The following is a 57,671-nucleotide window of genomic DNA, read 5'->3' on the forward strand; positions in this document are numbered from 1 at the left end:
GGCATCCCGTTCGGTGAAGAGGCGTTTACCGGGCTGTGCGGGGGGCGTCAACACCCCCTTTGAAAAAAAGAGGAAATTTTTCATGCAAGGCTCTGTCGTCACCGTATTTGGCGGGAATGGCTTCATCGGAAGGTCCCTGGTGCGCCAGCTTGCGGCGAGGGGACATCTCGTGCGCGTAGCGTCCCGTGCGCCGCATAAGGCGGCTCGATTGGTGGCCGAGGGCCCCGCGGGGGCCATCCTGCCGGTCTATGCCAGCGTCACCGATTCTGCTTCGGTGGCTGCTGCGCTGAATGGCGCCGGGGCGGCGATCAATCTGGTGTCGATTCTGACAGAAAACGGCAAGGCCAGCTTCAGGGCGATCAATGCCGAGGCTCCCGGCAGGGTGGCGCAACGCGCTCGAGAAGCAGGGGTGGACCGCTTCGTTCAGGTTTCGGCCATCGGCGCGGCACCGGATGCGCCTTCACAATACGGAAGAAGCAAGGCCGAGGGCGAGAGACGCGTGCGTGAGGCGTTTCCCGAGGCTACGATCCTGCGTCCGAGTGTTGTCTTCGGCCAACAGGACAGTTTCCTGAACATGTTCGGCCTTATGGCGAAGCTGCTGCCAATCCTGCCTGTCTATTATCCGCAAACCCGCCTGCAGCCGGTGTTTGTGGAAGATGTGGCGGAGGCAGCGCGTCTCTGCCTGACCGGTGGGGCAAAGACATCTGAAACGAGCGGCGGCATTTTCGAGCTGGGGGGTCCCGATCAGCTGAGCATGGAGGAGATCATGGCGTTCGTCGCGCAGGCGGTTGGTCGCAAACCGCGTCTGCTTCCCGTGCCAAATGCTCTTGCGATGGCGCAGGCGCGCGTTCTCGAAAATCTGCCAGGCAAGCTGCTGACGCGCGATCAGCTCGCCATGCTTGGACAAGACAATATCGTGACAAGCGGCGCGTTGACGCTTCAAACGCTGGGAGTCGTGCCTCAGAGTGTCTATGATCGGGCGCTGGAATATCTGAGCCAAATCAGCGTGTTGAGAACGCTTCTCAACTAAATGGTCCGTTTCGGACCTATTTTTGGGGCTTGGGTAAAATATAATCGAAAAAAAGCTCCGTTTGCTGGGTGATGGGTCAGCATTAATGACTTATCGCCCAATTGGCCTTGTCTTACCTCTGCGTCATGTTTTCGAGGGGCGCTTGTCGCGCCTGCTCGCTCATGGGGAGAACGTTACGTGGCCGAACGGATGCTGCAGTTTGTCTCATTGCCGCAGGAGATGCCTGAGAAGCGCGCGGCCGCCGAACGACGTCAGGATTTCGGCGAAATTTACCGAGCCTTTGCGGTTGATCGCGCCGAGCAGCAGGCGAGCCGCTGCTCGCAATGCGGCGTGCCGTTCTGCTCGGTTCATTGCCCGCTCGGCAATAACATCCCCGACTGGCTGAAGCTCACCGCCGAGAACCGTCTGGAAGAGGCGTATCGCCTGTCATCGGCGACCAACACCTTTCCGGAAATCTGTGGTCGTATCTGCCCGCAGGATCGTCTGTGTGAAGGAAACTGCGTCATCCAGAAGGATTTCGAGAGCGTCACGATCGGCGCAGTCGAGAAATTCGTCACCGAAACCGCGTTCGAAGAGGGGTGGGTCAAACCGCGTCTCCCGTCCCGTGAGCGCGCTCAGAGCGTGGGTATCGTTGGTGCCGGTCCGGCCGGTCTGGCCGCTGCGGAATGGCTGCGAGCTCTGGGCTACCAGGTTCACGTCTATGATCGTCACGACCGCATCGGCGGCCTGATGGTCTATGGTATTCCCAGCTTCAAGCTCGAAAAGCACGTGATCGCCCGCCGCCACGAACTGCTCGAGGCGCAGGGGATCGTGTTCCACCTCTCCACACCCATCGGCAGCGCTGCGGGCGAGACCTCGTTCGAAAGTCTGCGCGAGAAACACGACGCGGTCTTTCTGGGTACTGGCGTTTACCGTTCACGCGAGGTCTCGGTGCCGGGCAGTGGTCTGGGGGGCGTTGTTCAGGCGCTCGATTTCCTCACGGCTTCCAATCGTCGCGGCTATGACGAGACACCGGGCGACGATGCCGTTCTTCATGCCAGAGGCAAGCATGTGGTCGTGATCGGTGGTGGTGATACCGCCATGGATTGCGTGCGCACTTCCATCCGGCAGGGGGCCGAAAAGGTGACCTGCCTCTATCGCCGTGACCGCGCCAATATGCCGGGCTCGGTGCAGGAAGTGAAAAACGCCGAGGAAGAAGGCGTGAATTTCGCCTGGCTGGCTGCGCCGGAAGCCTTTCTCGGTGACGACACTGTCACTGCGGTGCGCGCTCATAAAATGCGCCTGAGCCTGCCTGATGCCTCTGGCCGTCAATCGGTCGAGGCAATGCCCGATAGCAGCTTTGCCATTCAGGCCGATCTCGTCATCAAGGCGCTTGGCTTCGATCCTGAAGACTTGCCCGGCGAGTGGAAGGCCCCCGAACTGGCCGTCACCAAATGGGGCACGCTCAAGGTCACGCCGGGTCGCTTCGAGACCAGTGTGCCGGGCGTATTTGCAGGCGGCGATATCGTGCGCGGCGCGTCGCTTGTTGTCTGGGCCATCCGGGACGGGCGTGAAGCCGCAGCAGAAATGCACCAATTCCTCTCTGCAAAAGAGAACGCGACAGCAGATCAGGCCGCACGACTGGTGGCGGCGGAGTAAGGGCCATGACCGAGAAGAGCTATATCGAGTCCTATCAGGACAATGTTCGCGCCCTCGAAGGCCTTTACGATCCGACCATGGAGCGTGATGCCTGCGGTGTGGGTCTTGTGGCTGCTCTTGATGGCAAGCGCCGTCGCGACGTGGTGCTGGCCGGTATCGCCGCATTGAAGGCACTGTGGCATCGCGGTGCGGTCGATGCCGATGGCAAGACCGGTGACGGTGCCGGCATTCATGTCGAGATCCCGCAGGATTTTTTCGCCGAGGCCATCCATAGCGCGGGTGACGATCATATCGAAGGGCGCATTGCCGTTGGCATGATCTTCCTGCCCAAGACCGATCTGGCATCGCAGGAAGAAGGTCGTGCCATCATCGAGAGCGAAATTCTCGATTTCGGTTACGGCATCTATGGCTGGCGCCAAGTGCCGATCGATACGGCCTGCATCGGCGAGAAGGCCAATGCGACGCGTCCCGAGATCGAGCAGATCATGGTGCGCAACCGCCTCAACCGCTCCGAAGCCGAGTTCGAGCGCGATCTCTACGTCATTCGCCGTCGCATCGAGAAGGCAGCCGCCAAGGCGCATGTCGATCTCTATGTGTGCTCGCTCTCCTGCCGCTCGCTCATCTACAAGGGCATGTTCCTTGCCGAGAACCTGACGGATTTCTACCCCGATCTTCTCGACGAGCGTTTTGTGTCGCGCTTTGCGATCTATCATCAGCGCTATTCGACCAATACCTTCCCGACCTGGAAGCTGGCCCAGCCTTTCCGCCGTCTGGCGCATAACGGCGAGATCAACACGCTTTCCGGCAACGTGAACTGGATGCGCAGCCACGAGACCCGTCTCGCGAATGCCGAACTCGACCCGTACATGAACGACCTCAAGCCTGTGGTGCAGGCTGCGGGGTCGGATACGGCGATGTTCGACAACGTGTTCGAGCTGCTCACCCATGCCGGTCGTGACGCCCCCATGGCCAAGACGCTCATGGTGCCGGCCAGCGCCGGTGGCAGCGCGTCCATGACGGACAAGCATCGTGCGTTGTTCTCCTATTGCAATGCCGTGATGGAGCCTTGGGACGGTCCGGCAGCCATTTGTGCGACAGATGGTCGCTGGGTTGTCGCCGGTCTGGACCGCGCCGGTCTGCGCCCGCTGCGCTACACCATCACGCAGGATGATCTCCTGATTGTGGGTTCTGAAGCCGGTATGGTGCGCGTGCAGGACGCTAATACCCGCATGAAGGGGCGCCTCGGGCCGGGGGAGACGCTCGGTCTGGATCTGCAGGAAGCCAAGCTCTACGCGCCGCAGGAACTGCTCGACCTTCTGGCTGAGCGTCAGGATTTCACGGCCTGGACGAAGCATATCCGCAATATCAGCTCGGTTGTGCGTGGCGATGTGGCTGAGCCTGTTCTGTTCACCGCCGACCAGCTGCGTCGTCGCCAGCTGGCCATGAGCCTGACCCATGAGGAGATGGAGACCATTCTCCACCCCATGGTCGAGACTTCGGCAGAGGCCATTGGTTCGATGGGTGACGACACCCCGCTTCAGGTGCTGTCGAGCACCTATCGCGGGCTGGCGCATTATTTCCGCCAGGGCTTCAGCCAGGTTACCAATCCACCTATCGATTCCCTGCGCGAAATGAACGTGATGAGTCTCGTCACGCGTCTGGGTAATCTGGGCAATATTCTCGACCAGTCGCCAGAGCAGTGTGACCTGCTTCAGCTTCCGAGCCCGGTTCTGACCACGGGTGAATTCGAGGCGCTGCGCAATTTCTGCGGCAAGGATGGTGCGACGGTCGACTGTACCTTCCGTGCAGCCGATGGTGAGGCCGGGCTGCGCGATGCCATCGCCCGTATCCGCCATGAGGCGGAAGATTATGTGCGTGGCGGTTGCACCCATCTCTTCCTCTCTGATGAGGGACAGAATGAAGAGCGCGTTGCGATCCCGATGATCCTCGCAACCGCAGCCGTGCATATCCATCTCGTGCGTCAGTCGCTGCGTACTTTCACCTCGCTCAATGTCCGTTCCTCCGATGTGATGGACGTACATGGCATGGCAGTGACGGTGGGCGTGGGCGCCACGACCGTGAACCCCTATCTGGCGCAGGAATGCATTGCCGATCGTCTGCAGCGCGGACTATTCGGCGATCTCTCGCTGCGTGAGGCGGTTGAGCGTTACCGCAAGGCGCTCGACAAGGGCCTGCTCAAGATCATGTCGAAATCCGGCATCTCGATCGTTTCGGCCTATCGTGGCGGCTATAATTTTGAAGCCATCGGTCTGTCGCGCGCGCTCGTCGCCGAGTTCTTCCCCGGCATGCCGTCGCGCATCTCGGGCATCGGCCTTCCGGGTCTGGCGCGCAATGCGCTCAAGGCTCACGAAACCGCCTACGCCGGTGGCGTCGATGCGCTGCCCATCGGTGGCCTCTACAAGCTGCGTCGCAAGGGCGAGGTGCATGCATTCAGCGGGCAGCTCATCCATATGCTGCAGACCGCGGTCTCGACAGACAGCTTCTCGCTCTTCAAGCGCTATGCTGATGCCGTGCGTCGCCAGCCTCCGACCGCCCTGCGCGACCTGCTCGATTTCCGCCGTGTGCGGGAGCCGATCCCGGTTGAGGACGTCGAGAGCATTACGGCGATCCGTCGTCGTCTCGTGGCCCCTGGTATCTCGCTGGGCGCACTGAGCCCGGAAGCGCATGAGACGCTGGCCATTGCCATGAACCGCATCGGTGCCAAGTCGGATTCGGGTGAGGGTGGCGAAGATGCGTCGCGCTTCACGCCGCGTGCGAATGGCGACAATGCCAGCTCCAAGATCAAGCAGGTGGCGTCTGGCCGTTTCGGCGTCACGGCGGAATATCTGAATAATTGCAGCGAGATCGAGATCAAGGTCGCCCAGGGCGCCAAGCCGGGTGAGGGCGGGCAGCTGCCCGGCTTCAAGGTGACGGAACTTATCGGCAAGCTGCGCCACGCTACACCCGGCGTGACGCTGATTTCGCCGCCGCCGCATCATGACATCTACTCGATCGAGGATCTGGCTCAGCTCATCTACGATCTGAAGCAGATCAACCCGGAAGCGACTGTGACGGTCAAGCTGGTCGCCCGTACCGGCATCGGCACCATCGCCGCCGGTGTGGCCAAGGCCAAGGCGGACGCGATCATGATCTCGGGTCATTGCGGCGGCACGGGTGCCAGCCCGCAATCCTCGATCAAATATGCGGGTTTGCCCTGGGAGATGGGGCTGACCGAGGCCAATCAGGTGCTGACCCTCAACCGTCTGCGCCATCGCGTGACGCTGCGTACCGATGGCGGTCTTAAGACCGGTCGTGACGTGGTGATGGCAGCCATGCTGGGCGCTGAGGAATTCGGCATCGGCACGGCAGCACTCGTTGCCATGGGCTGCATCATGGTGCGCCAGTGCCACTCCAATACCTGCCCGGTGGGTGTGTGCGTTCAGGACGAAGCGCTGCGCGCCAAGTTCGAAGGCACACCCGAGAAGGTTATCAATCTCTTCTCCTTCATCGCCGAAGACGTGCGTAACATCCTGGCAGAACTCGGCTTCAAGAGCATGGAAGAGATCATCGGGCGCACAGATCTGCTGCGTCAGGTCTCCCGCGGCGCCGATTATCTCGACGATCTGGATCTGAACTCCCTTCTGGTTCAGGCCGACCCGGGACCGGATGCGCGTTATTGCACCCGTGAGGGACGCAATGAGGTGCCGGAAACGCTCGATGCGCAGGTGATTGCCGATGCAACGCCGCTTTTCGATCATCGCGAGAAGCTGCATTTGCACTACACGGTGCAGAACACGCATCGTGCCATCGGCACTCGTGTATCGTCGCTGATCACGCGCAAATTCGGCATGAAGACCCTGCCCGAGGGGCATCTGACCCTGCGTCTGCGTGGGTCAGCCGGTCAGTCGCTCGGCGCCTTTGCCGTGCAGGGGCTCAAGCTCGATGTCGTTGGCGATGCCAATGACTATGTCGGCAAGGGGCTTTCAGGCGGTACGATCGTTGTCAGGCCGTCTCCGACAGCGCCGTGGCGCTCGGAAGAGAATGCCATCATCGGCAACACCGTGCTTTACGGGGCGACCGCAGGCACGTTGTTCGCGGCAGGTCAGGCGGGTGAGCGTTTCGCGGTACGTAACTCGGGCGCAACGGCTGTCGTCGAAGGCTGCGGTTCGAATGGCTGCGAGTACATGACCGGCGGCACGATCGTGATCCTGGGGCAGATCGGCGATAATTTCGGCGCAGGCTTTACCGGTGGCATGGCGTTCGTGCTCGACAAGAACGAGGCGTTCGAGGCGCGGGTAAATCCGGAAACCCTGCTCTGGGGCCGCGTCGAGGCAGGCAGTGAATGGGAAGAGACGCTGCGCTCGCTCGTGCAGCGCCATGCCGATGAGACCGGCAGCGCCTATGCGGCCGAGTTGCTGCACCGATGGGATCGTGTTCTGCCGCATTTCTGGCAGGTTGTGCCGCGTGATTACGCGCGCATCATCGGTTACGAAGTCCCGCAGGAGCCGCAGGCGCTCTCGGCCTGACGGGTTTATCTCACGACACAAAAAGGGCCGGTATCGAAGGATACCGGCCCTTTTTTAATGCGGTTCGCCCCCCTGTCATATCGAGCCTCTGCTACGGATCGATAATCATTTGCCCATGAATTGGCTTTGTTTCCTTATTATTCACCCCCCGGCCTTCTGGGTTACGTTCCCCCTACGCTCCGGTGATGGTCATCGCGGAGACGATCGGGAATGAAGCGCGGATGATCCGTATAGCCGTTATCGGGGTAGGGCAGATTGCCCGGCAGCAGCATCTTCCCGCACTGGAAAACGATCCGGATTTTACGATCGTAGCTGCCGTCTCACCTGTGCCGGTGGCGCTCGATGTGCCGGTCTTCGCGACACTTGCAGAGCTCAGGCAATGCGATCTGATGATTGATGCTGTGGCGCTTTGTACGCCTCCGGCTCTGCGCTACGGACTTGCCCATGAGGCCCTTGCTTCGGGGTGGCATGTGCTGCTTGAAAAGCCACCGACCGTTACCCGATCTCAGGCAGGATCATTGTCCCGTCTGGCTGATGATCGTGGACTGACGCTTTTTGCAGCCTGGCACTCTGTCTATGCGGCCTCCATCCCGGTACTCAGGGAAATACTGCCCGCACTATCAATCGAGCGCGTGACAATCGCCTGGAAGGAAAATGCCGAGAAATGGCATCCTGGTGCCGACTGGCTGTGGCGGGATGGAGCGCTGGGTGTTTTCGATGCCGGGATCAACGCTCTTTCGATACTCTGCTCCTTGTCGCCCGAAGTCATTCTCTACGATACGGCTCTCCTGTCTTTTCATGGTGATCAGCGTGCGCCCTCTCAGGTCAGGCTTGCGATGCGTGGCAGCGAGACCGGTCTGCCGATCTCGGCAGAATTCGACTGGCGGCATGAGGCGGCAAGCGAGATATGGGAAATCGTCTGGTATGCCGGAAATGGGGAGACAGTGATCCTGTCAGAAGGGGGCGCGCGGCTTCATCGCGGCTCCCGCGAGATCGTTCTGGCAGAGGCGCGCGAATATGCAGGGGTCTATCGACATTTTGCGGCGCTGATCCGGGAGGGGCGATCTTCTCTCGACCTGCGTGCGCTCGATCTGGTGACCGATGCCTTGGCGTTCGGGACGAGGCAGAATCCACAGAGATATTTACGAACAAATTGAAACTATTGTAGTCTTCATCTGTCATTATTATTTCAAATTATCAAATAACGATCACATCCACGGGTATAGTGGTCGAAACCGGGTATGGGGAGACTTGCCGATCTTTCGAATGATTGTCATCAAGAAGTAACGGTAATTCGTGGTTCTGGATGAAATTGATGAAAAAATCGGCGCAGAAACGATCGCTCGGCATGATCACCATCGGCCTGCCTCTTGCAGTCATGCTGCTTTGCAGCACTGCTGTTCTGGCAGAGCCCATGCAGTTTCGACGCACGCTGCTCAATACAGGTGGCAAGAGTCCTGAATTGTGCCTGCGTTTCGCCAAGTCGCTGGATAGCAAGGCCGGGCCTCACTACGCCGATCATGTCAAGATAACGCCCAGCCTGCGCCCGGATATCAGGGTCAGCGATCACGATCTCTGCCTGGGCGGCCTGGCCTGGAGCACACGCTACAAGGTCAGCCTCAGCAGCGGCATTCACGACGCCCAGGGGCGTATTCTCGCCGATCCGATCTCGGTGAGCATAGCCACGGGAGATCGTACGCCCAGTCTCAGCCTTGCCGGAGAGGGTTTCATCCTGCCGCGTCGCAGCGCTGCGGGTCTTGATGTGCAGACGGTAAATATGGAGCGGGTGAGGCTCAGCGTCTGGCGTCTGTCTCCCATCGCGGCCCAGAGCATGACGAGCATGGATACCTATCCAAGGGTCGACACAACCCAGACGTCGCTCGAGACCTATGAGTTTGAAAGATTGCGCAGCACGCGTCTGAGCCAGGTCTGGTCAGGTACGATGGAGACGCGGGGAGCCCGCAATGCAGGCGTCGTCACCGCTTTTCCGATCGCCAAGCTGATCGAGGGGCAGAAGCCGGGCCTGTATCTTGTGACCGCCGAGAATGCCCTTACGCCCAAAGGCGACAGCCGCATTGCAGCGCCATTGCCGAAAGCGTCGAATGGATCAGACGATAGCGACGATTATGGTCTGCCTATCGCTGCTCACTGGGTAAATGTAAGCGACACTGCCCTGACCACGATGCGCGGCACAGATGGTCTGCATGTCTATGCGCGTGCCCTGTCGACCGCGCTTCCGCTCAAGAATGTCACTGTGCGCCTTGTGTCTCAGGGCGGAGACGATCTGGGCAAGGCGGTCAGCGACAGCGAAGGGCAGGTTGTTTTCCCTGCCGGTCTGATCAAGGGCAAGGGGGCGGATCAGCCCGTCACGCTTCTGGCAACCAGCCCAAATGGAGACTTCACGAGCGTTTCACTGACACAGGCCTGGTTCGATTTCTCCGACCGGGGGGCAGAGGGCCATGTGGCTCCGGGGCCGCAGCAGGCTGTGATCGTCACGGATCGCGGTATCTATCGCCCCGGCGAGAGCGTGAACACGACCGTCCTGCTGCGTGACGCCCAGGGCAAGTCGCTCGACACCCTGCCATTGACCGTCATTCTGCGTCGTCCCGATGGCGTGAAGGCACAGACACTTGTGCTCAAGCCGCAGGAAGGCGGCGGTTTTCTCAACAGCTTCGCTCTCTCTCCCAGCGCTGCTGCAGGAAGCTGGTCGCTTGAGGCCTATGTCGATCCGACCTCGCCGCCGATTGGCCGTGCTTCTGTCCTTGTGCAGGATTTCGTACCGCAGACCATTGCTGTCGAGGTAAAGCCCGGAAAGAACGAGCTGACCGAAGGTCAGGGGCTGCCGATCACGATTGAGGGGCGCTATCTTTATGGCGCGCCTGCTGCACATCTTCACGGCGAAGGGCTGGTGCGCATCCTGCGCGATGAAGAGCCTGTGCCGGGTCTGAAAGGCTTTGTGTTCGGTCTGGCAACCCAGAATTTCAGCCCCGACCAGCAATCCGTTACGGTGCCGGACACCGATGATGCCGGGCAGTCAAAGGTTTTGGTGTCACCCGATCTTCCTGGCGGTCTTACTCTGCCGATCAAGGCGGAAATCAGGGTGAGCCTGTTCGATCCCTCGGGACGTAGCGTTACCAAGACCCTTTCGGTGCCAGTCCAGCGGGATCGGCTGCTTATTGGGATGCGGGTCACAACGCCGCCGATGGGAAGCGAAAACGCGACCCAGCCCGTGCCGGTCGAAGCGATTGCCCTGACCCCTGACAACAAGCCCATCGCGTCGCGCGCCCTGACCTGGACGCTGGTGCGCGAGAATGAGACTTATGACTGGATTTCGGAATCGCGCGGCTGGCATTTCGTCCGCCATGTGATCGACGAGCCGCTCCAGCACGGCACAGTTACGACCGATGCGCAGGGCCGCGTGCATTTTGCGCCTGAGCTCGATGGCGGCCGTTATCGGATGATCCTGACGGACCCGACGACAAATGCGGCAACGTCTCAGCGTTTCACCACGGGATGGTGGTCTGACAGCAGGGAACGGCCCAACGCTCCCGACCGCCTGAGCGTTTCCGTGCGTGACAAGGTGCTGCCTGTCGGTGGTCAGACAATCGTGCATGTTCAGGCGCCCTTCGCCGGTGAGGCGCAGATCGTGATTGCGACCGATCGCGTGCAGAGCGCCAAGACGGTCATCCTGCCCAAGGGTGGGCTTGATATTCCGGTCACGGCGCAGGCTGACTGGCCCGGTGGGGCTTATGTGCTGATCACGGCATTCCGTCCGCTCGACACACCCGCTCGCGCCCACGAACCCTCGCGGGCCGTGGGGCTGGCCTATATCGGGCTCGATCAGGCGGCGCACCGGCTGAAGATTGCCGTCGAGACGCCACAGGTCATCCGGCCCCAGACGAAGGCCACGCTGCCCGTGACCATTCAGGGTGGCAAGCGTGTGCATTTTGTGGTGTCGGCTGTCGATCAGGGTATTCTCGCCCTTACGCAGTGGAAGCTTCCCGATGTGTTCGACCTGGTCTACGGGCGCAGGGCTTTCGGTCTGGATGTGAAGGACAGCTACGCTCATCTCATGACGCCGGTCGGGCAGGCAGGATTGCTGCGTGAAGGCGGAGATGAAGGCGGCGAGGGGGGAGGGCTCTCCGTCACCTCGACCCGCATCGTCTCGCTTTTCACAGGCGTCATCACGCCTGATGAAAGCGGTCATGCAAGCATACCGCTCGATGTGCCCGATTTTGAAGGCACGTTGCATCTGATGGTAACCGCCTGGTCCGATGACGCGCTCGGTTCGGCAGAATCTGATCTTCTGGTCAGGGACCCCGTCTTTGCGGATCTGACCCTGCCGCGCTTTCTGGCGCCGGGCGATGTGGCGACCAATCTGGTCTCGCTGGTCAATACCGAAGGGGCGGCTGGCCGTTATGCGGTTACGCTCAGCAGCACTGGCCCCGTTCACCTGACCGGTGCAGCCAAATTCGATGCCGATCTGCAAAAGGGGGGGCGTCAGTCGTTTTCGACATCCATGCAGGCCGATCAATCCGGAATCGCCCATCTGACGGCGAAGCTGGCTGACAGGCAGGGCCGGACCATTCTCACCCGCAACTGGGATCTCGAGGTTCGTCCGGGCCATCTGCCGATTACGCAATCGACCGAGCAGAAACAGGATCCAGGCCAGAGCTATCAGGCCTCTGCCTCTCTACTCTCCCAGTTCGAACCGGGCAGTTCGGCCGTGACACTCGGCTATTCGGGTGTGCATGGGCTCAATACGATTGCCCTGCTCCAGAATCTCGAGGCCGGCTATGGCAATGATACGACCAGCCTAGCAGCCTCCGCACGCGGTCTTCTGGCTTTCAAGGGGCATGAGGCTCTGGCGCGCCTGACTGTGCCTGAAGGGGCAAAGAAACGGATCGACACCGCTATTTCCATGCTGGTCGATCGTGAAGATGCCGGGGGGCGTTTTGGTTCCTGGCGTCTGAACGATGGCAGGCTTCTCCCATGGGAGCAGATCTATGCCGTCGATTTCCTGGTCCACGCGAAAGAGGCAGGATATGCGGTGCCTCAGGACTCCCTGGATCATGCGCTTGACTGGCTCGTGACATCGCAGGCGCAGAGCCCCGGTATTGACGATCGTCATGCAGATAATTCCGAAAACGCTGTCACGCCGGAGACAAGGGCCTATGCGCTTTATGTTCTGGCGCGTGCTGGCCGTCTTGATGCGCCGGCCCTGCGTGCTCTGGGCGATAGCGCCTCGGCGCGTGGCATGGGCGGATCGAGCCGCGTTTTCTGGGGAGACACCGTGGCAAATGCGACCTTTGCCGATGCGCTGGCCCTTGGTCATATTGCGGGCGGTCTGGCGCTTGCCAATGAGCGTCCCTCAAGCAACGCGCTTTTCGCTATGGCTGTCGATGCTCTTGGCCCGACCCTGTCCGGGCGTCCGTCGATGCTCGACCCCTATTACTGGGTCTATCTGCGTGATCTCGGCGGATTGGTGTCGCTGGCTGCAGAGAGCGGCAATAACGGTCTTGCTCAGAAACTGACGGATCGCTTCGGTCTGCTCGATGTGCCGGTGCCCTGGATCAGCAACGCGACCACCACCGCCCTGCTTGAAGCGGCTTCGGCCATGAACAAGCCCGATCCGGCGCGCGGTATTGCCATCAACGGTGTCGAACAACCCCGCCCGATTGCTCTGCCGCTGGCCGTTTCTCCCGATGCTGACAAGCTTGATGGCACAAAACTGAGCAATACCGGCACCGTACCGCTCTGGATGACAGTCACGGTTACCGGAACACCCAAGGAGGCGCCCGAGGCGATCAGCAACGGCTTTACGGTGAAGGTCTCGACCGTCACGATGGATGGCGCGCCTTATGACCCCGCCAAGGGCAGTCAGAATGACCGTTTCCTGGTGGTGATCGAGGGCAAGTCGCAGGATCGCAACGCGCATCACTGTGTCCTGACCCAGCTCCTGCCCGCAGGATGGGAGATCGAGAGCGTCCTGCGCGGCCGGGAAGCAGAGGCTGTTCGCGACGGGGAAGAAGGGAGTGATTCAGACGCGCCCGATCCCAAGGCTGGTCCGTCTTTCCTTGGCGAGACGACGCAGACAAGTGCTGTGGCGCTCAAGGATGACCGTTTCTTTGCCGCTTTCGATTTGCGAGGGGGCACCTACAGCCCGTCTTCGAGCCGTCTTCTCGGGAGTAATGACTTCAGGCTTGCCTATATCGTGCGCGCCGTCACGCCGGGTCAGTTCCTGCTGCCTGAAACAGTCGTACGTGATCGCTTCAGCCCGGCCCTGATGGGGCGGAATGCGGCTGGCCGGATCGTCATCGCACCGCGATGACGGGTCTTGACCAGCGAGCCGGTTCGAGGCGCAGAAGATTTCTGCGACGCGGACTGGCAGGCGCCTCTCTGGCAGTGCTGTGTCTTGCTGGCGGTCTTCTGGCCGCTGACCGGCTTCTGCCGCCGGATATGAGCCGGGCCGAAAAACAGGCCCTGTTGATGCAGGACATGCGCGGCGAGGTGCTCGACGGGCGTGTCAGCCCGGATGGCGCCTGGCGCTTCGCCACAAAGCGGGAGGCGGTCGACCCGCGCTATCTGGCGCTTCTGCTTCAGGTTGAGGATCGTCGGTTCTGGGTTCATCCGGGGGTCGATCCGCTGTCGCTTCTGCGGGCGAGCTTCCAGCTGGTCACACGTGGCCATATCGTTTCCGGCGGGTCGACACTGGCCATGCAGACGGCGCGTCTGCTTACCCCGCACAGGCACAGCCTGCGCGGCAAGATCTTCGACATGCTCCGTGGTGTGCAGCTTGAGTGGCGCTATGGCCGGCGCGGTGTGCTCGATCTCTATCTCACCCTTGCGCCCGAAAGCCGTAACATCGAGGGAATCCGGGCGGCCTCCTTGCTTTGGTTCGGGCACGAACCGCTGCATCTGGGCTCGGAGGAATCGGCCCTTCTGATCGTGATGGCGCGTCATCCCGAAAGCCTGCGCCCCGACAGGCATCCGCAGGCTGCGCGGGCAGCGGTGGCGCGGCTTCTCGCAACACAACCCGCCGAAGGCTGGGTGCGTCGTGGGGCAATGCCCTATACGCTGCATATCGGTCATGCCGTTCATGAAGCGCCCGGACCGCTCCTCTGGCAGTGGCGCAAGGGCGTGCGCGGCGTGTTTCAGACGTCTATCGACCGTCGGCTCCAGGCCAGTATCGCGGGTATTCTGCGTGACACGCCCCCACCATCTGGCGGAACCTGGGCAGTGCTGGTCGCGCGCCGCGATGGCAGCATCGCTGCCTGGCAGGGCAATGCGGGCAATGACTGCTCGGGCTGTGCTGCCGACATGATCACCGCTTGGCGCTCGCCCGGTTCGGCGCTCAAACCCGCCATCTACGGCATGGCCTTCCAGCTCGGTCTGCTGGCGCCCGATACGATCATTCAGGACCGTGCCAGCCATTTCGGTGGCTACGCGCCACGTAATTACGACCGTATTTTCCACGGTACCACGACCGTGCGTACGGCTCTGCAGCGCTCCTATAACCTGCCAGCCGTACGGGCACTGGATATGATCGGGGCGGGCTATTTTGCCGGCACGCTCGATGCTGCCGGTATCGGGCTCAAACTGCCGCCCAATACCTCCCCGAGCCTGGCTCTGGCACTGGGTGGCGTCGGCATTACTCCGCTCGATCTGGGCAGGCTCTATGTCGCTTTTGCCAATCAGGGAGTCTCGCGCCCGCTCAGCTTAGATTGGCCGGTCGAGCCCGCACCCGGCGCGCGTCTGATCGGGGCGAGGGCGAGCCGACAGATCCTGTCGATTCTGGGCGGCGCTCCCTTGCCCAAAGGTCGGGTGGTCACAGGTGAAGACAGGGTGGCTTTCAAGACCGGCACGTCCTATGGCCAGCGCGATGCCTGGGCAGCGGGGCTGCGTGGTGACTGGACTGTCGTTGTCTGGGGCGGGCGCCCCGATGGCACGGCAGTGCCCGGTATCACAGGGCTCGGTACGAGTGCCCCCCTGATGATGCATGTTTTCGATATCCTGCCCGAAAGCGGCACTCTGCCAACCGACACGATGCCGGTTCAGGCAACGCTTTCTCCCGCCTTGCAGAAACTTGGCGAAAAGCGCGGCCCCCAGATCGTGCAGCCGGTCAATGGCGGCAGAGTGGAGTGCTTTGCCGAAGATGGTCATGTCACGCCGCTTGGTCTGGTTGCGAGCGGTGGTGTCGAGCCCTATCGCTGGCTGGTCAATGGTGTGCCGCTTGATACGCCCATAGGGATTACGCCTTCATGGACACCTGACGGCCCCGGCTTTGCCCATATCGCCCTTGTTGACGCGACCGGCGCCGGGAGCAGCGTGGATATTCGTGTTCAGTAGGTGAGGGGCTCACGGCTTGCTGGCTGGTGCCGTATAGCCGCCTCCGACCGCCTGATAGAGTGTAGCGAGTTCGGCCAGGCGTGAGGCCCTGATCTGCACCGTCTGCAGTTCAGCAGAAAGGGCCGCGCTCTCTGCATTGGCGACGTCGAAGTAATTGACATAGCCTGTGCTCAGTTCCTTTCGCGCGTCCTCAAGCGTGTGCTGCCTGCTGCTCAGGCTGCGCTTGAGGCTGACTTCCTGCGCTGCCAGATGCGTGGTTCCGGAAAGCGCATCCTGCACCTCACGGAAAGCCTGCACTGCGGTCTTGCGATAGGTCCAGGCGGCCTGATTGCGCTGCGAAACAGCAATGCTTTCCTTGGCACGCAGGGCGCCACCCTCGAAGATCGGCGCAAGCAGACTGCCGCCCAGGGCCCAGATCGTTCCGGAAATCGGTCCACCCCCACCGGCTGTGCCGATACCGGGATTGATCACGATATCGGGCAGGAAGGCCGCACGCGCCGATTTGAGACTGTGATCTGCCGCGACAATCTGGTCGGCAGCAGAAATGAGATCGGGCCGGTTTGACAAGAGCCGGGCAGGGACCGGAGCGATGACAGGCGGCAGGCGCAGGGCTTCAAGAGGGAGCCCCGCTGTAAGGGGGGCGATCTGGTCTCCAGGCATGTCACCGAGCAGCACGCTCAGAGCGTCTTCCTGCTGGGCAATCTGCAACCGAGTCGACGCGATCTGTGCTTCCGCATCGCTGACCAGCGCGTCGGCCTGATCAAGCGAACTGATTTTTTTATACCCCGCCCTGAGCTGATGGGTCACTCGGGTCTGTTCGGCCTGTCTCACGGCCAGATTGCGTTCGAGAATGGTGAGCGCGCTGCGTGACGCCTGAAGCGAGACATAGGCCCGCACTGTGTCGCTGATCAGAGCGAGCCTGACTGTCTCGCGGTCGGCTTCGCTCGACAGGGTCTGCACCCGTGCCGACCGCGTCTGTTCGCGCAGCTTGCCGAACAGATCGAAATCGAAGGTCAGTGTGCCACCCAGAATGTACTGGCTGAAATTCTGTCCGATCAGATGGCCGTTACCGACGCCAAGCCCATGGCCATCGATATGCGGCAGCTGGGCACTGAGGGCGAGCCGCATCTGCCCGCGCGCCTGAAGCACGCGCTCTGCAGCAAGGGCGAGGTCAGGGTTGTTTTCAAGCGCGCGGGAAACGAGTGCCACCAAAACCGGATCGCCGAACTGGCTCCACCATTGCGGGTCGAGCGTCGTCCCGGGCTGGGCTGCAGTGCCTTGCCGCCATGTTGCGGGGGCTGTCACCTCAGAGCCCCGGGGCATGATGAAATCGCCTTTCTGGCAGGCGTTCAGAAACAGGGGCAGTGCTGCCAGCCCTGCCATGAGCGAGGCACGGTAACGGGCGCTCACGGTGTTGCTTCCCCGGGGTGTCTATGGTCGTGGCCGGTATCGGCTGGCGTCGCGACATAGCTCTCGACCGACATGCCCGGCGCGAGGCGCTCGGCATTGGGCTGGTTGGGGTCAATAGCGATATAGATGCCGATGCGCTGAGGAATTTTCACGAAGTTGCCGGTCGCATTATCGGGCTTGACCACGGCAAATTCAGAACCTGTGGCGGGCGCGATACGAAAGACGCGCCCGGTGAATTTCTGTCCGTTGAGGCCATCGACCGTGAAGGACGCCGCCTGACCGACCCGAATATTGCCCGTCTGGGCCTCCTTGTATTCGGCTACCACCCAGCGTTCGTTGGGAACGAGCGAGAAAAGCGCCGTGCCTGCACCGACATAGGCGCCGATATGGGTGCCCCCCGTGCGGCCGATCACTCCGTCGCTTTCCGCATGGATATGGGTGCGGTCGAGATCGATCTGTGCCGAGAGCAGGCTGGCTTCTGCCTGGCGCACATTCGCGCTCAGGACCTGCTCCTGGATATCGGTCGCTTTCACGTCTGCTTCTGCGGCGCGCACATCGGCCAGGGCCTGCCGCAGCGAGGCCTCGTCCGAACGCCAGCTATCGAGCCCGGCATCATATTCCTTCTGTGAGACGCTCTGATCGCCAACGAGCGCGGCCTGCCGACGATGATCGGCGCTGCTGCGCGTCAGATGGGCGCGCGCGGTCATGAGCGCCGCCTGTCGCTGGTCGAGCCGCGCGCGGGCAGAGGCCTGATTCTGCCTGTTGTTGATCAACGCAGCCTGCTTGCTGCCCAGATCGGCCTGCGCCTGCGCCACGCGAGCCTTGTAGGTGCTTTCATCGATCTGAACGAGAAGCTGCCCTTTATGCACGGTGGCATAATCGGTGACGAATACCCCCTCGATATAGCCGGGTACCTGCGGGGCCACGATCATCACATGGCCCTGCATATAGGCGTCATCGGTGCGCACCCCCTGCTCGCCGAAGGGCGCAAGGTCGAAGGCGGCCAGAATGCAGGCAATGGCGATGACGGCCAGAAACGAGACGATCGCAAGCACGAGAAGGTTGCGCCTGGGCGGATGCCAGACCGGCGCCGGAGAGACAGACGGGGCTGTGCGGGTATCATGCGCGTCGGCAGGGGCGTTGGGCGTTTGGGTCATGACGGGTGTTTTGCCGAGATTTCAAGGAGGTATTTGCAGAGCATCACGAGCGCGATCAGTGCCACGGCGCAGAGAGCAAGAACGCTGACAAAGCCGAAGACATTGAGATAGCCCATGACGGCGGACTGATCGGACAGTGTCTGCGAAATCGAGGACAGGCCCTGATGGGCTGCGGCGAGGGAAAGCGAGGTCGTGTCGGCCATGCGCGACGAGAACCCGACCATCGCGTAGTTCTGGTAGTAATATTGCATACTGCCCAGAAGTGCTGCGCCCGTGGCGCTGCCGATGCTCTGCGTGATGGCGAAGACATAGATGGTCGAGATGAAGTGGCTCGTATCCGATCTCAGGACCAGGATGATGCCGTAGAGCAGGGCAGGGCCGACAAAGAGCGTCGTACCGAAGCCAAGCAGGGTTTGCGAGACATAGACATCGCTCGGTCGTGTCAGGCCGTTACTGCCTGAATCGAGCCAGGAAGCCAGGGCGATCGCCAGCAGGGCGACAACGCATTGTACGGGAATGAGCCGTGGGGAAAGGGAGAACGCCATGGCCGTAATGCCGGCAATCATCCCCATGATCACGAAGAGATAGAGCGTGTGATACTGGTCATTGATCAGCCCGGCGTGGGAAAACAGGCCGATCACACCCGTGCTCTGCTCTGAAAGCAGCAGGCGTTCCATGATGGCGACAAGCCCGAAGCGCAGAATGGTTCCTGTGCTGAGCCAGTTAATCTGTAGCAGCGGGCGCGTGCGGCAGAACTCGACGCACAGGGCACACGCGCCGGAAGCGACCAGCCCGACCAGAAGCCAGCCGATCCAGGGGGTATCCGTCCACCACATCGTGCGACCGAGCGTGAGTACGGCAGCAAGGCAGATCGACACCCCCAGCAGGAGCACACCAGACAACCAGTCCATGGGTTCGAAGACTTTTCCCATGTTCGTGGTGGGGAGAGGCAACAGCAGGACGAGGGCGAGTTGCAGGGCGCCCAGCGCCGTGGCGATGCAGGCAAAGCCGAAATTGCCGGAGCCGGTCAGCAGGTCTACCGGAACGAGCGCTGCGATCGGGTTGGCCAGTTGCAGGCTGGCGATGGCAATGGCGATGGCCTCCACCCGATGCGATTTCGGCAGGGCCTGAATAAGGTAGTAAACGCCTCCTGCGACATTGGTCGAGACCATGAGACCGCTGCTGACGCGGTTGATCATGAGCGTTGTAAAACCAGGCAAGAAAATCAGCAGGAGGCCTGTGGCGATATTCACGCCCAGCAGGCTGGTAAGGAAAAACATGATTCCATATTGCTGACGCCCCTTGATCACCACGAGATTGGCGAAGGCGGCGGCGGCTACAAAGCCTGCGACCAGCCAGGTGGCCTCTGCCGCACTCAGCCCGGCCTCACCAGCGGCATTGCTCAGATTGCCGGAGAACAGAGAGTTCTGGGTCGAGGCGGCGATGGGCATGAAGATGCCCATCAGCGCATACAGAACCCGCCGCCACATTGGATGATGAGCGATATAGGGCGCACCAAGAAGTGGTGGCCGCTCCATGCCGGAAGTTGAACTTCCAGTAGTCAGAGGAAAACGCCTAGATTTTCTGAAATTCTCACAATATCGCGAGGCATTCTATGCCATGCGTTCTGCGTGAATTTGGAGCGAAATCCGTCGAAGAAGGAAGTATTTACAAGTATGTAATGCATGGCTTCTGCTCAGTATGGCAGAGAGCACTGGAATCAGGGTGTGACAAATGAGTGATGACCGGTGAGCCCTGCTTTTCACTCGGCGGCGGGCAGGGCGCCATAGCGCATGGGCGTTGCCCCGGCATCAAGATGGGCAAGGGCGCCGTGACGCTCGGTAAAGGCCTCCTGCTCGAGGCGCTCGCAATAATCGAGATAGCGTATCATGGCGCGCTCGGCGCGTGGCGTTGCGCCATGCACCTTCTTGTAATGTCGCCAGAGAATAAGCGCATTGACCGACCAGGCGTCATAGACATGCTCGGCCAGACGACGGCGTATCGAAACCGGCAAGGCGTCGAAAGCAGCCCAGGGGTCACCCTCATAGCGGCGCCACAGCGCCTTGCGGCAGGTGCCGTCATTGGTGATGGAAGCAGGAGCATTTCGTGGGGCAGAGCGTAGCATATAGTTATGTTATAACATAACTATATCGACGTCTATCACTGACCTGAACAACAGGCTAGCCTGTCGCAAGACGGTGACACCCGGAGGTGCAGGATGAGCGTAGCAGGACAGGACAGGTTATTCGATCAGGTGGGATCGGGCTTCATGCCGTTTCATGACGCTGAAGCCGCGCTCGACCGTATCGAGGCCCTTTACGAAGAAGGGGTGAAGCGTCTGCGTGATGCCTTTGCGTCCCGTCAGCCCGCTGAATCGTTCTATCCCTATCTCGCGTTTCCGCTTCAGCGCGGGTCTATTCCTCATGACGTCAAGCCGCGCTTCGGCGTGCTGCTCGAACCGGGCTTCTACGGCACGACGCTTACCCGGCCGTCATTGTTTCGCAGTTACTGGCGCGCGCAGATCGAGAATCTGATCGAGTGCTATCGGCAGCCTGTGCATGTGGGTCTGTCCAGACGTCCCATGCCGCTGCCTTACGTGATAGAAGACGCAGTGACCGGTCTGACCGAGGCCGATCTGAAACTGCTGCAGGACAATTACGCCCTGCCTGATCTGCACGCGACAGACGATACCATTGCCAATTGCGAGATCATCCCCGACCCGGCCGCGCCTCGAGCCCTTGCGCTCTTTACCGCCGAGCGCACGGATTATTCGCTCGCGAGACTGCATCATTATACCGGCACGGCGCCGCGTCATTTTCAGCGTTTCATTCTGCTGACCAATTATCAGCGCTATGTCGACGGGTTTCGCGATTTTGCGCGCACGCAGATCGATGCCGGAGGTGAATATCACGCCTTCGTCGAGCCGGGTGACGCGGTCTATACGCGCGATGGGCAGGAGGGGCAGCCTGTCGACTCATTGCCGCAGATGCCGGCGTATCATCTGTGCCGCAAGGATGGTGATGGCATCACGCTGATCAATATCGGTGTCGGCCCGTCCAACGCAAAAACCATCACCGATCATCTGGCCGTTCTGCGGCCCCATTGCTGGCTGATGGTCGGCCATTGCGCCGGGCTGCGCCGCACACAGGTACTGGGTGATTATGTGCTGGCCCATGGCTATGTGCGCGATGATCATGTGCTCGATGACGATCTGCCGACCTGGGTTCCTGTGCCGCCCATCGCAGAAGTACAGGTGGCGCTGCAGGAAGCCATGCAACGCGTGACAGGTCTGGAAGACCGCGACATCAAGACCCGGCTACGTACCGGCACTGTGCTGACGACCGATAACCGCAACTGGGAGTTGCGCCTGCGGGCCCTCTTCACCCAGATCAACATGAGCCGTTCGATCGCCGTCGATATGGAATCTGCGACCATTGCGGCGAATGGTTTTCGTTTTCGCGTACCCTACGGCACATTGCTTTGCGTTTCCGACAAGCCGCTTCATGGTGAACTCAAGCTGCGTGGCATGGCCAATGCTTTCTATCGCGAGCGCGTCAGCCAGCATCTGATGGTTGGCATAGAGACCATGAGGCTCCTGCGCGAGCGTGGGGTCGACAGCCTGCATTCGCGCAAGCTGCGCGGCTTCGACGAGCCCGCTTTCCGCTGATCCAGTACAGCCCCTCACCAGAGAGGGGCGCTTCCCTCCTGCCGCCCCGGCAAGCATTCGCGGCGCAGGAGGGTCTTTGCCCAATCAAGAAGACCCAATCAAGAAGACAAGGACATCGTTTCATGGCTCAAGCCGACAGCGCCTCACTGCCCCGCTGGGATCTCTCTGATCTTTATGCCGGGCTGACCGATCCGGCGATAGAGCGCGACCTGGCCGCATGCGATGAGGAAGCGCGTCTCTTTGCCGAGAGATGGAAGGGCAAGCTGGGCACGGCAACCGGAGCAGCTTTGGTCGAAGCAATTGCCGAATATGAACGCATCGACCAGCGCATGGGGCGTCTTGGGGCTTTTGCGCAGCTCAGTTTTGCTGCGCATACCAGCGATCCCGAGACCGGGCGTTTCTCGCAAGGCATGACCGAGCGCCTGACGGCCATCTCGTCGCATATGCTGTTCTTCACGCTCGAGCTGAACCGCATCGAGGAAGACGATCTGGCGCAGCGTCTGGCAACGCCCGAACTGGCACGCTGGGCACCGTTCCTGCGCGATCTGCGTGTCTGGCGCCCCTATCAGCTTTCAGACGAGGTCGAGCAGGTGCTCGTTGAGAAATCGGTCACGGGGCGAGCCTCCTGGAACCGTCTGTTCGACGAGACCATGGCGTCTCTCACCGTCACGCTCGATGGCGAGACGCGCCCACTGGGTATGGCGCTCAACCAGCTTTCCAGCCCAGATCGTGAAAAGCGCCGTCTCGCAGCGGAGGAAGTCAGTCGCGCGCTTGGGGCCAATCAGCGTCTTCTCGTGCTGATTACCAACACACTGGCCAAGGACAAGGCGATCGAGGACGGGTTGCGTGGTTTCCCGCGTCCGTCTTCGAGCCGTAATCGCGCCAATATGGTCGAAGATGAGGTCGTCGAGGCTCTGGTCTCTGCTGTCGATGCCGATTATGCGCGTCTGGCCCATCGTTATTACAGCCTCAAGGCAGGCTGGCTCGGCCTCGACAAGCTGCAGCACTGGGACCGTAATGCGCCGCTCCCCGGTGATGAGGATCGCCTGATTCCGTGGGAAGAGGCCAAGTCGATCGTGCGCGACGCCTATATGCGCTTCGACCCGCGCCTTGGCGCGCTTGTCGGCCAGTTCATGGATAATGACTGGATCGATGTGGCGCCGGTGCCGGGCAAGTCATCGGGGGCGTTCGCTCACCCGGTAACGCCTGACACGCATCCTTATGTCCTGCTCAATTACCATGGCCGCAGCCGCGATGTGATGACGCTGGCGCATGAGCTGGGCCATGGCGCGCATCAGCTTCTGGCGGCGCGTCAGGGTTATCTTCAGTCCTCAACGCCTCTGACCCTTGCCGAAACCGCGTCTGTATTCGGTGAGATGCTGACATTCCAGGCGCTGCTTGATGCCGAGACCGACCCGGCACGACGCCGGCGCATGCTGGCAGGTAAGGTGGAGGACATGCTGAACACGGTAGTGCGTCAGATTGCGTTCTATCAGTTCGAGGTCAGGCTGCATGACGAGCGCCGCAAGGGCGAGCTGTCACCCGAGCGACTGGGTGAAATCTGGCGCGAGGTGCAGACACGAAGCCTTGGCCCGGCATTCGAGTTCACCCCCGATTACGACACCTACTGGTCCTATGTGCCGCATTTCGTGCATTCGCCCTTTTACGTCTATGCCTATGCGTTCGGCGATTGTCTGGTGAACGCGCTTTATGGCGTTTATCAGGGCGAGACACAGGGGCAGGGGGGAACAGCTGCGTTTCAGGATCGTTATGTCGCGATGCTGGAAGCAGGCGGGACCAGGCGTCACGCCGAGCTTCTGGCGCCTTTCGGGCTGGATGCCACCGATCCGGGCTTCTGGCGCAAGGGGCTGGATGTGATTTCAGGCTTCATCGATGAGCTCGAAGCTCAGGACAAACAGGACAAGAGCGCATAAGCGATGAGTAACTCCAAAGATCTGGACCAGACTGGCCTGTTCGGTGAATTCAAGCGCATGGCGCGGGCCTCGAGCACGGTTGGCGGCATCGCAACACGCGTGATCGGCAACAAGCTCGGGTTCAAATCCAATCAGGCGATCCATGCCAATGATCTCCGTGCGGCGCTGGGCGGGTTGAAAGGCCCGCTCATGAAGGGCGCGCAGATTCTCTCGACCATCCCCGGTGCCCTGCCGGAGGAATACGCCAACCAGCTTGCCGAATTGCAGGCCAATGCACCGCCCATGGCCTGGAGCTTTGTGCGTCGTCGCATGATGACCGAGCTTGGCGCAAACTGGGAGCGGCAGTTCCGCTCCTTTTCCCATCAGGCTGTCGCGGCAGCGAGCCTCGGGCAGGTGCATCGTGCTGTCACCGCAGAGGGGCAGGAAGTGGCCTGCAAGCTGCAATATCCCGATATGAACGCGGCTGTGGAATCCGATCTGCGTCAGTTCCGCGTTGTTGTGGGGCTGGTCCAGCAATTTCTGCCCGCCATCAAGCAGGATGAAGTCGTACGCGAGCTTGAGGAACGCCTGCGCGAAGAACTGGATTACGAGCGCGAAGCCTCGCATATGCGGCTCTATCGCGACATGCTTCAGCATATTCCCGAGGTGACGGTGCCCCTGCCAGTCGAAGCACTTTCGACTAGGCGATTGCTGACCATGGAATGGGTGTCCGGACGTGGCATCCAGAAAATTCTCGATACCAATCCCAGCCAGGAAGAGCGAAACGCCATTGCGACGGCTCTTTTCAAGGCCTGGTATACCCCGGTCTATCGCTACGGCATCATCCATGGCGACCCGCATATGGGCAATTTCACCATCCGCCCGGACTGGGGCCTGAACCTGCTCGATTTCGGCGCCATTCGGATCTTCCCGCCCCATTTCATCAAGGGCATCATCGACCTCTTCAATGCCCTGCGGGATAATGATGAGGAAATGGCGTTTGCCGCCTATGAGGCTTGGGGCTTCAAGGGAATTTCACGCGATACGGCATCGGTCCTGAATGAATGGGCGCGATTCATCTACGGCCCGCTCATGGATGATCGGGAACGATTCATTCAGGAGAGTGACGACCCCAATTTCGGACGTGATATCGCCGAGAAAGTCTATGAAGGGCTCAAGCGTACGGGGGGTGTGAGACCCTCGCGAGAATTCGTGCTGGTGGATCGCTCGGCGATCGGCCTCGGCAGTGTCTTCCTGCGGCTGAAGGCCAAGCTCAACTGGCATCGTCTGTTTCAGGAACTGATTGCCGATTTCGATGAGGTCGCTTTGGCTGAACGTCAGAAGACCGCTCTGGCCGCCGCTCGCGTCCCGCCGCCACTTGAGGGCTTGTGACTCCCCATAGAGCAGTAGGGGTTCTTTCGCTGAGAGCGCGTTACGGTTGACCTCTGATCATGAAGTCAACCGGTGACGTTGGGGCGTGTGATTATCATCGCAGCAAGGCTTGGCACTCGGCCAGAAACGGTCGTCACATGCGACATACGGCATCTCCATAGACGGTGATCACTTATCATAAATGCGCAATCGCGTTCTGCACGGCAGGACCTTGGAGACCTGGTTGTCTCCAGGCCGGTGCGTATTCAATCCTGAGACTCGGGGGTTTTTCAGTAGTTGGGCCTGATCAGGCTCGATAAAAAAAACCAGATACGGTCAGCAACGCCGCGCTTTTTGTTGGCGCTAAGCAGCAGGGCAAACCTTTTCGCAGAATTCATGACGTCGCGTGCCTTGCCCCTGAAAAGTACGACGCCTCCAGGTCTCGCACGAGGTAACGACGTCATAGATCGAATTCTGGTGAGTATAATGTCGCAATATATAGCGTATAAATAAAAAATTAATCTATACAAATAAACGCAAAAAAATACATATTTTAGTAAACCATGTATACTATTTTAGTTATTGATTTGTGCACGGTGCTTTCTTGTTTTTGACTGCGGCCTTCATTATTCTTTGGCGATGAAATTATGGTTTTTATCGTCTGAGGCGACGTCATCCTGCGGTTTGAATTTTTAATCATCAAATCTTGATCATCATGACCTCTCTTTTCCGTATTTGGTTTTAAGAAACAATACTATTATTACCTGGTAATTGTTTGTCTTTTACAAATAGATTTTTTTAAAAAACCCAAGCAAAAACAAAAAGGCTGCGGCTATGTCTGGTCTGGTCAAGAAAATCTGGGAAGACGGGCGTCTCCTTGCTGGAGCGATCATTCAGGGTGCTAACGAGCTGTTCAATATGACGGGGCTGAATAATTTTTTCAGCCGAGTGGCAGCAACAGCGCAATCCCTTATTGGTCATACGACGCCGACCGATCTTTCGGTCCTGCATGATAATACTGTTATCAAGGCGCCGGAAAATCAGGATCTAGGCAAGAGCCCGACAGCCTCGCAATTCCTCAATGCGGCCAACGCCAGTTACACGGTGACTGGCACACCTGAGGGCATGAAGCCTTTGCTTGTCGATGGTAAACAATTGGCTGTGACGGATCTGGGCAGCGCCATGTCAGCGAAGGTCTGGCTGACCGATCAGAAACAGGTCATCATTGCCTTTCAGGGTACGACGGGGGGCGATAATATTGTTCTGAACCCGCTGGTGGCGCTTACGGGTGTGGCATCCGACATTCAGGTTTGGAACCAGACAGTGTCGCAGGCCCAGAAAGATGCGCTCTCATTCACGCGATATGTCGTGGATATGGCGCAGAAATCAGGCATCGACACCAATAATATCTTCCTTACGGGTCATTCTCTGGGCGGCATCGAAGCGTCCTACGTGGGACAGCAGACTGGGTTAGGGGGAATGTCATTTGAGGCGACGGGCATTCCCGATGCAGTTGCTGCAGTCGGTACAGGAAAGAACTTCGTGAGCGTTGTGACCCATGGTGACCCTGTCGGGAATTATGCGTCAGACACAGAAAAAGGCTCCCCTTTTGTGACGGCGATGAAGCCGGGCGCCAACAACGCCTTCAATCATTACGGCAAAGTCGTCATGCTCGGCGCGCCGGAAGACAGCGTGAAACTCAAGGCGAAACTCGATGACTGGAATGCGAGCAGTTTCAAGAATATTGCGTCCCTGATCGACGTCGTGCCGGATTTCATCAAGTTCCATCTGCCGGGCACGCAGGCCGCCGACATGGGCATCAAGTTATCGCCGCACTCTATTCTCGCCGACGCTATCGTTACCGGCCACGGTCCCGTGCTGCCTATAGGGGATAGTAATCTGTCGCAAATCATCGGTCCCTCAGCTCATCAGAACAGCTTCTTTGCTTGAGCGTGACTGATCAAGATCGTTGCCCGGCAGTTCCGTATCGCGAGGTGCCGAACTGCCAGACGGGAAATACTGGAACCTGCTTCAATGCGTCTTTTGCGGAGCCGCAGGTGATCCCGGTTTCCCCCCTGATGTGTCTCTGGAAGGTGTAAGAAACGACCGGGCAGTCGCTCTGATGTCAGTCCTTGAGGGTGATCGGCAACTATGATCACCCTGCCGCAGACAGACAGGTGTATTTAGAGACTCAGACGACCCGTGCCGGACGTGCGGGGTGCGTCGGGTTTGGGCGCATGATGCCAGATCAATCTCTCTTCCGGACAGACATGAGCAATGGCTTCGCCGGGCGTAGTGTGATTTCCATCTTGCCGGGTGGGGTGACGCTGAGTTCTGGCGTCAGGATGAGCGCCTTCAGCGTCATGCCAAGCACGGTGAGGGCTTCTGTTTCTGCAAAGCGGGCGCCTATGCAGATACGGGGGCCAGCCCCGAAAGGCATATAGGCGTAGCGATCGTCGTGAGGGCGAGACTGACCGGCACTGGCGACGAAGCGTGACGGATCGAAAATTTCCGGTGCCTCCCACAGGGCCCGATGCCTGTGCAGGGCATAGATCGGCACGACAAGGCGCGTGCCCTTTTCGAGCTTCATGCCTTCGAGCGCAAAGGCCTCCGTCACTTCGCGTACGATGATGGGAGCCGGTGGTGTCAAACGCATCGATTCACGCAGCACGTTTCGGGTGAGAGAGAGGCTGTCGAGTTGTTCCAGTGTTGGCCCGTCATCCGTCAGGGTGGCGTCGATTTCGGCCTGCACCTCGCGCAGGATTTCGGGGTGCCTGCCTAGTCTGTCGAAGGTCCAGGCCAGCGCCAGAGCCGTTGTTTCGTGGCCAGCGGTGAGAAAGGTCAGGAGATTATCCACGATCTCGCTGTCATGCATGACACGGCCCGTTTCCGGGTCCTTCGCTGCCAGTAGCCGGGCGAGAAGATCGTCCGGTGCTTTTTCGGCGGCATTGCCGAGCGCTACCCTGCGTGCAGCAATCTGAACCAGTGCCTCATCACGGAGCGCCTGCGCTGCGGCGAGACCGCGTGTCTTGCCAGGGTGAGGGAGCCATTCCGGCGTTCCGAGCAGATCGCCCAGAATGCTCCAGCGCGTCTGATGCAGAAAGACGCCAAGGTTGCGGGCCATGGCATCGGCATCGACTGCATCCGGCGCCGAGAGCATGGTCTCGACGATGATGCGCCCGGTGAGACACATCATGACGTCATCGATCGCCACGATGCCGCCCTCCGCCGAAAGCGTTTCCACGCAGCGACGTGTCGCGCTGGTCATGGCAGGCAGAAAGGCCCCGACGCCGCTTGCACGAAAGACGGGGGCCAGCGCCTGTCTCTGCCAGCGCCAATGCGTCCCTTCGGCAGTCAGCAGGCCCTCACCAAGACCGGGGCCGATGGCACGGCGCAGGCCTTCGCCCTTGTCGAGACGATCGCTGTTCGTCACCAGCGCTTCGCGCACCAGATCAGGCGCGCAGACATAGACGATATGCTGACGCGCCAGGTGGCGCTCTACAATACGCTCGTGAAACACGGCCCTAGGCAACGCATCGACCGGGTTGCGTATCGTGGCGCGCATCATCTGGAACTGGGCGGGAAGGGTGGCGACTTTGTTCAGAAGGGCTGACATCGCGGGATGACTCCGATATCTAAGGCTTACACCTTAGATGGTATAAGGTGAACACCTTAGAATGCGACCGGAAAAATGGCCCGACCTGACTCGACTCGATCACGAATTCTTGAGCAAGCGCGGCTGTTTGCAAATGAGGTGGGGTTCGATCGCCTGACCACGCGTGAGCTGGCGGCACGATGCGCGATCAATGAGGGCAATCTCTATTATTATTTCAAGACCAAGGCGCAGCTGATCGAAGCGATGTTCGTGCAGTTCAATTCAGAGGCGCGCGCGCTCTTTGACGCGCTGCCGCAGACAGGAAGAGGCGTTTCCCGTGCCGAGTTGTTGCGGAGCGTGATGGAGGCGGTTGCCCTCCTGCGCGACTGGTGCGCCCTGAGCTGGCACCATCGTGCGCTGCTGCGTGACGGCAACGCCCTTTTTCGTCTCGCCCCGGCTCTTCAACCCGATGCCATGGCCCTGAGTGACGTTCTTGGCGGCCATGTTACGGCTTTGATCGAGCATATGAAGCGCATGAGAGCCCTCTCGATAAGTGACGAGGCGATACCGGGGCTTGTTGCGAATATCATGATCGTATCGACCCATTGGCTTGGCTACGTCATCTATCAGACGGGTGTGAGCGACCCTGATGACAGTTATCTCGAATGGGGATTCGGGCAGATTTTATCGCTCGTTGCCCCATACCGCACCTGGCTGACGCGTCTGGCCATGCGGCTCTATCCGCAGGCTTTCAGATTGCGCGCCTGATGGCATCTGGCGTCCGCCGGGGCAGAAAAGCCGGATATTGCTGAGGGCTGGTCTCGCACTTGGCACCGAATGACGATCATTTGCTGGTGGGAAATCTCCAGCAGCGTGGCCATCGTCATGCTAGTGTGAGCGCTTCCGGGTCAGGCGCGGGCTTGTGGCCATTCAGGAAGCGTCGGCTTGGTATCGCGAGCAAGACCAGTATCGCCGGGAGAACGCGCATCATGCTGCAGAAAAATAACGATCCCTGGTTCAGGCCCAAGCGCTATGGCTACGGCGCCGGGCTGCCGATCAGCTGGCAGGGATGGGTCTCGTTCCTGTCGATTATCGTCATTATCGTAGCGCCTGGCTTTCTCGTGCCCCTGCTTCCGCCAGCTTACAGAGCTACGGCGTCGGTCGGTTCCCTGCTTGTTGATCTATGCGCCATAGGCTTTTTCGTGGTCCTGTGCCGCGCGCATACGAAAGGCGGGTTCAAATGGCGCTGGGGCGATCGGGATTAGGTCCCGACCGCCATACCGGGTCAGGGCGTCTTTGTGAAAGCCGTTATTCTGCGCTCGGCCTGGGCATCATCCGCGTTGATCATGTCCTGCAGGCGGCCATTTGCGTCGATCAGGGCGATAGCAGGAATCTGCCGCACGCCGAAGCGTGCGAAGACCGAGGCATTCCTGTCGAGAACGAGATTGATATCGGGGCCAAGCTGCTTCTGGAAGGGGGCAAGATCGCTTTCTTCAGTCCAGAGGCGGCTGGCGACGGCGGTCCAGCGCAGAGTGTGGGCCGCAACGTTGCGCTGGGCGATGGCGCGAAACGCTGCACAATGCCGAGCCGTGCGCGGTTCGAGTTCCTTGAGGTAGGATTCACACCATGGAGCCGTGAAAAGAACGGCCTGTTTCTGATTTGCCGGTGCCGGAAACAGAGGGCCTGGCTCTTTTGATTGAACGAAAGACGTGACGTTCTCGCCGATCCTGAAGACGGCTTGCTGGCCCACATCCGAGGGGGCGATACGCCCCGTCGATGGCGCTGGTCTCGTGAGACGGTCGAGCGCCGCCTGCAGGGCGGGGCCGGGCCGTCCTGATGTCCCGCATAGGCCACACGACCCGTGCTATCGATCAGCACGTGCAGAGGCGTGGCTTTGATCTGCAACTAGTTGCTCAATCTGCCATCGTCAATCACGATCGGCATGGTCAGTCCGGCGCGTGCGACAAAAGCGGCGACTTTTTCCGGTTTTTCGCCGAAGCCGATATCGACCGCCACAAAGGCGATGCGATCGGCATATTTCCGGTAAAGCGCCTCGTATCCGGGCATCTGGGCGCGGCAGGGAATGCAATAGGTCGCCCAAAGCTTCAGATAGACCGGCTTGTGACCGTAGAGCGCCCCAAGATCGACCGGGTGATTATCGAGCGTGGTGTATCGCAAGTCGGGCGCAACACGGCCAATCAACGTGGAAAGAGCAGGATCTTCCGCGATGAAGGCGGGGCTGTCAGGGGTTGGCTGAGACGGATGCACTTCAGCGGCGAGAGCCGGTGAGATGCTGAAAACTGCGGAACCGGTGGCGATGAGCCTGCATAGAGAACGGTACGAGAAAACCTCATCGTATCAATTTTGGAGAATACCGGCCGGTGCGCCAGAGGGCAGCGCAGTCGGCCGATAGAAGGCGGGGGTCAGACGTGCAGACCGGGGGCTTCCTGACCGGTTGCAGCCACATATTCGTGGTAGCCACCCTCATAGCGATGCAAGCCTTCTGGTGTGACTTCCAGCACGCGGTTCGAGAGTGCCCCGAGGAAATGACGGTCATGCGAGACGAAAAGCATCGTGCCCTCATAATCGCCGAGAGCACGAATGAGCATCTCCTTCGTGTCGATATCCAGATGGTTGGTCGGCTCGTCGAGCACCAGAAAATTCGGCGGGTTGTAGAGCATCAGCGCCATGACCAGACGGGCCTTTTCGCCGCCTGAAAGCACGCTGACATATTTATCGACATCATCGCCTGAAAAGCCGAACCCACCGGCCAAGGCACGTAGCGAGCCCTGAGGCGCAAGCGGAAATTCATGCTCCAGAGTCTCGAAGATTGTGCGGCTGCCATCGAGCAGATCCATGGCGTGCTGGGCGAAGTAACCCATCTTCACACTCGCGCCGATGGTGACGCTGCCCTCATCGGGCTCGCTCACCCCGGCGATCAATTTGAGCAGGGTGGATTTGCCCGCGCCATTGACGCCCAGAATGCAGCAGCGCTCCTGTCGGCGGATCTGCAGATCGAGCCCGTTATAAATGGTGCGCGACCCATAGGCCTTGCTGACCTGCTTGAGCAGCGCCACGGAATCTCCCGAACGTGGTGCCGGGGCAAAATCGAATGACAGGGTCTGGCGGCGGCGCGGCGGCTCGACGCGGTCGATCTTGTCGAGCTTCTTGACGCGGCTCTGCACCTGCGCCGCATGCGAGGCGCGTGCCTTGAAGCGTTCGATAAAGGCGATTTCCTTGGCAAGCATCGCCTGCTGGCGGTCGAACTGGGCCTGCTGTTGCTTTTCGTTCAGCGCGCGCTGCTGCTCGTAGAATTCATAATCGCCCGAGAAGCTCGTCAGCGTGCCGCCGTCGATTTCCAGGATCTTGTTGACCACACGATTCATGAAGGCGCGGTCATGCGATGTCATGAGCAGGGCACCATCATAGTTCTTGAGGAACTGCTCCAGCCAGATCAGACTCTCGAGGTCGAGATGGTTGCTCGGTTCATCGAGCAGCATCACATCCGGCTGCATGAGCAGGATACGAGCCAGCGCCACGCGCATTTTCCACCCGCCCGAGAGCAGCCCGACATCGCCCGACATCATTTCCTGCGAAAAGCCCAGCCCGTGCAGCACTTCGCGTGCCTTGCTGTCGAGCCCATAGCCGCCAAGCTCTTCGAAGCGCGCCTGAACATCACCAAAACGCTCAAGAATGGCCTCCATCTGGTCCATTTTCTCCGGGTCGCAGAGATCGGCTTCCAGCTGCGCGAGTTCGCCTGCAATCTCGGCGACTTCACCCGCTCCGTTCATGACTTCCGCGACGACAGAGCGTCCGTCCATCTCGCCTACATCCTGGCTGAAGAAGCCGATTGTGATGCCGCGATCCTGGAAGACCTGCCCCTCATCCGGGGTTTCCTGCTTGGTGATCAGCCGGAACAGCGTCGTCTTGCCCGCGCCATTGGGGCCGACGAGACCGATCTTTTCGCCTTTCTGGATGGCCGCGCTCGTCTCGATGAAAATGACGCGCTGGCCGTTCTGCTTGCTGATCGAATCAAGACGGATCATGGAACCTCTGGAACATCGGGAGAAGGGGCGTTGATACGGGGTCGCTTCGTGATGTGCAATGTCGTGTTACCGAGTTCACGGCTCTGGAATTTGACGCGTCATACAGATCGCGCTTCCCTCTTTCCTGCGGCGGAACCTCGCTGTTGTTTATCCCCGGGGCAGAGTTAATGAAAAAAGGAAATAGACTGCCGGAGCGGCTCTACACATTGGTGATGTGGGGTGTCTCGGCAGTCTTTGCGGTCTTTCTGGTAGGGCTCGGCGGGCTCGTCATCGACGATCTGCCACGTGATCGGCAAGTCGTCGCCTTCGAACCGCACTATCCCGCCGAGCTGCAACAGCAAGGCGCTGCGCTCGAGCAGGCGCAGCGGGCGATAGAGTCGGAACGCGATCTCGACGGGATCAGACTGGATGCGGCGCGCAGTGCGGCTCGCAACGCCAAAGAGAGTTTGGAGGCCTGGGTCGATACGCGCAAGGCAACCACAGACCCGCGTCAGGATACGGAATTGCTGACGCGCACCCGGGCACTCGAGAACCTGCAGAATGCCGCTCATGAAGCCGAGCATCGCCTGGAGCAACTCGATCAGAAAGAGCTTGAGAACGAGCAGGCGCGCAACGCGCTGGTCGATCGGCGTGAGGCGGTAAAGGACGCCTACAGACCGATCCATGGCCGTCTTGTTTTCAGGGCGCAACTCCATGTTTTCCTGCTGCGTCTCGCTTTTACCCTGCCGCTTTTGCTGATTTCGATCTGGCTCGTCATGCGTCAGCGTCAGAGCCCGTATTGGCCGCTTTATCGTGGCTTCGTTCTGGCGTCGCTTTACGCATTCTTTGTCGAGCTTGTGCCCTATCTGCCGAGCTATGGCGGTTATGTCCGCTACGGGGTCGGGGCACTTCTGACCGTGCTCGTCTGTGTCGTGCTCATAAGGAACATGCAGTCCTATCTGGCCCGACGCCGCGCAGCTGAGGCAGATTCAGAGAAAGAGCGGCGCCAGCGCGTCGATCGGGCGCAGGCCTATGCCAAGCTCGACCGCAAGACCTGCCCCGATTGCGATCGACCTCTGGTTCTTGTCGAAGGGCAGGACACCAATTTCTGCGTTCACTGCGGCCTGACGCTCTACGAGCATTGCGGTGTCTGTCAGACGAGAAACATCGCCTTCAACCGTTTCTGCATGAGCTGCGGCAGTGAGGATATCGGTCATGCGGAAGACAGGTCTTCCGCCCCATCAGCAGCTCCGGTGCTCTAGGAGGAAAAAACATGGAAGACCTCATCCACATAACCCGGATCACAACCGAAGCCTGCCTGCCGCTGCGTCGCTCTGTTCTGTGGCCCAGCCTGACCGAAGACGAATGCCGCGTTCCGCAGGACCCCGAGGCGACGCATCTCGGTGCGTTCAGCGGCGAGCAGCTGATCGGCTGTCTCTCACTCTGCCCGATCGGCCCCGATCTGATCCAGCTGCGCAAATTTGCGGTGGCGGCAGCGTATCAGGGGCAAGGGATCGGCACGCAGCTGATGGACCAGGCAATCAGGACCTGCAGGGAACTCGGCGCCAACCGTCTCGAACTCGACGCTCGCAGCAGCGCGCTCGGTTTTTACAGAAAATTCGGCATGAGCCCGATGGGTGCTGTTTTCTTCAAGGGGCCTATCGAGCATCAGCGCATGGCTTTCGACCTTTAAAGCGGCTCCTCCGCTCCACGGGGAAAATAAGTGAGGGCCCCCAAAGATTTGTGCGGAAAATGAGATAGAGCTTTTCGTATCTGGTGGGTTCTAATCCAATATCGCAATCAATTCTGGTCGTTGCCTGCCACAGAGTGAAGACAATGCGCGGGCGGACAGAGAAGAATATGGCGCGGTGGTCTTGCCCGGGCTTCGCCGCCGAGCAATGTATGAGGTGCTGAACGCGAGAGTTGTTGATTGGTACGAGAGGAACTGGGATGAGCCGTTACTGCGTCACGGTAACCTGTGAGGCACGGCGTGGGGTCGTTGCCGTGATTTCCGGCTATCTCGCCGGTAAGGGCTGCAATATCAGCGACAGCGCCCAGTTTGACGATAGCGAGACCAATCGGTTCTTCATGCGCACAAGCTTTGTCGCCGAAACCGGGGCATCGCTCGAAGAACTTCGGCGTGATTTCGCGCCGCTGGCGGCAGAATACGGCATGGAAGCCATTTTCTACGACGAGGCAGAACGACTCAATGTCGTCGTCATGGTCTCGCGCTTCGGGCACTGCCTGAATGATCTTCTCTATCGAGTCCGTCTCGGTGCATTGCCGATCAATATCGTGGCCGTCATTTCGAACCATCTGGATTTCCAGAAGCTCGTCGTCAACCACGATATCCCGTTTCACTACATACGTGTGACCAAAGAGAACAAGGCAGAGGCAGAAGCGCAGCAACTTCGCATCATCCGAGAGACGGGTGCCGATCTCGTCGTGCTTGCCCGCTACATGCAGGTTCTTTCCGATGATCTGTGCCAGCAGCTTTCGGGTCGCACGATCAATATTCATCACTCCTTTCTTCCCAGCTTCAAGGGCGCACATCCCTATCATCAGGCGCATGCGAGGGGCGTGAAGCTCATCGGGGCGACCGCTCATTATGTTACGGCGGATCTGGATGAAGGGCCGATCATCGAGCAGGATATCATCCGTGTGTCGCATAACCAGTCACCGGAAGACTACGTGGCGCTGGGGCGCGATGTCGAAAGCCAGGTTCTGGCGCGCGCCATTCATGCCCATGCGCATCGACGTGTCTTCCTGAGCGGCAGGAAGACGATCGTCTTCCCGGCCAGTCCCGGCTCCTACGCGTCTTCCTTGCGAGGCTGATCAGGCTTGACGTGTTCGGCGAATGGCAGGGCTGACCGGAGGTCACCACTGCCTGCCCGTTGAGTATCGATGGCGCGAATCTTCACGGACGCAGGCAGGTCGCGTGCCCAAAAGACACCGCCATTCAGGCGGCTTGCTGATCCGAGACCGGCGCAACGGGTTCGCACTTTGTGTCGTGTCTCGCATCGGCAAAAGCGCTCGGCATCAATTCCCTGCGCATCAGTTCAATAACCCAGGCCCAGAGCATATGGCCGATTGTCTCGGAAAAAATCTCGGCGCGCGGGAGGTTCCACAACGCTGGCGCCCAGTGCCCGGCGGGCAGCACCATGCCGTGGAAGACGAGTGTCACGACCAGGCCGAATACCACGCCCTGTCCCATGGCGATGCGCGGAAAACGGAGCCAGAGCACGCAATAGAGAAGGGCAAAGAAAATCGAGAACAGGTGGTGCACCACCAGGACGCCGCCGGGCACGATATGCCCGGAATAGACATAAATGAGATGGTCGACATTTACGCCGAGATCGCGAAGCATTTCGGCGGGCGGGCTGGCGCGATCCGGCGTGCGGGGTGGCAGGGGGACTTCCGTGCCCCATTTCACGAAGCTGGAGAGATTTCCCCCGACAAATCCCGCCCATAGGGCGGGAAGCAGCAAGGCCTTGCCTGTCGTGCGGTTGGTGAGCGTCATTTTTTCTGAGTCGGGCAGGGTGGAAGAGACAGGCGATAGATCGTGGTTGCGCCGCGCAGGGGGCGACTGTTCTTGAAGGCGATCTCGTCGAGACGAGAGTCGGAGATGTAGAGCCAGTTATTGGCGATCGCGAAGCCGTCTGCCCAGTCGAGCACGTCAGGATTGTCGTAAACCTTCTGTGTCTGGGGTGTCTTTGCCCCTTCAGGGAAAGTCAGGGCATAGAGCCCGTGATTCTCGATATCGCCAACCCAGAGCCGGTTGCAGGCATCCATCTCTATCCCGCCGCTCATGACCGACTGGCCGAGATATTGGGCTTTCTTGTCCAACTCGGCGTCGCTCAGATGGGCGTTGCGCAGATCGGGCGTCGCAATGCGCCAGTAATGATGGTCGGTCAGCGGGCGGTAGTAAAGCCAGGCGCGGTCAGGTGAGAGGGCAATGCCATCATCCTGTGTGACAGGCAGGCTACCGTCTTTCTTGCGGGCGAGTTCACCATAGATATGTAGATGCTGTTCCGGGTCTGCGATACCAGAGCGTGTGTTGGCAAGCACCAGACGATAGGCGCCCGTATCGAGATCCATCACCACCAGCCCGCCGCGGCCCCATTCATTGGTGATATAGGCGGTGCGTGTGCGTGTATCCACGCGCACGTCGTTCAGTGAGTCGGCGGGGGTGATATCCGACCCGAAATGGTAGATCTGGATCAGTCTTCCTGTCTCGGCGTCAAATTCAGCAAGCTTTGGTGGCAGCACTTTCTGATCGACTGAGGGAAGAGACGAGTCCAGCACCCAGAGATGATTCTGATCATCGACCCACAGAGCAGGAACCGATACCCAGAGCTCGCGATCGGTCGGGTTATTTTCGAAGTGGTTCCAGTTTTTGTCGGGGAAGGGGATCAGCGCGCCGGTTTTCGGGTCGATGCGCACCACGCTGGCGATATACCGCTTCATGGTCGCTGGCGCCGATGCATAGACGATGCCCGAGCGGGAGACGCCGACGCCGATCATGTTGAAATCCGCTGGAAAGCGTTTGACGATTTCAAGCGTCGGCTGGGTCGCAGCATTGTCAGAATCTGGCTGGGGCAGACCGGCCGCAAAAGACGGGGTTGCGAAGCTCGCAGAGGCGAGAAGGGCAGCAAGCAGTTTTTTCATGACAATCCGGCCCCTTGCGTGGCGACATCGAGAGTGAAGATCGTATTTTCGGCGCACATGAACAGGCGATCGCGCTGAGTGCCCCCAAAAGTCAGGTTGGATACGCTGCGTGGCAGGCGAAGCCGCCCGATCATCTTGCCTGCAGGATTATAGACGAACACGCCGCAGAGCCCGAGCGGACCATTGGCCGCCACCCAGAGATTGCCGAGCCTGTCTGCCTTGATTCCATCAGGCATGAGTTTGTGGCCGCCAAGGCTCATGTCGGCAAAGACCCGCTGGTTCGTCAGCGCGCCATTACGCACGTCAAACGCATAGATATTGCGATAGCCGCCCCCTTTGGGGCTGGCCGCACCTTTCTCGCTTGAGACAATATAAAGTGTTTTCTGGTCGGGCGAAAAACACAGCCCGTTCGGACCGGCAAGATCGGCCCCTGTCAGAACGCTGGTGAGCTTGAGTGTCTGCGGGTCGAGATGGAAGACATGCGTCTCCTGATGATGCAGTCCCCCAATCTGCTCGGTGGCCTCAAGATCGAGATTCCATGTCAGATTCCCTTTGCCAGGATCGCCGTTGACCGGTGCATCGGGGTGCCCCTCCCAAAGACGGTCACCATAAGGCGGATCGGTAAACCAGATCCCGCCCTGTGCATCGACCACGATATCGTTTGGCGAGTTGAGACGCTTGCCCTCAAAGCTCTCGGCAAGGACCGTGCACCGCCCGTCATGCTCCCAGCGGATCACGCGCCTCATGCCGTGCTCGCAGGTAATGAGGCGCCCGTCATGGTCGAATGTATTGCCGTTGGAGTGATAGCTTTCCTTGCGGAACACCGTCATCGACCGTTCTTCCGGCAGATAGCGATATTGCGTGCTCCCCATGACGTCGCTGACGATCAGGAAACGCCCGTCGCTCGACCATGCAGGGCCTTCGAACCACAGCGTTCTGCCTTTCCAGGCCTGAACCAGCGGGGCGTTATCGAGAATGACGGCCGAGAAGGACGGATCGTAGAAAATGATATCAGGGTCGGGCGTGAACGAGACCGGCGCGTCAGGCCCCCAGATTCTTGGCGGGGTGCTGATGACGCTTGGCGGGGCAATGGCCTCATCCTGACCGGCGGCTCGGGCTTTGCCTGCGAAAAGCGCCCCACCCAGGGCCGCGGCTCCAAGGCCAAGGGCGGATCGGCGCGATAGCGGACCGGAGGGGAGGAGAGTGTTTTCTGGAAGGCTCATGGTCTGGCTCGTCTTTGAAACGGGGCGCCCGCTATAGAAAAACGGCGCGTGGCGAGAGAGAAAACGATTCAGTCTGGGATCTCGTCAGGGCGAGTCGCATTAAAAATAAGTAATCGCGCCTGGAGCATGAGCAAAAGAGCGAAGAAAGAATTCCCCGATCAGAAAAACGGATCGTGCCTTTGAGGATTCACGGGGGCTACGTGCCTGATAAGCGCGTCTTCAACGCCAGTTACACTGGCGCATCTGCCTTGCGTTACGCGAGGGGCGTTTGTCTGGGGTGCTTCTCGTGGAATGAAGATATAGGCTGTTGGAGCCTTATCCTGTGTCTCGATCTATATCGAATAATTGAATGCGTCGGCCGCCCTGCTCTGCGGCGCTCATGGTATCTGACCGGGTTCCATCAAAGCGATAAGCGTAACAGTGATCATGAAAGACAATCAGGTTTCGAGACTGCTTTCTCTGGTTCTGCGTCATGAGCCGGGAAAGATAGGTATTGTGCTCGATAATCACGGGTGGACCGATATTGCCGATCTGCTGCGATTGGCGAACAATGCTGGCTATGTCTTTGATCGCGACACGCTGCTTCGGGTCGTGGCGACGAGTGATAAGCAGCGCTTCACCATTTCTCCGGATGGGAAGCTGATCAGGGCGGCACAGGGGCATTCGGTTCAGGTCGATCTGAACCTGCCCGTCAGCCAGCCCCCTGCCAGATTGTGGCACGGCACGGCCCGAAAAAATATTGAATCGATTTTGCGCGAGGGCCTCAACCCGGGGCGGCGGCAGATGGTCCATCTGTCGAGCGATGTGGATACTGCAAAACGCGTTGGCGCAAGGCACGGCGAAGCCATCGTCCTGGCTATCGATACGGCGTCGATGTACGAAGAAGGGATGGCGTTTTACCAGGCTGAAAACGGCGTCTGGCTCGTTGCTTCTGTTCCTGCGGCCTATCTCGCAGTCGAGGAATAAACCGGTTTGTTGACGCTTTGAGTTTTGCGGTGCTGAAACGCCTTCTTCCGGCACCCGCCCAAGCCGGGTGCTGGAAGTCGGACTGACGTCTCGATTGGCGCTGTTTGATCAGCTGGTCAGATCAACCCTCTACGCGATATCCCTTGAACAGGAAAACCGGGCCGAAGGCGTAGCTGTCGACCAGCTCGTAGAAACGGGCGACGGTCTCGTTTTTCGAATGCTGAATGAAGGCTTCTTCATTCGTATAGACTTCGTCCAGATAGAAACGATTGCGGTTGTTCTCATCGCGGATGAGCTCGAAGCGCAGCGTGTCCGGCTCTTTCTTCAAAGAGTCATTGGCATCGAACAGACCGGCGCTGATGAACGCATCGCGCTTGTCAGAAGGAACGTCGAACTGCACTACAACATGATAGGTCATGTTTATCTCCTCAGGGTTAAATCGCTTGCTGCGATCTCGAGAGGCACGCTAGGACGCCATTTCGGTCATTAAAAGTGATTGTTAATGACGACATCGTTCATAAAAAGAGAAGATATTGAAGCTTTCCCAACTCGCTTTTTTCTGTGCCGTGGTCGAGCAGGGCACGGTCGCCGCAGCGGCAGCCCAGCTGAACTGTGTCTCGTCAAATATCACCACGCGTGTTCGCGAACTGGAGGAACTCCTCGGGGTCTCGCTGTTCAGCCGTGAAAAAAACCGTCTGCTCGTTACGCCGGAGGGAAGGCTTTTCTTTCAAAAGGCCAAGCAGGTGCTGGCAATGGCGCAGGAAGCCCGCGCGCTTTTCAAGGACGAAACGGAGCGAGGAGTCATACGGGTAGGCGCGCTGGATGTAGCCCTGATGAATCACCTGCCTGAGCGTATAGCGCGTTACAGGGCCAATACGCCTCATGTAGAGCTGCATATTCGCCCAGAACCGTCGCTCATGCTCGAACAATTGCTGATGGATGGTGAGCTGGATCTGATTTTGACTGACGGGCCGATCGTTCATCCGCTTCTGGTCAGTCGTCTGGCCTTTCGCGAGCGGCTTGTGCTGGTGACGCCAAAAGCCCTGAGCGCGCCGACAGTCGACGACCTGTCCAGAATGGAGCTCTATGTCTTTGGTCAGACCTGTCACTATCGGCGACAGGTGGATGGTTATCTTGAGACCAGCAAGATCAAACCGAGATCGGTCATGGAAATCGAGTCATTCTCCAGCATCTTCGCCTGCATCGAAGCGGGGGTCGGGTTTTCGTGCCTGCCGGAGAGCGTTGTTGAACAGGCAGTCACGAGGCACGAAAAAATCCATTTCGAGCGCGCGGATAGTCTGGAATCGAGCGATATCTATTATGTCTGGCGCAAGAATTACACCTCGCCCTTGATACACAGGCTTATCGAAAGCCTTGAGCAGGATCTCTGACAGATCCGGAACCCTTGCAGAAACAAGAGGGCAGCAGGGCGAAAAGGGCCGTAAACAGCTCCGGCCCCGGCTTTTGAAGCAGAGAGAAGCCGACACGAAAAAGGATTTCCTCGCGTCGGTTTCAGGTTTTTCAATGGGCTTGTGGGGTCAGTGTGCGGCGTACCGCATCCTGCCAGCCGCGCAGGAGTTCAAGGCGAAGCGCGGGCTCGATTTTTGGCTCGAAAAGCCTTTCCTGCGTCCAGATGGTGGTGATTTCCTCAAGCGAGTTCCAGACGCCGGTTGCCAGACCGGCCAGAAAGGCGGCACCCAGAGCCGTGGTTTCGAGGTCGGACGGGCGCTGTACCTTGGTGTCGAGAATATTGGCGAGAAACTGCGAGAACCAGTCATTGGCCGACATGCCCCCGTCGATACGCAGGGTCTGGGCTTGCATGGCGCCATCTTCACGCATTGCATGGGCAAGATCGAAAGTCTGATACGCAACCGATTCCAGTGCGGCGCGGGCTATATGGGCCTCGGTCGAGCCCAGGGTGAGGCCGCAGATGAGCCCGCGCGCATCGGGGTCCCAATGAGGCGCGCCAAGGCCCACGAAGCCCGGGACCATATATACCCCATGACTGTCAGGCACGCGGGTTGCCATGTCATCTGTCTGAGAGGCGTGGGTGATCAGATGCAGCCCGTCACGCAGCCATTTGATGGCAGCACCTGCCACGAAAATAGAGCCTTCCAGCGCGTAGATCGTCTTGCCGTTGATGCGATAACCGATGGTCGTGAGCAGGCGATGATGCGAGGTGACCGGTTTATCGCCCGTATTGAGCAGCATGAAGCAGCCCGTGCCATAGGTTGCTTTCGCCATGCCGGGTTCGAAACAGGCCTGCCCCACGAGGGCCGCATGCTGATCGCCCGCCATGCCGCCGATGGGAATGGAGACGCCAAAGAGATCAGGCGCCGTCATGCCGAGTTGCCCGCTATTGTCGCACAGCTTCGGCAGAAGGGCCGCCGGGACACGGAACAGGGCCAGCAGATCGGCGTCCCAGTCCTGCGTGTGGATATTGAACAGGGCCGTGCGGCTGGCATTGGTCACGTCGGTTGCGTGAACGGCGCCGCCGGTCAGACGCCAGAGCAGGAAGCTGTCGATCGTGCCCATGGCCAGTTCGCCAGCTTCGGCGCGGTCGCGCAGCCCTGAGACGTTATCGAGCAGCCAGGTGATCTTGCTGGCAGAAAAATAGGGGTCAAGCAGCAGGCCGGTCTTGGCGCGAACGATTTCTTCTGCCCCATCGCGCTTGAGTTCGGCACAGAACGGAGCCGTCCGGCGGTCCTGCCAGACAATGGCGCGATGCACCGGTTTGCCTGTGGCGCGCTCCCACAAGACGATTGTTTCGCGCTGGCTCGTGATGCCCAGGCCAGCGATTTTATCAACCCCGCCGGAGGCAGCAATGGCCTCGCGCGCTGTCTCGAGCGCATCGCGCCAGATATCCTCGACATCATGCTCTACCCAGCCGGGAGCCGGATAATGCTGGGCAAATTCGCGGCGCGACAGGGAGAGGGCTTTTGCCTTGTTGTTGAAAACGATGCTGCGCGTCGAGGTCGTGCCCTGGTCGATGGCAAGGATATGGGTCTTCTGGGTCATGGGGGAAAACTCCTCCTGGCATCCGTGGGATGCGCAGTGAATATGAGGCGGCAGAGGGGCGTAGTTCAGGGAGCAGGCGTTACGCTGTTGGGCGCCATATAGGCTGGCTCGGCACGGGGCGGGGCGGCGGTTGCCGGCGCCCGATCGGGCACAGGGGGCGCCGGGAGATCGGCCGTGTAGTTCGGCATGAAGGGACGAAGGGTGAACTGATAGATGCCCGCGCCGACAACACCACCGACAAGCGGGCCTGCAATCGGCACCCACCAGTAATGTTGCGGAGACGGAAAGGCCGAGGCACCCCAGCCGGCAAAGAAGGCGAAGGTGCGCGGGCCGAAGTCACGCGCCGGGTTGATGGCCCAGGCATCGAGAAAACCGGATGAGGCGCCAATGGCCGCAACCAGTAGTCCGATAATGAGCGCGCCGGAATTCGCCTGCGGGGCCATGGTGTTATACTGGCAGGTAATGGCGAAAATGCCGAAGACCAACACACCCGTCAGCACAATCTGCACCACGAAGGAATGCATGGCTGTCACGGCAAGGCCTGGATGGGTGAAGAACACGCCCGCTGCACCCCCATCACCTGCGCGGGTGAAATGATGGGTCAGGTTGTAATGGTCGATGACAGGATGGAAATTGAGATAGACCACGGCGGCACCGGCGATGCCGCCCAGCACTTGTGCAGCGCAGTAGGGCAGAACCTTTTTCCATGAGAAACCGCGATAGAGCGCGAGGGCCAGAGTGACGGCGGGGTTTGCATGGGTGCCACTGACAGCCCCGGTTGCATAAATCGCAAAGGTGACGCCAAGCCCCCACACAATGGCCACGCCCCAATAGGCGTTCTGATAAGGGTTGGGATCGTAAAGCACGATCATCGCCGCGACGCTGTCGCCGAAAATGATGATGATCATGACGGCGATGAATTCGGCGATCAGTTCGCCGAGATAGCGTTTTCTTTCTGACATGAGAGTCGGTCCGTCAGCCAGAGTGAAGGGGGAGCGGGTGGAAGAGGTCAGGCGACCTCTTTGTCATCGGTTTCCTGGCCTGCGGCGTTCTGCTGAAGGCGGCGGGCCATGTAATCCTTTAGTTTCGTGACGTCTTCGGAACTGAAGCGCAGGCCTAGTTTCGAGCGTCGCCAGAGAATATCTTCGGCGCTACGGGCCCATTCATGCGTCATGAGGTAATCGACTTCACCCTCATGCAGATCGGCCCCTATGAGCGCGCCCAGAGATGCGCCCCCGGTTTCAGGGGGTAGCATGACGCTTTCGACCAACGTGCCGTAATTGCGCACCAGTCTGGTTGTTGTCTGCTGCGAAAGGCCAGACACCCGGCGCTGGAGGGAGGCGACGTATCTGTCAAAATCCGTGCGCTGGAAATCACCGCCCGGCAAAGGCGCGTCAGCCGTCCAGGAAATGGTTGTCAGCCCCTTGAGATGGGGGGCGAGTTTCTCGAGGGCATGCTCGGCGAGTTTGCGATAGGTCGTGATCTTGCCGCCAAAGACTGACAGGACGGGGGCGGCACTGTGGTCGATATCGAGACGATAATCACGTGTGACGGCAGAAGCGCTGCCTGAATGGTCGTCATAGAGCGGCCGCACACCGGCATAGCTCCAGACGACATCCTGGGGAGTGACCGCGCGTTTGAAGTAACGGCTCACGCTCTCGCAGAGATAGGCAATCTCATCCGCACTGATAGTAACCGAGCCGGGGTTCTGGTCCCAGGGGATGTCGGTTGTGCCGATGAGGGTAAAATCCTTCTCATAGGGGATGGCAAAGACGATACGCTTGTCCGGGTTCTGCAGAATATAGGCCTGCTCTGTCTCGAACTGCCTTGGCACGACAATGTGGCTGCCTTTCACAAGGCGCACGTGATTGCGGCTTTCGATCGAGAGCCTGTCCTGCAGCAATTCCGCCACCCAGGGGCCAGCGGCATTGATCAGGGCTCGTGCGGTGACCTCACGCGTTTCACCCGTCAGCGTGTCTTCCAGAATGGCGACCCAATGGCTCTGATGGCGCTTGGCGCTGATCAGTCTGGTGCGCGTGCAGATTGTGGCGCCGCGACGGGCAGCATCCTGCGCGTTGAGCACCACGAGACGGCTGTCCTGTACCCAGCCATCCGAATATTCAAAGCCGCGCACATAGTCCGGGCGAAGCACACGGCCCGCTGCCTCGTCCTGCAGACGGAGGCTGCGTGTTTTTGGCAGTGTCATGGTGCGGCACAGATTGTCGTAGAGAAAAAGCCCGGTCCGCAGCAACCAGGCGGGGCGGAGCATGGCGGAGTGCGGCAGAATGAAGCGCATGGGCCAGATGATATGCGGCGCAATTTTCAGCAGGCGTTCGCGCTCATTCAGGGCCTCGCGCACGAGACGAAACTCGTAATATTCGAGATAACGCAAACCGCCATGGATGAGCTTGGTACTGGCCGAGGAGGTATGGCTAGCGAGATCGTCTTTTTCGACCAGCATGACCTTCAGCCCGCGCCCGGCGGCGTCGCGCGCGATGCCTGCTCCATTGATGCCGCCGCCTATGATCAGAAGATCATGGATGGTTTTGGTCTGGGAGGAGTCAGCATGAGTCGTCATGAAAGGGAGCCTTCGTTAAAAGCGACTGCGAAGGCCCTGATAGAGTAAAAACGAAAATAAACGAACATAAAACGTTAGAGATAACGTTCTTGTGTTATAGTTAGCTCTTCAAACGTTATCCGTCACGTGAAGTGTCACGTTGGCCTTCTCCAGCTGTGCTCGGAATTCTGCGGATGGTATCCGGTCTGTCACGAAATCGTCGATCATCGACAGGTCGCCGACACGACCTACCGGCTTGCGGGTGAATTTCGTATGGTCGGCTAGGAGGATGACGCGTCTCGCATGCCGCATGATCGCACGCGCGCACTGGATTTCGTCGAGGTCGAAATCGAGAAGCGTGCCGTCTTCTTCCACGCCGCTGATACCGATCACACCAAAATCAGCCCTAAATCCTGACAGCGATTCAGTGGCCCCGGCGCCGATGATGCCCCCATCCTGAGGGCGGACGAGCCCCCCGGCGAGGACTGTGCGAAAATCACGCCTTGGAGAGAGTGCCACTGCCACATGAAGGTTATTGGTGATGACATGCAAATCGCGATGGCCCGTCAGGGCGCGGGCAAAGGCTTCGGTCGTGGTGCCGATATTGATGAAAAGCGAGCTGCCGTCAGGAATGAGGGCTGCAGCGCAGGCGCCTATGGCGTCCTTGGCGCGTGAATGCAGTGTCTGGCGCTCGCCATAGGCGATGTTCTCTGTCGATGATGTCGGGCTCGCGCCGCCATGATAGCGGGCGACATGGCCGGTTTCGGCCAAGGCATTGAGGTCGCGCCGTATTGTCTGCACCGTCACGCCAAGGCGCTGGGCGAGATCCTCATTGGACATGAAGCCATGCGCCTGAACGAGCGCAACGATCTGTCGATGGCGGGGCGTGTTGAGCGTGTCATGCATCATGAACCCCTGTCTGTCATGCTGCGTTGAAGCCTACAATCCTGCACTTGCGACGACGCTCTTGAAAGCCCATTTCCCAGCCATGGCGACAGCATCACGATCCACTATGGAAGCAATCCCCGAACACAGGCTCGTGGGGTTCAGGCCCGAGCGGCAGCCTGTCAAGGAGAAGCTGCGCCGCATGGTGGTCAAATCCGATTATGACCCGGCCGGCGATCAGCCAACCGCGATTGCGGAACTGGTGCGCGGCGTTGACGATGGTGAGGTCGATCAGGTGCTGCTGGGCGTGACCGGGTCGGGCAAGACCTTCACCATGGCGAAAGTCATCGAGGCGACCCAGAAGCCGACACTTATTCTTGCACCGAACAAGACCCTGGCGGCCCAGCTCTACGGGGAAATGAAGCAGTTCTTCCCGGATAACGCGGTGGAATATTTCGTTTCCTACTACGATTATTACCAGCCAGAAGCCTATGTGCCGCGCTCTGACACCTATATTGAAAAAGACAGTCAGATCAACGAGCAGATCGACCGTATGCGCCATGCGGCGACGCAGGCGCTGCTTGAGCGCAATGACGTCATCATAGTCGCCTCCGTATCCTGCATCTACGGTATCGGTTCGGTCGAGACCTATTCACGCATGGTGGTCAGGCTCGAAGCCGGGGGGAGTATCGATCGTGATCGCCTTATCAAGGCACTGGTCGAGCTTCAGTATCGTCGTAACGATGCGGCCTTCGAGCGCGGCACGTTTCGCGTGCGTGGGGAGCAGATCGATATTTTCCCGGTGCAGAATGAAGACCGCGCCTGGCGCGTCTCGCTGTTCGGGGACGAGATCGAGGCCATTATCGAATTCGACCCGCTGACTGGCAACAAGACGGCTGAGCTTTCCGAAATCAGTGTCTACGCCAACTCGCATTATGTGACGCCTCGCCCGACGCTCAATCAGGCCATGATTGGCATCAAGGCCGAGTTGCGCCAGCGCCTCGACGAGCTGAACGCTGCCGGGAAGCTGCTCGAGGCCGAAAGACTGCAGCAGCGCACCATTTTCGATCTCGAAATGATCGAGACGACCGGCGCCTGCAAAGGCATCGAAAACTACTCGCGCTATCTCTCGGGGCGTGGGCCTGGTGACCCACCGCCGACGCTGTTCGAATATCTGCCCGAAGATGCACTGCTGATCGTCGATGAGAGCCATGTTACCGTGCCGCAGATCGGCGGCATGGCGCGTGGCGACCATGCGCGTAAATCCGTCCTGTCTGAATATGGCTTTCGTCTGCCCTCCTGCCTCGATAACCGCCCCCTGAAATTCGAGGAGTGGGAGGCCCTGCGTCCGCAGAGCGTGTTCGTTTCCGCAACGCCCGGCCCCTGGGAGATGGAGCGGACGAGCGGCGTCTTTGCCGAGCAGATCATCCGACCGACAGGTCTGATCGACCCGGTGACCATCGTTCGCCCGGTCGAAGGGCAGGTGGATGATCTTCTGGCCGAGGCCCGTGACACCATCGCCGCTGGTGGGCGTGTTCTGGTGACCACGCTCACCAAGCGCATGGCTGAGGATCTGACGGAATATCTCGGTGAGGCCGGGATCAAGGTGCGTTATCTGCATTCTGACGTCGACACGCTCGAGCGTATCGAGATCATCCGTGATCTGCGTCTTGGCGCTTTCGACGTGCTGGTCGGGATCAACCTGCTTCGAGAGGGGCTCGATATTCCGGAATGTGCTCTGGTTGCCATTCTCGATGCTGACAAGGAAGGGTTTCTGCGTAGCCGCACCTCGCTGATCCAGACCATCGGGCGTGCCGCACGTAACGTCGACGGGCGCGTTCTGCTCTATGCCGACAAGATGACCGGCTCGCTTGAGTTTGCAATTGATGAGACCGCTCGCCGCCGTGCGCGCCAGATTGCCTATAACGAGGCCCATGGCATCACCCCGCAGACCGTGCGCTCGCGTATCGGCGACGCGCTCTCTTCCGTGTTCGAGCAGGATTATGTCACCGTTGGCCCCGATGCTGCGGGCGACACGCAGGAATTCGTCGGCAAATCGCTTGGCGCCTCCATTCAGGATCTGGAAAAGCGCATGCGCGCGGCGGCTGCCGATCTCGACTTCGAGCAGGCCGCACGGCTGCGTGATGAAATCAAGCGCCTTGAGGCAATCGATCTCGGGCTCGAGCCGCCCCCCTTGCCGAGTTCGACGGCGGGGCGTAGCTCTTTCAAAAGCAAGGATAAAACGCCGCGACCGCTTGGCCCGGGCGGCGGTGGCTACGACCCTGCGAAAAAGCGGGGCGGCAGGAGGAAAGCAGGATGATCGAGCTCAAACTGGGTGAGGCCCATCTTGGATTATTGCCTGGCCTTGGCGGCAGCCTCGCTTTCTGGCGTCTGCGCGGTCGTGATCTGCTCGTGCCGACAGCCGACCCCAATCTCGCCGCTCAGAAGAATACGCCGGTGGCGGGGTATCCTCTCGTGCCATTTTCTAACCGCATCGGCGACGGAAAATTCAGCTTTGAGGGCGTTGATTATACGCTTGCAAAGAATTTTAGCGCTGAGTCCAATGCCATTCACGGCAATGGCTGGGAGCGTGAGTGGCAGGTCGCGCAACATGATTCGGAACGGGCCATTCTGTTCCTCGACCACAACCCTGCAAAGGGAGACGACCCGGCGCAATGGCCTTTTGCCTATCGTGCCGTACTGTCTTTTGTTCTGCACCGTGACGGGCTGAGTGTGGAAATGCTCATCGCGAACCGCGACACGCGCGTCCAGCCTGTGGGAATGGGTTTCCATCCCTTTTTCGCGCGCAGCGATGACATGACCATGCAGTTTGCGGCTTCCAGCGTCTGGGAAAACGGGCCGGATATGCTTCCGATCGGGCAGATTGCTTGCGAGGGAACATGGAATTTCGCCACAGCCCGCACTATCGGCGAGACGCGGCTCGATAACTGCTTTGCCGGGTGGGGAGGCAAGACAGTTCTGGGTTATCAATCCGCTGGCTACGAGGTGACCATAGAGGCTGACCCCGTATTCCAGCATCTGGTTGTCTTCACCGCGCCGGAAAAGCCCTTCGTTGCGGTCGAGGCCGTCAGCAACATGAATAACGGGCTCAACCACCCCGACCTGCTGGAAAACGGCGTGCATGTTCTTGCTCCGGGCGCGAATATCTCAGGCGTGATCCGCTACAAGCTGCGAGAATTGCGTGGCTGATCATTCCAAGACGCCTCTGGCGCTCTATCTCACCCCGCAAGGGGCGGCACGAATGCGCGAGGAACTGCGCGAACTCATGCAGGTCGAGCGCCCGAAAATTGTCGAGATTGTCTCCTGGGCAGCGGGAAATGGCGATCGGAGCGAAAATGGAGACTATCTCTACGGCAAACGTCGTCTGCGCGAGATCGACCGACGGGCGCGATTTCTCAGCAAGAGGCTTGAGCATGCGCTCGTTATAGATCCGGCCTCACAGACGACCCGCGACCGCGTCTTTTTCGGCGCCAGCGTGTCTTACGTCGATGAAGAGGACGTGACGCATGACGTCACAATTGTTGGCTGCGACGAGGCAGATCTGACACGACGTGAGATCAGTCTGGTCTCCCCTGTGGCCCGTGCGCTCATGCGAAGCCGGGTGGGAGATGAGGTCAGTCTTCAGACCCCGAGCGGGCCGGTGATGCTGGAAGTGCTTTCCATCACCTATCCCTGAGGAGCCTCGCAGGCGAGAGGGACGGGGTGAGGCAGTATCGATCCGTCATAGGAAACGACCAGACGCTCTGCTAGAGCTTAAACAATGATGGGCCCAGATCATGGGTCATGGGGGTGCGAGCTGCACAGGTGACCCCAGTGAGTTTTTCAGGACCGAAAGGACTAGGTCGATGGCGCTTAGAATAGCCGTTCAGATGGACCCGCTCGAACACGTCAATATCAACGGAGATTCGACTTTCGCCCTTATGCTCGAGGCCCAGCGTCGGGGGCATGAACTCTTCGTCTATCCCGTCGAGTCTCTTTGCCTGGGTGAGGGGGGTGCCGAAGCGACCATGGGCCGTTTGTCTGCGCGCGCGCGCGCGGTCAAGGTGCAGCGTGTTCAGGGCGGCCATGCAAGCTTCGGTGAAGAGATGCGGCTCGACCTTGGCGCGACCGATGCCGTATTGATGCGGCAGGACCCGCCCTTCGACATGGGCTATATCACGGCCACTCACATGCTTGAGCATGTGCATGGTGTCGGCGAAGGGAAGACGCTGGTCGTCAACGATCCGAAATCCGTCCGTGACGCGCCTGAAAAGCTTCTGGTCACGCATTATCCCGATCTGATGCCGCCCACTCTCGTGACCTGGGACCGTGAGGCGCTGACCCAGTTCCGTGCCCGCTATGGCGATGTGATTCTCAAGCCACTTTATGGCAACGGGGGCGCCGGTATCTTCCGTATTCGCGAAGGGGATGAGAATTTCGCGTCGCTTCTCGAACTGCATTTCAGCCGTTCGCGTGAGCCGCTCATGATCCAGCGCTACGAACCGCTGGTGCGCAAGGGTGACAAGCGTATCATTCTGGTCGATGGCAAGCCGATCGGCGCGATCAATCGTGTGCCTGCAACGGGCGAGGCACGGTCGAACATGCATGTGGGTGGCAGGGCAGAAGCCGTGGCGCTGACCAGGCGCGATGAAGAGATCTGCGAGCGTATCGGGTCACATCTGCGTGAAAATGGGCTGATTTTCGTGGGTATCGACGTGATTGGCGAGTGGCTCACCGAAATCAATGTGACGTCACCCACCGGGCTTCAGGAACTGGATCGCTTCAATGACATGAACAGCGCCGGGCTGGTCTGGGATGCCATCGAACAGCGGATCGGTCGTAGCTAAGGCGAAGAGACGTCACTCTTCTTTCTTATTGGGTTCCTGTGGTGGTGTCGCGAAGATCGAAGAGGCGGCGGTATAGCGGAACGGCAGGGTCACCTTCGGTGGCCCACCTTCTGATATCTCGGGAGGCTTGTCACGGCCAAAGCGGTTGACGAACCATTTGGTTAATTCTTCCTTGAAACGCACGATATAGATCGATGCCCACAAACCTAATGCCAGAAGGAAGAGGCTTATATTCATGAGCGACATGTGTTGCCTCTCTCCGTTTCTATCTGTTCGACCCGCTTATCTGTATCATTTCCTTTAGACGGCGAACGTGACGAAATGCAAACCGCCTCTCGCCAGTTCTGGCGAGATGGTCTAAGAGCGATCAGGCAAGACGATGCCTGTCATGCTGTCTGATCATCAGGCGAAATGTCGAACGCCCGGGCCGAAGGCCTGGGTTTCAAACAGGTATCAGGACGGAATTATGATTTTGCGCGACCAGACGAACGAAGCCTGATGACACGACCGGACCCCTTGATCGACCCGACCGCCTCCATGGACGACGCCCATCCCCGGCCACGTTCCGCTCTCGACGCAGATGCCGTGCGTGCGGCCTATCGGCGTTGGGCAAAGGTTTATGACTCGGTTTTCGGTGGCATTTCCGCCTTCGGCCGTCGTCGTGCCGTCGCAGCAGTCAACGCCTTGCCGGGTGAGCGCGTTCTCGAGGTCGGTGTCGGCACCGGTCTGGCGCTGCCCCATTATAATCGCGACAAGCACATCACGGGTATCGATCTGTCCGAAGCGATGCTGGGGCGTGCCCGTCATCGCGTGATCAACCAGCAACTCGGCAATGTCGACGATCTGCTGGAAATGGACGCCGAGGCAACTACCTTCGAGGCTGGAAGCTTCGATATTGCGGTTGCGATGTTCGTGGCGTCTGTTGTGCCGAGCCCGCGTCGCCTGCTTGGCGAGCTCAAGCGCGTGGTCAAGCCGGGCGGGCATATCCTGTTCGTCAATCATTTTCTGGCGACGGGCGGTGTGCGCTTGGCCGTTGAACGCGGCATGGCACGTGCCTCGCGCTCTCTGGGCTGGCACCCTGATTTCGCTATGGAATCGCTCCTGCCCCCCGAGGATCTGAGCCGTGCCCTGATCACGCCGGTGCCGCCTGCTGGTCTGTTTACACTCGTGACATTGCCGCTCGAGATGGATAATAAGGAAGAGACGGCCCTGGTTGCCTGACACGTACGTGCCCGACAGTTCACACCAGACTGGCCTTGACGACAGGGTCCCCCAAGACCGTTTTCCGGTCGGGACCTTCAGGACTGCATGAGGAACCGGGCTTGTTAAACCAGTCGATCACCAAGGGCTCTTACGGCGCGCAGTTTCGAGCCGATGGCGCCGCTTTTCTCGGTCTCTCTCTCCTTTGCGGTCTTGCTGGCGGATTTCTGGGGGCCGTGTCGCATAATGCCGGGCCCTTCCATGCTCTGAGCCACGGCCTGCTTCTTGACCTCTTCGTACTCATTCCTGCCTTCCTCGGAGGGATGGGACGTCTGGTTCTGCCGGGCGAGTTGACGACGCTTCCAGGCCTGATGGTCCGATTTGATCGTCTTGCTTTTCTGCTTCTTTTCGTTGGTGCCCTGAGCGCCGTTTATGGCGCGCGCGAGCCGGCTGCTTTTGTCTTCTCCCTCGCCTTGTGGGGGTTCGGCACAACCTTTCTGGCTCTTTCCACCATCGTCAAATGCCTCGAATGCCGTGTCGTGCGGTTTCGTGACCTCTCGCCTTTTGCCTGGTCGCAGCTTCTTGCTTCTCTGGGGCTGATTGTCATGGCGCCGGTTTTCATGGCTGGCTTGCTCCATGATCTTGTCGCAGGGCACGCATGGTTTGCCAGCGTACAGTTCTGGCTGGGTAAATTGCAGGTGCCTGTGCTGGCGCTTGTCGTGCAGCTTGCTCTGGGTGCGATTGCCAATCTGGTCGCTTTCCATTCCACGCGTCTCAAGATCACCCTGCCTTTGCTGATGGCCATACCGAGCCTTCTGGTGCCGGTGGTCTGGGCCCATGGCGTCACGGTGCCTAGGCTTTCAGACGACTGGCTTCTGGGGATGGGCGTCGCTGCGCCCTCCTTCGGCATCATGGCCCTGATTTGTGCTTCGCTCTGGGGCCGTAGTTTCGCCCTGACCGCAGCTCTCTCCTGGAGCTTTCCCGCGCTGCTCTTGCTCTCCGCTGGATGGGTTCTGAGCCTTTTTCCGGTGAGGCCTGAGGCCTTCCATTCGGCAATGCTGTTCGGTGCCGTCTTCGCGTTGTTTGGATGTTATTATCGCTGGCAGGAGCAGATCCCGTCGATTGCTGCGCCTCATTGGCTCTGTCGCGTACATCTCGTCGCCATGGGCGTATCGGCTCTGGCCATGATGCCGCTCCTGCCGGTGCTTCAGCGCTGTGGCGAGATCGGCATGATCGTCTCGCTTTTTTGCGGCGCGGTTCTTGGCGCCAGAGCGTTGCTGCCACGGCAGCCCCATTCTGAACCCTCAGCCGTAGAGGCTGATTTCTCATGAGTGCTTCCCAGAGCCTTTCCGAAGCGCAGCACAGCTTCGACAGGGAAGAGGGTGCGACTCTCAAGGACTGGCTTGCCCTGCTCAAGCCACGTGTCATCTCGCTGGTGGTCTTCACCGGGGTCGCCGGTATGGCAGTTGCCCCTGTCTGGCCATCCGTCCCGCTGGGGCTGATCGACATGCTGTGCATCTGCGTCGGGGCCGGGGCGGCTGGCGCCATTAATATGTGGTACGATCGCGATATCGACGCGATCATGAAGCGGACCGCAGTGCGACCTATCCCGGACTCGCGCATGGATGCTGATGGCGCGCTGATTTACGGTATTGTGCTTTCTCTGGCTTCCGTCGCGCTGCTCTGGCTTGCCAGCAATGCACTCGCAGCGGGCATTCTGGCCTTTTCGATCTTTTTCTATGCCGTGATCTATACGATGTGGCTAAAGCGCAGCACGCCGCAGAACATCGTGATCGGTGGGGCGGCTGGCGCTTTCCCGCCCATGATCGGCTGGGCTGCAGCGACCGGCTCGATGAGCGTTCTGCCTGTTGTCATGTTCGCGATCGTGTTTCTCTGGACGCCGCCGCATTTCTGGTCGCTGTCGCTTTATGCCTGCAAGGATTACACGAAGGCGGGCATTCCCATGCTGCCCGTGGTCAAGGGTGCCCGCCACACACGCTGGAATGTGTTCGTCTACACACTCATTCTGATGACTGTGTCACTGGTGCCGTCGTTCCTGCATCTTTGCGGCATGATCTATACAGTCAGCGCAACCGTGCTCGGGCTCGGATTTATCTATTTCGCTCTGCGCGTACTGCTCGACAAACAGGATGCCCAAGGCGTCAGTCTTACAGCAGACAAGCCTGCGCGTTATGCTTTCCGGTATTCCCTGGCTTATCTGTTCTTCCTGTTTTCGGCCCTGCTGATCGATCGGGTGCTCTTCCCATGAAGAAACAACAAGTCGTCTCCAACCGTCAGGGGCGCATCTTGGGACTGCTTGGCGGTCTCTCGCTTGTGATGGTCTCGCTCTTCGCGCTGACTTATCTGCGTCTCTGACCTAGACGGCGCTCACAGGTTCGGGGGCGATAAGCCGTTTCAGAAGTCTCGGCTGAGCGGGGTGGAGAAGAGGCGTGTGCCTCGCGACGCCTTAAGTCGTTGTTTTCTGGATTTCGGGCGATATCACGTGTCTTCACCGTATATCGTCTGACTTCCTCCGTATCCCGGCTTACTTCCCGATTTCAGTGCTGGAGGGGCGAGAGGGAGTTTCGGAAGAAATCATGTTTTTCTCTTCTCACACGCTGCTCGATACCCGGCTCGGGCCTCTGCATAAGATCCCTGCAAGGAATTTCGCCCAGCGCATAAACCTGCACGAACTTGTCTTCTTGCAGGGGTCGTGCAGGCAGAGGAAGCGTGGCGCTGGGGAATGCACTCAATTCCTGGATAGATCGAGAGGCTACCATGCCTCCTGCCGCTCCTGTCAGAAAGAGTGGCAGCGGCAAGAGGACTATCGTTGCAATGAGAGGGCGGATCTGGCAACGACGCGCCCCGATAAGAGAGCCAGGGCGGGCGAAGAGGTCCGACGTGCCGTCCCTCGAAAGGCAGCACGGGCTCCATGTATCTTGTGACGACGACAGGCCCATAGCCCGTCCCCTGTGGGGCGAGGGTGAAGCCTCGCCCCAGCGCGTATCAGCCTACCTGCTGGATCGCAGACAGGATCCAGTTGCCGCGCCCGTCGGCACGTACGAAAGTCCAGAGTTCTGTCACGGCCTGTCGCTCGGTCTTGCTGCCGTCAATGACATTGCCGAAGGAATCGGTTGTCACGTCATAGAGCGAATACTGCATCGCGACGGTCGCATAAGTCATATTGCCCTCGCGCCAGGCTTCGGACAGATCGCCGCGCATGAACTGCACGTCAGACACGATATTGCGCGCGCCACGGCTGGCATAATCGGCCAGCTGCTCGCTGAAATACGATACCATCTCGGGCGTCGCCATGGTGGAGAGGGCGCGCATGTTCTGCGCGCTCCAAGCGGCCTGGATATCCAGCAGAAGCTGCTGGAAATTCTGATAATCGCTGTTGCTCAGGGTGACAGCAGGCGTTCCGGCTCCACCGGAGAAACCCGGTCGCTGTGGTGCTCCCGCGCCACCGTTGCGACGATTGGCCAGCCAGCGCAGCACCATGACAATCAGAAATCCGAAAATCGCAATCTGGAACAGCAGCCCGATGAAGGAGAGAAAGCCGCCTCCACCGCCGCCGAAGAAACCGTGGCCTGAGAGCATGCCAAAAAGGCCAGCGCCGATCAGCCCGCCCATGAAGCCGGTCATGAAAGGTCGACGCTGGGCAAAGCCGGGCTGCCCCATTGGGCGCGAGAAAGGCGCGTTCATCCCAGGTGAGGGCGCGGCAGGTGCATAGCTGCGCTCTATGGGACGTGCGGCATAGGGTGCCGTTTGAGTCATGGGTGGCGGAGAATAGGTGCGGCTGCCGCGACTTCCCATCGAGCGTCCACCGCCTGGCCGTGCGTCGGCAGGGGCTGCCAGAAGCGGGGCCAGAGCCAGGAGCAGGAGGGAGGCACGAAAAATGGGGCGGGACATGAAAACTCCTTGTGAGCGCATTGCGGGCTCAGTCCTCGGTGACTGAACGGAAAGCGCTTCAGCTTCCTGCAACGCTCATTGTGTCAATTCTGAGTGTTGGAGCGTCAACGCCGTGGCGGAACTCAAGATCATCCGCAGCGCGCAGCGATGCAAACATATCGATGAGATTGCCCGCAATGGTCAGCTCTGCCACCGGTTCGGCCAGCTGGCCGTTGCGGATCATGTATCCGGAGGCGCCTCGGCTGTAATCGCCGGTAAGCCCGTTGATGGATGAGCCCATCATTTCGGTTACATAGACACCCTCGACGATATCGGCGAGCAATGCCTCGCGCGACCCGGTGCCGCCGGTGAGGAAGAAATTGCTGACTGCCGGGGAGGGAGGTCCGCCTACACTGCGCGAGGCGCGTCCGTTATTCACCAGACCGAGCTGCATTGCCGAGCGGCTGTCGAGTATCCAGTCCTGCAGGACGCCGTTTTCGACAAAAGCGAAAGGCGAAGGCAGGAAACCTTCGGCGTCGAATGGCTTCGAGCGCAGACCGCGGGGGCGTGTCGGATCGTCGATCACGCTCAGCGCCTCCGGCAGGATGCGTTTGCCGCGATGGGCGGAAAGGAAAGACGTGCCGCGTGCGATCGAGGCGCCATTGATGGCCCCTGCCAGATGACCGAGCAGGCTGGCCGAGACACGGCGATCGAACACGACAGGGAAGGCCCCCGTGCGTGGCTTGGCCGGGTTCATGCGGGCCAGAGCGCGTTCTGCCGCTTCACGACCAAGACTCTCGGCTGAGTCGAGGTCGCTCAGGTGCCGGGCGCTGTGACCGGCATAATCGCGCTGCATGCTCGGCCCTTCGCCTGCCAGCACGCTGATGCCATTGCTATGGCTCGTCTGAACATAGCGACCGGAAAACCCGCCGCTTTCCGCAAGCGTGATTTGCACCCGGCCGTAACCAGCCGAGGCGCCGTTGCTGTTGGTAATGCCGGGAAAACCGAGCGCGATTTCCTCGGCTTCGCGTGCTCTTGCCAGCAGGGCTTCGAGACCCGGTGCTTCGCCCGCATCGACCAGATCGAGAGAGGCAATGTCGTAGATACCCTGTTGTGCAGGGTCGACGAGGCTTGTGTGGGCGTCTTCAGGCACGACGCGTGCCATGGCAACAGCCTGCTCGGCCAGCGCCTCGAAGCGGCTTGTGTCGAGCGCAGTGGCTGAGACATTGGCGGCGCGCTTGCCGATAGAGACCCTCAGACCCAGCTGGATGGTCTCGGAATGTTCGAGCCCTTCCGGGACGCCGCGACGGCACATGGCCGAAATCGAGCGCGAGGCTATCAGAAGCGCATCGGCCCGATCGGCCCCGGCGCGTTTCGCCGCGTCGAGTAGTTGGGAAAGGCGCTCCTGATCCTTGCTCATGCAACAAGCCTCTGGCTGATGGCGTCAAAAGAGGGAATGGCGCCGACCGGGCCGATTGTGGCCAGCGTCGGGCGGGCGCGGAACAGGGCTTCGGCAGCACGGATCATGGCCGCTTCATCGACGGCGTCGATTTTGGCCACGGTCTCGCTGGTGTCGATGATACGTCCGAAAAGCTGCATCTGGCGTGCAATCTGTTCGCAGCGGCTGCCCGTGCTTTCCAGCGACATCAGCAGCGAGGACTTCACCTGAGCGCGGGCCCGGGCGATTTCCTCGGCGCTGATACCGTCGGAGAGACGACGCAGTTCGTCGAGCATG

At 59.7% G+C, this 57,671-nt stretch carries 44 protein-coding genes (1 of these 44 cut by a window edge); 24 read left to right on the forward strand and 20 right to left on the reverse strand.

Annotation, left to right across the window (positions count from 1 at the left end):
• The first annotated feature begins 82 nt into the window (after positions 1–82).
• From AAID99_RS02225 to AAID99_RS02250, 6 genes are all read left to right on the forward strand, one after another.
• Positions 83–1,030 (forward strand): complex I NDUFA9 subunit family protein, encoded by a 948-nt coding sequence (locus AAID99_RS02225; RefSeq protein WP_498493008.1) that lies wholly within the window; start codon positions 83–85, stop codon positions 1,028–1,030.
• Positions 1,031–1,207: 177 nt separating this feature from the next.
• A complete protein-coding gene (locus AAID99_RS02230; protein ID WP_498493010.1) occupies positions 1,208–2,668 on the forward strand; it encodes an NAD(P)-dependent oxidoreductase in 1,461 nt (486 codons plus the stop codon).
• Between the two features lie 5 nt (positions 2,669–2,673).
• Positions 2,674–7,194: a glutamate synthase large subunit gene (gltB, locus tag AAID99_RS02235; RefSeq protein WP_188425147.1), complete on the forward strand. Its 4,521-nt coding sequence runs from the start codon at positions 2,674–2,676 to the stop codon at positions 7,192–7,194.
• Between the two features lie 221 nt (positions 7,195–7,415).
• A complete protein-coding gene (locus AAID99_RS02240) occupies positions 7,416–8,351 on the forward strand; it encodes a Gfo/Idh/MocA family protein (protein WP_188425148.1) in 936 nt (311 codons plus the stop codon).
• Positions 8,352–8,509: 158 nt separating this feature from the next.
• Entirely contained in the window at positions 8,510–13,525 is a 5,016-nt protein-coding gene (locus tag AAID99_RS02245; protein ID WP_188425149.1) for an alpha-2-macroglobulin family protein, read from the forward strand.
• 74 nt (positions 13,526–13,599) lie between these two features.
• A complete protein-coding gene (locus AAID99_RS02250; RefSeq protein ID WP_498493013.1) occupies positions 13,600–15,543 on the forward strand; it encodes a transglycosylase domain-containing protein in 1,944 nt (647 codons plus the stop codon).
• A gap of 9 nt (positions 15,544–15,552) precedes the next feature.
• On the opposite strand, the gene AAID99_RS02255 is transcribed toward AAID99_RS02250, so the two are convergent.
• From AAID99_RS02255 to AAID99_RS02270, 4 genes are all read right to left on the reverse strand, one after another.
• Positions 15,553–16,953, reverse strand: a complete 1,401-nt coding sequence (locus AAID99_RS02255) for an efflux transporter outer membrane subunit (protein ID WP_498493015.1) — start codon at positions 16,951–16,953, stop codon at positions 15,553–15,555.
• Complete coding sequence (locus tag AAID99_RS02260) at positions 16,950–18,110, reverse strand: HlyD family secretion protein (RefSeq protein ID WP_498493017.1); 1,161 nt, start codon at positions 18,108–18,110, stop codon at positions 16,950–16,952. The genes AAID99_RS02255 and AAID99_RS02260 overlap by 4 nt, the downstream gene beginning before the upstream one ends.
• Positions 18,107–19,648 (reverse strand): hypothetical protein, encoded by a 1,542-nt coding sequence (locus tag AAID99_RS02265; protein ID WP_498493019.1) that lies wholly within the window; start codon positions 19,646–19,648, stop codon positions 18,107–18,109. The genes AAID99_RS02260 and AAID99_RS02265 overlap by 4 nt, the downstream gene beginning before the upstream one ends.
• Before the next feature lie 224 nt (positions 19,649–19,872).
• Positions 19,873–20,235: a DUF6525 family protein gene (locus AAID99_RS02270; protein WP_498493021.1), complete on the reverse strand. Its 363-nt coding sequence runs from the start codon at positions 20,233–20,235 to the stop codon at positions 19,873–19,875.
• A 93-nt stretch (positions 20,236–20,328) separates the two neighbouring features.
• Here AAID99_RS02270 and AAID99_RS02275 point away from each other — a divergent pair, with 93 nt between their 5' ends.
• From AAID99_RS02275 to AAID99_RS02290, 4 genes are all read left to right on the forward strand, one after another.
• A complete protein-coding gene (locus AAID99_RS02275; protein WP_498493023.1) occupies positions 20,329–21,777 on the forward strand; it encodes an AMP nucleosidase in 1,449 nt (482 codons plus the stop codon).
• Positions 21,778–21,899: 122 nt separating this feature from the next.
• Positions 21,900–23,711 (forward strand): M3 family oligoendopeptidase, encoded by a 1,812-nt coding sequence (locus AAID99_RS02280; RefSeq protein ID WP_498493025.1) that lies wholly within the window; start codon positions 21,900–21,902, stop codon positions 23,709–23,711.
• 3 nt (positions 23,712–23,714) lie between these two features.
• Positions 23,715–25,082: an ABC1 kinase family protein gene (locus AAID99_RS02285; protein ID WP_188425156.1), complete on the forward strand. Its 1,368-nt coding sequence runs from the start codon at positions 23,715–23,717 to the stop codon at positions 25,080–25,082.
• An 813-nt stretch (positions 25,083–25,895) separates the two neighbouring features.
• Entirely contained in the window at positions 25,896–27,011 is a 1,116-nt protein-coding gene (locus AAID99_RS02290; protein WP_498493027.1) for a Tle-like phospholipase domain-containing protein, read from the forward strand.
• Between the two features lie 298 nt (positions 27,012–27,309).
• On the opposite strand, the gene AAID99_RS02295 is transcribed toward AAID99_RS02290, so the two are convergent.
• Positions 27,310–28,677 (reverse strand): cytochrome P450, encoded by a 1,368-nt coding sequence (locus AAID99_RS02295; protein ID WP_498493029.1) that lies wholly within the window; start codon positions 28,675–28,677, stop codon positions 27,310–27,312.
• Positions 28,678–28,752: 75 nt separating this feature from the next.
• Here AAID99_RS02295 and AAID99_RS02300 point away from each other — a divergent pair, with 75 nt between their 5' ends.
• The gene (locus AAID99_RS02300; protein ID WP_498493031.1) at positions 28,753–29,424 is read left to right on the forward strand and encodes a TetR/AcrR family transcriptional regulator; all 672 of its coding nucleotides are present in this window, start codon (positions 28,753–28,755) and stop codon (positions 29,422–29,424) included.
• Between the two features lie 221 nt (positions 29,425–29,645).
• Positions 29,646–29,921, forward strand: a complete 276-nt coding sequence (locus tag AAID99_RS02305) for a hypothetical protein (RefSeq protein ID WP_498493033.1) — start codon at positions 29,646–29,648, stop codon at positions 29,919–29,921.
• 20 nt (positions 29,922–29,941) lie between these two features.
• On the opposite strand, the gene AAID99_RS02310 is transcribed toward AAID99_RS02305, so the two are convergent.
• The 3 genes from AAID99_RS02310 to AAID99_RS02320 form a co-directional block, all read right to left on the reverse strand.
• Positions 29,942–30,406, reverse strand: coding sequence for a TlpA family protein disulfide reductase (locus AAID99_RS02310; RefSeq protein WP_498493035.1), 465 nt, complete (start codon positions 30,404–30,406; stop codon positions 29,942–29,944).
• A gap of 155 nt (positions 30,407–30,561) precedes the next feature.
• Positions 30,562–30,924 (reverse strand): TlpA family protein disulfide reductase, encoded by a 363-nt coding sequence (locus AAID99_RS02315; RefSeq protein WP_498493037.1) that lies wholly within the window; start codon positions 30,922–30,924, stop codon positions 30,562–30,564.
• A gap of 155 nt (positions 30,925–31,079) precedes the next feature.
• On the reverse strand, positions 31,080–32,702 hold the full coding sequence (locus AAID99_RS02320; protein WP_498493039.1) for an ABC-F family ATP-binding cassette domain-containing protein: 1,623 nt from the start codon (positions 32,700–32,702) through the stop codon (positions 31,080–31,082).
• Between the two features lie 167 nt (positions 32,703–32,869).
• Here AAID99_RS02320 and AAID99_RS02325 point away from each other — a divergent pair, with 167 nt between their 5' ends.
• From AAID99_RS02325 to purU, 3 genes are all read left to right on the forward strand, one after another.
• Positions 32,870–33,943, forward strand: coding sequence for a hypothetical protein (locus tag AAID99_RS02325; RefSeq protein WP_498493041.1), 1,074 nt, complete (start codon positions 32,870–32,872; stop codon positions 33,941–33,943).
• 11 nt (positions 33,944–33,954) lie between these two features.
• Positions 33,955–34,374 (forward strand): GNAT family N-acetyltransferase, encoded by a 420-nt coding sequence (locus AAID99_RS02330; RefSeq protein ID WP_498493043.1) that lies wholly within the window; start codon positions 33,955–33,957, stop codon positions 34,372–34,374.
• A gap of 257 nt (positions 34,375–34,631) precedes the next feature.
• The gene (purU, locus tag AAID99_RS02335) at positions 34,632–35,516 is read left to right on the forward strand and encodes a formyltetrahydrofolate deformylase (RefSeq protein WP_498493045.1); all 885 of its coding nucleotides are present in this window, start codon (positions 34,632–34,634) and stop codon (positions 35,514–35,516) included.
• A 124-nt stretch (positions 35,517–35,640) separates the two neighbouring features.
• On the opposite strand, the gene AAID99_RS02340 is transcribed toward purU, so the two are convergent.
• Genes AAID99_RS02340 through AAID99_RS02350 form a run of 3 tightly spaced genes read right to left on the reverse strand, consistent with a single transcriptional unit; the run spans position 35,641 to position 38,572 of the window.
• Positions 35,641–36,201: a YagU family protein gene (locus AAID99_RS02340; RefSeq protein ID WP_498493047.1), complete on the reverse strand. Its 561-nt coding sequence runs from the start codon at positions 36,199–36,201 to the stop codon at positions 35,641–35,643.
• On the reverse strand, positions 36,198–37,349 hold the full coding sequence (locus tag AAID99_RS02345) for an L-dopachrome tautomerase-related protein (protein ID WP_498493049.1): 1,152 nt from the start codon (positions 37,347–37,349) through the stop codon (positions 36,198–36,200). The genes AAID99_RS02340 and AAID99_RS02345 overlap by 4 nt, the downstream gene beginning before the upstream one ends.
• On the reverse strand, positions 37,346–38,572 hold the full coding sequence (locus AAID99_RS02350; protein ID WP_498493051.1) for an SMP-30/gluconolactonase/LRE family protein: 1,227 nt from the start codon (positions 38,570–38,572) through the stop codon (positions 37,346–37,348). Before AAID99_RS02350 ends, AAID99_RS02345 begins: the two co-directional genes overlap by 4 nt.
• Positions 38,573–38,998: 426 nt before the next feature.
• Between AAID99_RS02350 and AAID99_RS02355 the strand changes: the two genes are divergently transcribed.
• Positions 38,999–39,538 (forward strand): RNA 2'-phosphotransferase, encoded by a 540-nt coding sequence (locus AAID99_RS02355; protein WP_498493053.1) that lies wholly within the window; start codon positions 38,999–39,001, stop codon positions 39,536–39,538.
• 121 nt (positions 39,539–39,659) lie between these two features.
• Here AAID99_RS02355 and AAID99_RS02360 read toward each other — a convergent pair whose 3' ends face one another.
• Complete coding sequence (locus AAID99_RS02360) at positions 39,660–39,956, reverse strand: heme-binding protein (protein WP_188425168.1); 297 nt, start codon at positions 39,954–39,956, stop codon at positions 39,660–39,662.
• A gap of 115 nt (positions 39,957–40,071) precedes the next feature.
• On the opposite strand from AAID99_RS02360, the gene AAID99_RS02365 reads away from it, so the two are divergent.
• Positions 40,072–40,929 (forward strand): LysR family transcriptional regulator, encoded by an 858-nt coding sequence (locus AAID99_RS02365; protein ID WP_498493055.1) that lies wholly within the window; start codon positions 40,072–40,074, stop codon positions 40,927–40,929.
• A gap of 130 nt (positions 40,930–41,059) precedes the next feature.
• Here the strand turns inward: AAID99_RS02365 and glpK are convergent, their stop codons facing one another.
• The 4 genes from glpK to AAID99_RS02385 all read right to left on the reverse strand — a co-directional run bounded on the left by glpK (position 41,060) and on the right by AAID99_RS02385 (position 46,022).
• Positions 41,060–42,556 carry a glycerol kinase GlpK gene (gene glpK / locus AAID99_RS02370; RefSeq protein WP_498493057.1) on the reverse strand — a complete coding sequence of 499 codons (1,497 nt, stop codon included), beginning with the start codon at positions 42,554–42,556 and terminating at the stop codon, positions 41,060–41,062.
• A 65-nt stretch (positions 42,557–42,621) separates the two neighbouring features.
• Positions 42,622–43,518, reverse strand: coding sequence for an MIP/aquaporin family protein (locus tag AAID99_RS02375; RefSeq protein ID WP_498493059.1), 897 nt, complete (start codon positions 43,516–43,518; stop codon positions 42,622–42,624).
• A gap of 47 nt (positions 43,519–43,565) precedes the next feature.
• Complete coding sequence (gene glpD, locus AAID99_RS02380; protein ID WP_498493061.1) at positions 43,566–45,134, reverse strand: glycerol-3-phosphate dehydrogenase; 1,569 nt, start codon at positions 45,132–45,134, stop codon at positions 43,566–43,568.
• Positions 45,135–45,242: 108 nt separating this feature from the next.
• On the reverse strand, positions 45,243–46,022 hold the full coding sequence (locus tag AAID99_RS02385; RefSeq protein ID WP_188425173.1) for a DeoR/GlpR family DNA-binding transcription regulator: 780 nt from the start codon (positions 46,020–46,022) through the stop codon (positions 45,243–45,245).
• A 79-nt stretch (positions 46,023–46,101) separates the two neighbouring features.
• Here AAID99_RS02385 and uvrB point away from each other — a divergent pair, with 79 nt between their 5' ends.
• From uvrB to gshB, 4 genes are all read left to right on the forward strand, one after another.
• Positions 46,102–48,318 (forward strand): excinuclease ABC subunit UvrB, encoded by a 2,217-nt coding sequence (gene uvrB, locus AAID99_RS02390; RefSeq protein ID WP_188425403.1) that lies wholly within the window; start codon positions 46,102–46,104, stop codon positions 48,316–48,318.
• Entirely contained in the window at positions 48,315–49,208 is an 894-nt protein-coding gene (locus AAID99_RS02395) for an aldose 1-epimerase (RefSeq protein WP_498493064.1), read from the forward strand. The genes uvrB and AAID99_RS02395 overlap by 4 nt, the downstream gene beginning before the upstream one ends.
• On the forward strand, positions 49,201–49,695 hold the full coding sequence (gene greB, locus AAID99_RS02400; protein WP_264784259.1) for a transcription elongation factor GreB: 495 nt from the start codon (positions 49,201–49,203) through the stop codon (positions 49,693–49,695). The genes AAID99_RS02395 and greB overlap by 8 nt, the downstream gene beginning before the upstream one ends.
• Before the next feature lie 169 nt (positions 49,696–49,864).
• Positions 49,865–50,845 carry a glutathione synthase gene (gene gshB, locus AAID99_RS02405; protein ID WP_188425175.1) on the forward strand — a complete coding sequence of 327 codons (981 nt, stop codon included), beginning with the start codon at positions 49,865–49,867 and terminating at the stop codon, positions 50,843–50,845.
• Positions 50,846–50,857: 12 nt separating this feature from the next.
• Here the strand turns inward: gshB and AAID99_RS02410 are convergent, their stop codons facing one another.
• Positions 50,858–51,091, reverse strand: coding sequence for a hypothetical protein (locus AAID99_RS02410; protein ID WP_498493065.1), 234 nt, complete (start codon positions 51,089–51,091; stop codon positions 50,858–50,860).
• Positions 51,092–51,343: 252 nt separating this feature from the next.
• On the opposite strand from AAID99_RS02410, the gene AAID99_RS02415 reads away from it, so the two are divergent.
• The 3 genes from AAID99_RS02415 (at position 51,344) to AAID99_RS02425 (ending at position 54,314) form a co-directional block, all read left to right on the forward strand.
• Entirely contained in the window at positions 51,344–52,066 is a 723-nt protein-coding gene (locus tag AAID99_RS02415; RefSeq protein ID WP_498493066.1) for a class I SAM-dependent methyltransferase, read from the forward strand.
• A 101-nt stretch (positions 52,067–52,167) separates the two neighbouring features.
• Positions 52,168–53,376, forward strand: coding sequence for a hypothetical protein (locus AAID99_RS02420; protein ID WP_498493067.1), 1,209 nt, complete (start codon positions 52,168–52,170; stop codon positions 53,374–53,376).
• Positions 53,373–54,314: a heme o synthase gene (locus AAID99_RS02425; RefSeq protein ID WP_498493068.1), complete on the forward strand. Its 942-nt coding sequence runs from the start codon at positions 53,373–53,375 to the stop codon at positions 54,312–54,314. The genes AAID99_RS02420 and AAID99_RS02425 overlap by 4 nt, the downstream gene beginning before the upstream one ends.
• A 737-nt stretch (positions 54,315–55,051) precedes the next feature.
• Here the strand turns inward: AAID99_RS02425 and AAID99_RS02430 are convergent.
• The 3 genes in view from AAID99_RS02430 to AAID99_RS02440 are tightly spaced (at most 58 nt apart) and all read right to left on the reverse strand, a layout consistent with a single transcriptional unit that may run on beyond the window.
• Positions 55,052–55,957 carry a Tim44 domain-containing protein gene (locus tag AAID99_RS02430; protein ID WP_498493069.1) on the reverse strand — a complete coding sequence of 302 codons (906 nt, stop codon included), beginning with the start codon at positions 55,955–55,957 and terminating at the stop codon, positions 55,052–55,054.
• Positions 55,958–56,015: 58 nt separating this feature from the next.
• Positions 56,016–57,356 (reverse strand): TldD/PmbA family protein, encoded by a 1,341-nt coding sequence (locus tag AAID99_RS02435; protein WP_498493070.1) that lies wholly within the window; start codon positions 57,354–57,356, stop codon positions 56,016–56,018.
• Positions 57,353–57,671, reverse strand: the final stretch of a protein-coding gene (locus AAID99_RS02440) for a M16 family metallopeptidase (RefSeq protein ID WP_498493071.1). It continues 947 nt past the right edge of the window; the window shows 319 of its 1,266 coding nt (coding positions 948–1,266); its start codon lies off the right edge, out of view; it ends in the stop codon at positions 57,353–57,355. The genes AAID99_RS02435 and AAID99_RS02440 overlap by 4 nt, the downstream gene beginning before the upstream one ends.

The organism is Asaia sp. Ae19-3 (assembly GCF_059801175.1).

Coding starts and splice junctions, on each gene's coding strand:
- AAID99_RS02285 (WP_188425156.1), top strand. CDS start 23,715: ATGAGTAACTCCAAAGATCTGGACCAGACTGGCCTGTTCGGTGAATTC.
- uvrB (WP_188425403.1), top strand. CDS start 46,102: ATGGCGACAGCATCACGATCCACTATGGAAGCAATCCCCGAACACAGG.
- gltB (WP_188425147.1), top strand. CDS start 2,674: ATGACCGAGAAGAGCTATATCGAGTCCTATCAGGACAATGTTCGCGCC.
- AAID99_RS02240 (WP_188425148.1), top strand. CDS start 7,416: ATGATCCGTATAGCCGTTATCGGGGTAGGGCAGATTGCCCGGCAGCAG.
- AAID99_RS02350 (WP_498493051.1), bottom strand. CDS start 38,572: ATGAGCCTTCCAGAAAACACTCTCCTCCCCTCCGGTCCGCTATCGCGC.
- glpD (WP_498493061.1), bottom strand. CDS start 45,134: ATGACGACTCATGCTGACTCCTCCCAGACCAAAACCATCCATGATCTT.
- AAID99_RS02265 (WP_498493019.1), bottom strand. CDS start 19,648: ATGGAGCGGCCACCACTTCTTGGTGCGCCCTATATCGCTCATCATCCA.
- AAID99_RS02270 (WP_498493021.1), bottom strand. CDS start 20,235: ATGCTACGCTCTGCCCCACGAAATGCTCCTGCTTCCATCACCAATGAC.
- glpK (WP_498493057.1), bottom strand. CDS start 42,556: ATGACCCAGAAGACCCATATCCTTGCCATCGACCAGGGCACGACCTCG.
- AAID99_RS02275 (WP_498493023.1), top strand. CDS start 20,329: ATGAGCGTAGCAGGACAGGACAGGTTATTCGATCAGGTGGGATCGGGC.
- AAID99_RS02320 (WP_498493039.1), bottom strand. CDS start 32,702: ATGATCCGTCTTGATTCGATCAGCAAGCAGAACGGCCAGCGCGTCATT.
- AAID99_RS02295 (WP_498493029.1), bottom strand. CDS start 28,677: ATGTCAGCCCTTCTGAACAAAGTCGCCACCCTTCCCGCCCAGTTCCAG.
- AAID99_RS02375 (WP_498493059.1), bottom strand. CDS start 43,518: ATGTCAGAAAGAAAACGCTATCTCGGCGAACTGATCGCCGAATTCATC.
- AAID99_RS02225 (WP_498493008.1), top strand. CDS start 83: ATGCAAGGCTCTGTCGTCACCGTATTTGGCGGGAATGGCTTCATCGGA.
- AAID99_RS02345 (WP_498493049.1), bottom strand. CDS start 37,349: ATGAAAAAACTGCTTGCTGCCCTTCTCGCCTCTGCGAGCTTCGCAACC.
- AAID99_RS02325 (WP_498493041.1), top strand. CDS start 32,870: ATGAAAAAAGGAAATAGACTGCCGGAGCGGCTCTACACATTGGTGATG.
- purU (WP_498493045.1), top strand. CDS start 34,632: ATGAGCCGTTACTGCGTCACGGTAACCTGTGAGGCACGGCGTGGGGTC.
- AAID99_RS02305 (WP_498493033.1), top strand. CDS start 29,646: ATGCTGCAGAAAAATAACGATCCCTGGTTCAGGCCCAAGCGCTATGGC.
- AAID99_RS02330 (WP_498493043.1), top strand. CDS start 33,955: ATGGAAGACCTCATCCACATAACCCGGATCACAACCGAAGCCTGCCTG.
- AAID99_RS02425 (WP_498493068.1), top strand. CDS start 53,373: ATGAGTGCTTCCCAGAGCCTTTCCGAAGCGCAGCACAGCTTCGACAGG.
- AAID99_RS02410 (WP_498493065.1), bottom strand. CDS start 51,091: ATGTCGCTCATGAATATAAGCCTCTTCCTTCTGGCATTAGGTTTGTGG.
- AAID99_RS02360 (WP_188425168.1), bottom strand. CDS start 39,956: ATGACCTATCATGTTGTAGTGCAGTTCGACGTTCCTTCTGACAAGCGC.
- gshB (WP_188425175.1), top strand. CDS start 49,865: ATGGCGCTTAGAATAGCCGTTCAGATGGACCCGCTCGAACACGTCAAT.
- AAID99_RS02260 (WP_498493017.1), bottom strand. CDS start 18,110: ATGACCCAAACGCCCAACGCCCCTGCCGACGCGCATGATACCCGCACA.
- AAID99_RS02415 (WP_498493066.1), top strand. CDS start 51,344: ATGACACGACCGGACCCCTTGATCGACCCGACCGCCTCCATGGACGAC.
- AAID99_RS02385 (WP_188425173.1), bottom strand. CDS start 46,022: ATGATGCATGACACGCTCAACACGCCCCGCCATCGACAGATCGTTGCG.
- AAID99_RS02245 (WP_188425149.1), top strand. CDS start 8,510: ATGAAAAAATCGGCGCAGAAACGATCGCTCGGCATGATCACCATCGGC.
- AAID99_RS02435 (WP_498493070.1), bottom strand. CDS start 57,356: ATGAGCAAGGATCAGGAGCGCCTTTCCCAACTACTCGACGCGGCGAAA.
- AAID99_RS02290 (WP_498493027.1), top strand. CDS start 25,896: ATGTCTGGTCTGGTCAAGAAAATCTGGGAAGACGGGCGTCTCCTTGCT.
- AAID99_RS02340 (WP_498493047.1), bottom strand. CDS start 36,201: ATGACGCTCACCAACCGCACGACAGGCAAGGCCTTGCTGCTTCCCGCC.
- AAID99_RS02355 (WP_498493053.1), top strand. CDS start 38,999: ATGAAAGACAATCAGGTTTCGAGACTGCTTTCTCTGGTTCTGCGTCAT.
- AAID99_RS02395 (WP_498493064.1), top strand. CDS start 48,315: ATGATCGAGCTCAAACTGGGTGAGGCCCATCTTGGATTATTGCCTGGC.
- AAID99_RS02430 (WP_498493069.1), bottom strand. CDS start 55,957: ATGTCCCGCCCCATTTTTCGTGCCTCCCTCCTGCTCCTGGCTCTGGCC.
- AAID99_RS02300 (WP_498493031.1), top strand. CDS start 28,753: ATGGCCCGACCTGACTCGACTCGATCACGAATTCTTGAGCAAGCGCGG.
- AAID99_RS02280 (WP_498493025.1), top strand. CDS start 21,900: ATGGCTCAAGCCGACAGCGCCTCACTGCCCCGCTGGGATCTCTCTGAT.